Below are 57,671 nucleotides of genomic sequence, written 5' to 3'. Positions count from 1 at the left end.
CCTGCGTGGCGAGAAGGCCCGCGATGAACCCGTGATAGACCTCCTCCGGGCCGAGGCGACGCGCCTCGTGGTTCTGCGGGAGGCCCTCAGCGAGGGTGTCCTCCGCGCGATGGATTGAGCTACCGCGTGAGGCGTGTTATGCGCCGCATTGGCCAGCATGGAAGCCCTCCGACTCGTCGCGCTCGATCTCGACGGCACGCTGCTTCGGACGGATGGCTCGATCTCCGCGCGGACGCGCAGCGCCCTCGCGATGGCCGAGGCGGCAGGTCTGACGCTCATGTCGGTGACCGCGCGGCCGCCCCGGCGCGTGCGGCAGGTCGCGGCTCACACCGGCCTGCGCGGTACGGCCATCTGCAGCAACGGTGGGCTCGTCTATGACGTGACCAACGACGCCGTGCTGCGGCAGAACCTGCTGTCGGCTGCCTCCGCGTCGGTGCTGATCGAGAGCCTGCGCGCGGCTGTACCCGGCGTCGCCTTCGCCGTCGAGGCGGGGATCCAGTACGGGTGCGAGCGCGGCTATGTGATCCCCGGCGAACATCCGAACGATCGCGACGACCCGCGGATGCGGCGGGACGATGCGGTCGCGCTGTGCAGGGAAGGCGTCACCAAGCTGATCGTCCAGCACGCCGGCTGGCCGCTCGAGGACCTGCTGGAAGTCACGCGCGCCCACGCCGGCGCGCTCGCGAGCGTCACGCACTCGGGCTCGAACTTCGTCGAGGTCGCCGCGGCTGGCGTCACCAAGGCGCTCGCGCTCGAGGCGTACTGCGCCGAGCACGGCATCGCGGCGGCGCAGGTGATCGCGTTCGGCGACATGCCCAACGACCTGCCGATGCTCGGCTGGGCAGGCCGCGGCGTCGCCGTGGCCAACGCCCATCCCGACGTGCTCGCCGCCGCCGACGAGGTCACGAGCGCCAACGATCACGACGGCGTCGCCCTCGTGCTCGAGCGGCTCGCGCACCTCGGCTTCGTTCCGAGCTGGTGTTGAGCGCACCTCGGCCTCGCTACCTCGAGGCGGCATCAGAGCGCACCTCGGCCTCGCTATCTCAAGGTGGCATCACGACCAGATCCCCGATGAGCTCGCTCGTGTAGCGCCGGTGCTCGCGATGGCCGTCGCGTTCGACGGCAATGTCGTGCGGGCGCGCGCGGCCCCGGAGGGTATCCTGAGGAGCACGGACGATGCCTCGCCACGCCCCCTGCCCCCGCCGCCTCGCCGTCCCGCGCCGCGCGCTGCTCGAGGCCGCTGCAGGCGCGGCGCTCGCCGGCGTCCTCGGCCTGCCGGCGCGCGTGCTCGCCGCGCAGGGCAAGGCCGCGGAGGATGAGTTCTTCCTCTTCATCCACGCGTCCGGCGGCTGGGACGTGACGCTCTGGGCCGATCCTCGGAACGAGGCCAGGGGCCTCGTGAGCCCGGCGACGACCGACAACACCGACACCGCGGGGCTCCGCCTCTGGGTCGACGCGCCCGCGGCCGGCAGCGCGAAGAGCTTCGCGCCGATCACGCCCAAGGGATCGAGCCTCGCGTTCGGCCCGGGCATCGGCGCCCTCGCGGACATGCACGACCGGCTGTGCATCCTCAACGGCCTGGCGATGAACACCGTGAGCCACCCCGACGGCACGGCCTTCTCGACGACGGGACGGCACCTCAGCGGCGGCCGCACCGTGGCCTCCAGCGTCGACGCGATCTGCGGGAGCGAGCTCGGCGCGAGCCAGACCTTCCCCGTCGTCTCGGTCCAGTTCCCGTCCGCGTTCGTCGGCGACCGCCTCGATCGGCGCGCCGTCCCGCTCATGGTCGGGGAGATCGGCACCCTGAGCCGCTCGCTGTTCCGCGCGCGCCACTACGACACCGACGAGGACCGCGCCGCGGTGACAGCGCTCCTCTCCGAGGAAGCCAGCTCCCTCGCCGCGCGATCCAGCCATACCGACGCCCTGCACAGCTTCGCCATCCAGGCGGAAGGCCTCGGGAAGATGCTGAGCGCAGGCCTCCAGGAGGTGTTCTCCAGGGGCAAGCTCATCCAGGCGCACCCGGAGTTCAACCACGCGGCCCGCTTCGCCAGGCAAGCGGCCGTCAACGCCGCGTTCGCGATCGAGGCCATGCGGCGGAACGTGGTCCGCTGCGTGAGCTTCTCGAGCAGCGGGTTCGACACGCACACGAGCACCTACCGCCAGCACGCGGCCACCCAGCAGGAGCTCTTCGACCTGATCGCCGCGCTCCTCGGCTCGCTCGACAAGACCCCGCACCCGACCCGGGCCGGCAAGAAGCTCTCGGATCACACCCACATCCTCGTGACGAGCGACTTCTGCCGCACGCCCCAGCTCAACACGGCGATGGGCCGCGACCACTACCCCAACAACTCCGCCATGGTGATCTCCCCGCGCTTCCGCGGGAGCTTCGCGTTCGGCAAGACCGACCCGGAGCAGCTCCTGCCGGTCCCGGCGAAGACGTTCCAGGGCGGGCCGCGGCCGATCGCCCCGCCGGACCTGCTCGCCACCTTCCTGTTCGCCTTCGGCATCTCCCCGCGCGAGCACCTGCGCGACGGCGAGGTGGTGCCGGAGCTGCTCCGGTCGCCGTGACGCTCCTCCGCCGAGCGGCGTCCGCCGCTGCGCTGGCGCTGTCGTCGCCTGCGCTGGCGCTCTCGCGGTCTGCGCTGGCGCTGTCGTCCTCCGCGCTGGCGCTCTCGCTCGCCGGATGCGCGGCGCAGGCCGCGGCACCCCTCCCGCCGCTCGTCGTACGCGAGGTCGCGTGGCCGTCCTCGGGGGAGCTCGGCCCGGTGCGCGCGGTCGCCGACGACGGGCGCCGCGTCGTGGTGTTCCACGACGGCGCCGCGGCCGTCTTCGTGAACGGCGCCCTCGCCAGGGTGGAGCGCGCGCCCCACCGCTGGGTGAGCGCCGCGGCCCTGCCCGCGCCCGACGGCTACGGCACGTGGATCGTCGGCGTCGACGCCGAGGGCCGGCTGCTCCGGCTCCCGGGCCAGGGGACCTTCGAGGTCGTCTCCGACCGCTACGGCCTCGAGCGCGCCGCGGTGCGGTCCGCGATCGGCCTCGGCGAGGGCGGCGCCACCTTCGCGCTGGACCGCGAGATCGCGGTGGCGGACGGCGAGACCGTCACGCGCTACGCGACGGGCCCGCTCGCGACGTTCGCGGCGGGGGCCGGGCGCGTGGCCTTCGCGGCCGGGGGCGATGGGCTCGGCGCCCTCGACGTGGCCACGAGGGCGCTGCGATCGTACCCGCTCCCGGCGGACGGCGCCGCGCCGCTCCTCGCCCTGACCGGCGCGGGCGCGCTGCTCGCGGCGACGCCCGAGGCGCTCTACGCGGAGGACGGCGCCGGCGTCCTGCGCCTCCGGTTCCGGGCGCGCGCCGCGCTCCACGGGCTCGCCGTCTCCGGCGACCGCGCGTGGTTCGCCGACGGCGACGAGCTCGGCGTGCTCGACAAGGCCGGCGCGCGCGAGACCCGCGGCGCGCGCCTCCCGCAGGGCGGCAGGCTCGCCGGCTCGCCGAGCGGCGACGTGTGGCTGCTCGCGTCGGGCGCCCTCCGGCGCTTCGCCGCAGAGGACGACGCCGGGCCCGCCTGGGGCGAGATCGCGCCCGTGTTCGCCCGCGCGTGCGCGCGCTGCCACCGCCCGCGCGGCGAGGGCGGCGTCGACCTCTCCACGCCCGCGGCGTGGGCTTCGCTCCGCGAGGCCATCGCGCGCCGGGTCGTTGACGAGCGGAATATGCCGCCCCCGGGAAACACGCTGTCCGAGGCCGACCGCGCGCGGATCCGCGCCTTCGTCGGGCGCGCAGGGCCGCCCGCGCGGCCGTGATGCCGGCTCGCCGCCGGGGCCGCGATGCGCGCTCGCCCGCGCGTCCGTGAGGCGCGCTCGCCGCCGCCGCGCGCCCGTCTTGCGCTACCCTGGGGCACCATCGCGAAGAGGAGAGCTGCCTGATGATGTCGTTCAGCCCGGATCCGCGCGTCGCAGAGCAGCAGATGCACGCCATCATCTACTACCTCACCGGGTTCGGGTACATCGACGGCGAGCTCGATCCGACCGAGAAGTCCTTCATTCGCGGCTACATCCACGACCTCGTGCGGCAGCGCGCGCGCGACGCCCTCGGCGGCGAGGGGCAGGAGAACCCGGACGTCGTCGGCCGGTGGACCAGCCACTTCCACGAGGTCTTCTCCGAGATCGACCACCAGATCCAGAGCCATTTCACCGAGAGCGTCGCCGAGGGAGAGGACCCGAAGGACTTCGTCCTCTCCAAGATCAAGCTCCGCTGCTTCGAGCTCCTCGACGGCTTCGACGACGACAACCGGAAGGCGCTGCTCGCGACCGTCGACGAGCTCATGCTCGCCGACGGCGTCGTCCACCCGAACGAGCAGCGTTTCCGCGACGAGCTGTCGTCGCTCCTGTCGGCGTCCCCGATCGAGATCGACGACGTCGACATCGAGACGATCGAGCAGGGCGCGGTCGTGATCGATCCGGCCACGCGCAAGCAGGCGCGCGAGGTCGATCACCCGTTCTTCAAGGCGTTCGAGTGGGACTACGCGAGCGATCCGGCCACGTTCGCGGAGCAGGCCAAGGTCGACATGGACCTGATGCGCAGGTTCGAGGCGAAGCTCGAGGAGCAGCGCGCGCGCGGCGCGGGCCGGCTCGACGGCGCGGCGGATTTCGCGGGCTTCGCCGGGCAGGCGCCCTTCCTCGACGGCCACGTCTACGTCGCCTCGCCCGATCCCGCCGAGGACGTCGAGCTCCTGGTCATCGGCGATCTGCACGGCTGCTACTCGTGCCTCAAGGGGGCGCTGATGCAGGCCGACTTCTTCGCCAAGGTGCAGGCCCACCGGGACGATCCCGCGCACAACCCGCGGATGATGCTGGTGTTCCTGGGCGACTACATCGATCGCGGCAGGTTCAGCTACAACGGCATCCTGCGCACGGTGATGCAGCTCTTCCTCGCCGCGCCCGACAGCGTCTTCGTGCTGCGCGGCAATCACGAGTACTACGTCGAGCTGAACGGCCGCGTCCTCGCGCCGGTGCGGCCCTCCGAGGCGATGAGCTCGCTCGCGGCCATCGCCCCGAACGAGGTGTTCGCCGCCTACATGCGCCTCTTCGAAGCGCTCCCCAACATGCTGGTCTTCGACCGGATCCTCTTCGTCCACGCGGGGATCCCGCGCGACGAGACCATCGCCGCCCGGTGGACGTCGGTGTCCTCGCTCAACGACCCGGAGATCCGGTTCCAGATGCTCTGGAGCGACCCCAGCGAGGTCGACGCGATCCCCGCGGAGCTCCAGAGGTCCACGGCGCGCTTCCCCTTCGGCAAGCGGCAGTTCAAGAGCTTCATGCAGAAGCTCGGCTGTACCACGCTGATCCGCGGCCACGAGCGCGTCCCGGAGGGCTTCCGCGTCGTTCACGACGACCCCGACGGGGTGCTGCTGACCCTGTTCTCCGCGGGCGGGAAGACCAACGACGACCTGCCAGCGACCAGCAATTACCGCGAGGTCACGCCGATGGCCCTCACCATCCGGTACAAGGGCGGGGTCAGCCAGCTGACGCCGTTCGCGATCGAGTACGAGCGGTACAACGATCCCCAGTACAACGCGTTCTTCCGCGAGCAGCTGCCGCCGCTCGAGATCACCGCCGATCTGGACGATCCCCGGTCCTGATCGGCGCGAGGTGGATAACGTCTCCCACGCTTCGCGCGCGAAGCGGTGGGCGTCGCCCCCTCGACGACGTCGTCATGATGTGCCGCGCCGCTTGGCACACCGCGCCCTGCAGCCCCCTCGATTCCGCGGGCGTTCCGCGGATCCATCGACCCGACGTCGTGGGCACACCGGTTGCCACATGCTGTGACATGCTCCGCGGCTTACCCCTAGGTCCTGGCTTGCTTACCTCCCTTCTGCTTGTCGCGGGCTGCTCCGGGACGGTGAACCACACAGGTACGGGCGGCGGGGATCCGGGGGGCGCCGGCTCGGTCGCGGGGACCGGCGGCTCCGGCTCGGTTGCGGGCACGGGCGCCTCCGGCTCGGTCGCGGGGACCGGCGGCTCCGGCTCGGGCACGGGGACCGGCTCGGGCACGGGGACCGGCTCGGGCACGGGGACCGGAGGCGCGGGGATTGCCGGAGCGGGAGGTGCCGGCGGGGGATTGCCCGCGCGATGCACGCTGCCGCAGGATATCGGGCCCTGCGATGGCGCGATCCCGCGCTACTGGCACGATCCGCGAACAGGCGTGTGCGTCCCTTTCTCTTATGGCGGCTGCGAGGGCAACGAGAATCGCTTCGAGTCGCTCGAGCAGTGCCAGGAGGCCTGTCAGGGCGGCGTTCCTGACATGGATGCGTGCGAGGCGCTGGGCGATTGCATCCTCGCATCGCCGGGCTGCTGCGGCGCCTGCGATCCCGTCGATGCCCGCGCGTTCGTCGCGCTCAACCGGGCGAGCGTGCACGACTACCAGATGGCCACCGGGTGCGAGGGGGTGGCGTGCGCGCCGTGCCCGGATGTCGACGAATCCGAGCGCAGCTCTCAGTACTTCGCCGCCACGTGCGAGGCCGGGCGCTGCGTCGTCGTCGACGTGCGCGAGTCGCCGCTGACAGAATGCGCGATCGCGTCGGACTGCGTCCTGCGCGACGGCCTCGACTGCTGCGAGGGGTGCGACGGGAGAGGCATCGTCGCCCTCAACAAGAGCGCGGATCTCCAAGGCATGGTCTGTCCCGGCAACCTCGGCGCCGCGTGCAATCCGTGCGCGCCCGTGTACCCGCCCGGGATGACGGCGGTCTGCTCGTCGGGCAGGTGTCAACCGCAGATGCCCGCCACACCTTGAGCGAGAAGCGCGCCCTGCGTGCGCCGCCGTCGGCCCCAACCTGGGTCAGTTCGTGCAGGATGGGGGCGAAGGAGCCCGGCGCCACCGTCGCTCTCGATCCGCGAGACGTGATGGGCCCGCTCGACCCCCACCGGCGGGACTTCCTCGCTGCCGCCAAGGCCATCCTCCTCCTCGCCGCGCCCGCGTTCGTCGCGGCGGCGGGGGATGCCCGTGCCGACATCGCGGTGAGCGCGGGCGGCGTCGAGCTCGACTGGATCGCGCCCGGAGAATGCGCGGATCGAGGGCGCGTGCTGGCCGAGATCGAGCAGCGCCTCGGGCGGTCGTCCGCGGCGAACGGCGAGCCGTCGCTGAAGGCGCGCGCGGTGGTGTCCCGGAACGAGCGCGGGTCGTGGGACCTCCGCCTCACGACGACGCTCGGCGAGACGACACACTCGCGCGAGCTCCACGGCGAGACCTGCGCCGAGCTCGCCGACGCGGCGGCGCTGATCATCGCGCTCGCCATCGATCCCGACGCAGCCAGCCGCAGCACCCCGACGGCGGATCCGGACACTGGCGCGGGGCCAGGCGAACTCTCCGGCGCGGATCCAGGCGCCGGCGCGGATCCAGAGGTGGACGCTGCTCCGGATGCGCCCACCGCCGCCGATGCGCCGCCCGCGGTCTCGCCCCCGCCGGGGGCCAGCGCGGCCCCGGCGCAGCACCCGTCGCGTCCCCTCGAGCTGCGCGGCACGCTCAGGGCCTCCGGCGTCCTCGACACCGCCTCGCTCCCGGCGGTCGCCCCGGGCGCCGCCATCGCCGCAGGCGTGCTGATCGGAGCCGTCCGCGCCGAGCTGTCCGGCACGTACTTCGGCGCGCAGCAAGCGTTCGTCGAGCGGACGACGATGGGCGGCGACGTCCAGCTGATCACCGGCGGGCTGCGCCTTTGTTATGCCATGCGCTATCGCGCGTTCGAGCTCGGGCCCTGCGCCGGCATCGAGGTCGGCGTCATGAGCGCGGCCAGCTTCGGCGCGGCGTCGCCCGGCTCGAACCGGGCGCTCTGGGTCGCGCCGCACCCCGGAGCGCTCGCGAGCTTCGCCCTTTCGGACCAGATCCGCGTCCCGCTCGCGATCGACGTCCCGTTCCCGGTGACGCGGGATCGGTTCGTGCTCGTCGGCATCGGCGCGGTCCACCGGAGCGCCGCCGCCACGCTCCGCGCCTCGCTGGGGGTCGAGGTGCGATTTCCGTGACGGATCCAGACGGCGCCGGCCATGTACTTCGCGTGACGAGGACGTCCCCCGCGTCGGCGCTTCCCTTCGCGGGGTCCGTGTTCGATCCGCACCCTGGCGTCCACGACGCGCCCGTCTCTCTCGATTTCGACGCGCTCTACGACGAGCACGCCGACTTCGTCTGGCGAAACCTGCGCCGGCTCGGCGTCAGCGAGGCGAGCCTGGACGACGCCTTCCAGGACGTCTTCGTCGTGGTCCACCGGCGGCTCGGCGAGTTCGAGCCGCGGTCGAGCGTGAAGGCGTGGCTGTTCGCGATCCTCTGCCGGGTGGCGCGCGATCACCGGCGCCTCGTCCGGCGCAAGGGAGGGCTCGAGGAGCTGCCGGGCGGCGTGGCGGACCGCGCGCCGGGGCCGGCGGAGCGGCTCGAGCAGGTCGAGGCGCTGAAGCTCGTCGACGCGCTCCTCTCGGCGCTCGACGACGACAAGCGCGCGGTGCTCGTGATGGCGGAGATCGAGGAGATGAGCGCGCCGGAGATCGCCGCGGCGCTCGACGTGAAGCTGAACACGGTCTACTCGCGGCTGCGCGTAGCGCGCCGCGAGTTCGAGCTGGCGCTGGCGAGGAGCGGGGGCGGATGGCCATGAGCGATCCGGGCGAGAGGGCGCGCGCGCTCCTGAGGGCGGCCCGAGCGGACGGGCTCGCGCCGTCCGACAAGGCGCGGCTCCGCGCGGCGCTCGCGGGCAAGCTGGCGGTCGGCGCGCCGCAGGAGCCGTCCGGGGAGGCGCCCACCTCGCCCCCGCCGCCGCTCGCGGGCAGCGGGGCAGGCGGCGGCGTCCTCGCGGGCAAGGCGGCCGGCGGCGTGCTCTCGGGCAAGGTGATCGCGGCGGGCGCGCTGATCGGCGCCGTCGCCTTCGCCGGCGGCTTCTTCACCGGCAGGGCGACCGTCGACGCCCCTCCTCCGGCCAGCGCGGCGCCGCCGGCGAGCGCGCCCGCGGTGGCGCCGCCCGCGGCGACGCCGCCCGCTGCGGCTCCGGAGGCCGCGCCGGCGCCGAAGGCGGCGCCCCCGCGCCCGCGCGCCCCTCGCGCGGTCGCGCCGGCACCGCCGCGGCCGCTGGACCTGGGCGCGGAGGACGCCGCACGAGCGCCCTCGACAGGTGGCGGCGAACGCGAGCCGGCGCGCTCGCGCGGCGGACAGCCGGCGAGGCCGAGCACGCTCGCCGCGGAGATGGCCTTGCTGCGCGAGGCGCAGGACGCCGTGCGGGACGGCGATCCGTCGGCCGCGCTCGAGCGCCTCGACGACCTCGGCGCCCGGTTTCCAGAGGGCCAGCTCCGCGAGGAGCGCATGGCCGCGCGCGTGCTCGCCCTCTGCGCCGCGGGGCGGGCGCGGGAGGCGCGCGCGGAGGCCGAGCGGCTCCTCGGCGAAGCAACGGGCTCGGTGCACGCGGGCCGCGTCCGCGCATCATGCGCGTTCCGAGAAAATCTCGACTGACAGAGACGGATGTTCCTCGCGCCGGCCATGTACCGATGGACGGCAAGAGACAGGAGGAACCACATGAATCGTTCGACTCGCGTCGCGCTCGCGTTGCTCTTCACCGCTGCCTCGCTCGGGAACACCGGCTGTCAGTCGCAGGACCGGCCCATTGGCGGCGGTGAACCCAGCCCCGACAGCCCCGACAGCAACGACTCCAGCGCGGCCGCGCTGCTCATCGCGCGCTGGGAGGGATATATCGAGAACTACCAATTCCCCTCGGGAACGGACGTGATCCAGCTCGACATCGACACCGTGGAGGGCACGTCGATTCAGGGGAAGGTGCGCTTCGGCGCGGGGGCCTCGGTCCCCCCGCCCGTGGATCCGGACGTGGGCTATCCCCCGAACGCCGACCCGGACCACCGATACGATACCCACGTGCCTTCCGAAGGGTTCGATTTCACCATGTTCGGTGCGCAGCTCACCGACCGCCGGCTGCTGTTCTCCATCGACCCCCGGGAGCTCTGGAAGGGATGGTGCGAGCTTCAAGCGTCGTACCCCGTGTCTCCTGGCTCAGAGACCTACCTCTGCATGCCCAACGAGGGGTGGAGTGGGGGGCCCGACGTCTGCTACCAGGGCGGGCAGCCCGCCGACTGCGGATACCTGGAGCTGTGTGGAAGCTTCATTTGCGATTGTCGTGAGTCCGGGTGCACCGTCGATGCGCAGAGTGCGGTCGGCTTCGATGTTGCCATCGACGAGCAGGAGGCGAACGGCAGCATTACGTTCGGGAGCAAGCTCTACAACGTCCGGCTGACGCGCGACCCCTGACGGCGATCAGCTCAGGGACCGGTCCCCTCGACGACGCCGTCATGGTGTGCCGCGCCGCCTGGCACACCGAGGCCCAGCACCCGCGCGATCCGGGCCGAGATCAGCGGTCGCCTCGGCCGGACGCCCAGGGCATGCCCGTTGCAACTCGCCCTGCATGCCTCGGCGCTTATCCCTGGGTCTTGGCTTGCTTACATCCCTTCTGCTCGCCGCAGGCTGCTCCGGGAAGGTGGACCGCGCAGGCTCGGGCGGCGGGGACCCGGGCGGCGGCGGTTCGTCTGCGGAGACCGGCGGCGGCGGCGCTGGCGGCGACGGGCAATTGCCCGTCCGGTGCCTGCTGCCGGCGGATCCGGGCCGGTGTGACGCGGCGTTCCCGAAATACTGGTACGACCCGGCCGCCGGCGCGTGCAGGGAGTTCACCTACGGCGGCTGCGAGGGCAACGAGAACCGCTTCGATTCCCTCGATGCGTGCGAGGAGGCCTGTCGGGGCGAGCTTCCCGACATAGGCGTCTGCAACGCGCCGAGCGATTGCGTCCTGGTGTCGCGGGGCTGTTGCGGCGCCTGTGATACGGCCAGTGCCGAGAACTTCGGAGCCATCAACCGCGCCGGGACGAAGCTCGACGAGATCATCAAAGGGTGCGGGGGCGTCGCGTGCGGAGCGTGCCCGGAGGTCACCGAGGCCGAGCGCACGACCCAGTACTTCACCGCCACGTGCGAGGCGGGGCGCTGCGTCGTCCTCGACGTGCGCGAGTCGCCGCTGACAGAGTGCGCGATCGACTCGGACTGCGTCCTGCGCGACGGCCTCGGCTGCTGCGAGGGGTGCGACGGGACAGGCATCGTCGCCCTCAGCCAGAGCGCGGAGCTCGATGCCCTGGTCTGCCCCGCCGGCATGGGCGCGTGCCCCCCGTGCGCGCCCGTGTTCCCGGACGGGATGACGGCGGTCTGCTCGTCGGGCAGGTGTCAGCCTCGGATGCCCGCGACACCTTGAACGACCAGGAACGACCAGCGCTCCCGGTGTGCGCGGTCAGGCGCCGTCTTCTGAATCGTAGATAAGGCACTTTCCTGTACCCACCTGGACGCCTTTCGAGGCTCGGCGCGTCAATGGCCGCGCTGCGCCGATTCCGGTGAACAGCTCTGGCGCACTGGACGGGAAGGACGGAAACTGAAGAAACTGAAGCGGACCGCTCCACCGCCACCTCGCATTGACGCTGGACGCGTGGCCCCGATAGCCTTTCCCATGGAGCGCTCGTAGATTCATCTTTCTTCGACCTCATTCACGAAGGAGCTGCCCGTGAATCGAAGCACCCCGAGGATGCTGCTCGCGGCCATCGCGCTCTTCAGCGCGGCCGCGTGCTCGGGAACGTCGGGAGACGGCGGATCGGATCCGGGCGACGGTCCCGGCACCAGCGCCGGCACCGGTCCTGGCCCAGGTCCCGGCACCGACCCCGGCGCCCAGTGCGAGCCCGGCGTCACCGCGCCAGGTCCGACCCCGCGCCTGACGCGGCTCACGCACGCGCAGTACGACAACAGCATCCGGGACCTCTTCGGCAAGGACATGAAGGCCTCGGCGGCGTTCCTCGCCGACCCGGCGTTCGAGGGGTTCAACAACAACGCCAAGGGGCTCCTCGTCTCCGACCGCCTCGCCCGCGACTACCGCCGCGCCGCGGAGACCATCGCGGCCGACGCCGTCGTCGACCAGGCCGTGCTCGGCAAGATCCTGCCGTGCGCGCCGGAGGGCGACGGCGCGGCGTGCGCCCGGCAGTTCATCCGGGAGCTCGGCAAGCGCGTCTACAGGAGGCCGCTCTCGGCCGAGCAGGAGGAGGCCTACGTGGCCGCGTATGCCCGCGGCAATGGCCTCTTCGACGCGGGCACGCCGTTCGAGCAGGGCGTGCGCCACGTCATCGAGGCGATGCTCCAGTCGCCGCACTTCCTCTATCGCATCGAGCTCAGCGAGGAGCTCGACGGCGCGGGGATCATCCCGCTCGACGCCTACGAGGTCGCGACGAGGCTCTCGTACCTGCTCTGGAACAGCCTGCCCGACGACGCGCTCCTCGAAGCGGCGGAGGGCGGCGCGCTGGGCACGCCCGAGGGCATCGAGGTCGAGGCGCGGCGCATGCTCGACGACCCCAAGGCCACGAGCGCCCTGGACGACTTCCACGCCCAGTGGCTCCACATGAGCCGCTATGCGGATCTCTCGAAGGATCCGGCGCTCTACGAGGACTTCGACGCCAGCGTGTCCTCGGCCATGGTGGGCGAGACGAAGCAGTTCATCCGGCACGTCGTCCTCGAGATGGAAGGCGACTTCAGGACGCTGATGACGTCGCCCGTCGGCTTCGTGAACGACAAGCTCGCCCCGATCTACGGCGTCGAGGGGTCGTTCACGAGCGAGCTCGTGGAGACGCCGCTCGACCCGGCGGAGCGGGCGGGGCTCCTCACGCAGGCCGGCTTCCTGAGCTCGCACGCGTTCTTCAACAAGAGCTCGCCGATCCACCGCGGCGTGTTCATCCAGCGCCAGATCCTCTGCACCGACCTCCCGGACCCGCCGGCGAACATCAACACGACGCTGCCGCCCATCCAGGGCGAGATCAAGACGACGCGCGACCAGGTGGAGGTGCACACGTCGCCGGACGCGTGCAACAAGTGCCATGGCGTGATCAACCCCCCGGGCTTCGCGCTGGAGCACTTCGATGCTGTCGGGCGCTACCGCGCCGACGAGGACGGCGAGACGATCGACGCGACAGGCACGATCGCCGTCGGGGACGGTGAGATCAGCTTCGACGGCGCCGTGGACCTCGCGACGCAGCTCGCGGAGAGCCCCGTCGCGCAGCGGTGTTATCTGACGAACTGGTACCGCTACGGCAATGCACGCCAGCTCTCGCGCGAGGACGCGTGCACGATCGCCGATCTCGACGCGAAGCTCGGCGCGTCCGGGTACAACATCAAGGAGCTGCTGGTCGCGCTCACGCAGACGAAGACGTTCAGGTACCGGGCCGTGGAAGAGGTGGACCAATGAATCGCAGAACGTTCTTGCGGGGCGCGTGCGGGGTGATGCTCGGCCTCCCGCTCCTCGAGTCGCTGCGCCCGCGCGACGCCAAGGCCGATCCGGCGAGCGCGCCGCGCCGGTTCATCGCCTTCTTCATGTGCAACGGCGTGAACATGGCGAAGTTCTTCCCGAGCACGCAGTACGGCGCGCTGACGGCCGCGTCGTTCGGGGCGACGCGCGCGATAGCGCCCCTCGCCGCGTACCGGGACAAGCTCTTGATCCCGCGGGGCATCCACATGGCGCCGCGCGGCTACGGCTTCGACCCGAGCGCGGGCGACGATCACGCGAAGGGGATGGGCTGCAAGCTCACGGCGCAGCCGCTCGTCCAGGGCAGCCAGTACGCGGCGGGGATCTCGCTCGACCAGTTCATCGCGAACAAGCTCAACCCGCCGGGCACGCCCGCGCTGACGCTGATGGTCGGGTCGAAGACGCCGAACGTGCGCGGGCACATCTCGTACACCGCCAGCGAGGCGCCGGTCAGCGGCGAGAACAACCCGTGGCTCGCGTACCGGGACCTGGTCGGCGGGACGGACCTCGAAGAGGAGGCGCTCGTGCGGCTCACGAAGCGCCGCGAGAGCGTGCTCGACCTGGTCTCGGTCGAGTACGAGGCGCTGCTCAAGAAGAAGCTCAGCAAGGCCGATCGCGACAAGCTCGAGATGCACTTCCAGACGGTGCGCGACCTCGAGGTGAGCATGGGCGGCACGGGCATCATCCCGCGCGAGCTCTCGCCGGAGCGAGCGGCGGAGATCGAGGCGATCGACCCGGACACGGTGGCGTTCGACGCGGAGTTCAAGAAGGTCGGCCGGATGCAGATGGACATCCTCGCGCTGGCGATCGCGACCGGCGCGACGCGGGCGGCGACGCTGCAATGGGGCTCGGGCGCGGCGGGGCCCATCTTCAAGTGGGATGGGATGGCCCACGAGTACAACCACCACAAGCTCTCCCACGGAAACACGAGGGACGACGACACCGGGAGCGCCGTGGACGGTTACGAGGAGATGCTCTTCAACATCGATCGCTGGTACGTGGGCGAGTATGTCTATCTGCTCGACCGGCTCGCGGGCTACGAGGAGGGTGGGGCCACGGTGCTCGACAACAGCGCCGTCGTGTTCATGAACGAGCTCTCCGACGGCAAGCGCCACGATTTCCGCGACCTGCCGTACATCATCGCGGGGAGCTGCGGTGGCTACTTCAAGACGGGGCAGTACATCAAGGTGACGCGGCAGTCGAGCACGGTGCAGGACAAGGACGCGCCCCACAACAAGCTGCTCACGACGTTCGCGAACGCGGTCGGCTGCACCGAGGAGGGCGGGGGGCCGATAGCGAACTTCGGCTCCTTCGGCGAGCCCGGCGAGTTCGACGAGCTCAAGGCCTGATCCGGCGAGAGATTTCAACGCAAAGTCGCAAAGGCGCAAAAGAATAAATGTCTCGTATTTTTGCGACTTTGCGCCCTTGGCGTCTTTGCGTCGAAATTTCTCCTCGTTCGCGAGACAGATCCCTGGCGAGATTTCTACTAGTTTGAAGCGTCGTAGTTGAGGTTCGGGCCGAGCCAGCGCTCGACCTCCCCGACGGTCATGCCCTTGCGCGCGTGGTAGTCGACCACCTGATCGCGATCGATCTTTCCCAGGCTGAAGTACCGGGCCTCCGGGTGCGCGAAGTACAGGCCGCTCACGCTCGATCCGGGCCACATCGCGAACGACTCGGTGATCCGGATGCCGGTGTTCTTCTCGACGTCGAGGAGCCGCCAGAGCGTGCCTTTCTCCGTGTGATCCGGGCACGCAGGGTACCCCGCCGCGGGCCGGATGCCGCGGTACTTCTCCTCGATGAGCTCGGCCTTGGTCAGGTCCTCCTGGCGGCCATAGCCCCACTCGTCGCGCACCCGCTTGTGCAGGCACTCGGCGAACGCCTCGGCCAGGCGATCGGCGATCGCCTCGGCCATGATGGCGTTGTAGTCGTCGTGCTTCGCCCTGAACCGCTCGCACAGCTCCTTCAGGCCGATCCCGGCGGTGACCGCGAAGCCGGCGATGTGGTCCCGGAGGCCGGTCTCCCTGGGCGCGATGAAATCCGCGAGCGACCGGTTCGGCTCGCCGTTCTCCTTCGCCGTCTGCTGGCGCAGGAAGTGAAACCGATCGAGCACCTTCGTGCGCGTCCCGTCGGTGTACACCTCCACGTCGTCGCCCACGGCGCTCGCGGCGAAGAAGCCATAGACGCCGCGCGCCGTCAGCAGCTTCTCCTCGATGATCGTGTCGAGCAGCGCGTTCGCCTCGGAGAAGAGCTGGCGCGCCTGCTCGCCGTACTTCTCGTGCTCCAGGATCCGCGGATAGACGCCCTTCAGCTCCCACGTGTGGAAGAACGGCGTCCAGTCGATGTACTCGCGCAAGGTGGCCAGCGGGAAGTCCTCGAGCACGCGCACGCCGGTGAACTCGGGCACCGGCAGATCCTCGGCGCGCCATTCGATCCGCGTCCGGTTCGCGCGCGCGGCCTCGAGGGAGACGAGCTTGTGCTTCGGCGCCGCGTGGAGCCGGCGGAGCTTCTCGTACTCGGCGCGGTGCTGGGCGACGAACGCCGCCTTGCCCTCCTCGCTCAGGAGGCTCGTCGTGACGGGCACGGCGCGGCTCGCGTCGACCACGTGCACGACCGGCTCGCTGTAATGCGGGGCCACCTTCACGGCGGTGTGCGCCTTGCTGGTCGTCGCCCCGCCGATCAGGAGCGGCAGCTTGAAGTTCTGCCGCTCCATCTCGCGGGCGACGTGGATCATCTCGTCGAGCGACGGCGTGATCAGCCCGCTCAGGCCGATCAGATCCGCCTTCTCCTGCCTGGCGCGCTCGAGGATCTTCTCGCACGGGACCATGACGCCCATGTCGATCACCTCGTAGTTGTTGCACGCGAGCACGACGCCCACGATGTTCTTGCCGATGTCGTGGACATCGCCCTTCACCGTGGCGAGGACGATCTTCCCCTGCGTCTTCACTTCCTGTCCAGCGGCGGCCATCGCCGCCTTCTCCTCCTCCATGAACGGCGTGAGGTACGCGACGGCCTTCTTCATCACGCGCGCTGATTTCACCACCTGCGGCAGGAACATCTTGCCGGCGCCGAAGAGATCTCCGACGACGCTCATTCCATCCATCAGCGGGCCCTCGATCACGGCGAGCGGGCGGCCGAGCTTGGCGCGCGCGTCCTCCGTGTCGATATCGATGTACGTGTCGATGCCCTTGACCAGCGCGTGCGACAGCCGCTCCTCGACGGTGCCTCTCCGCCACTCCTCTTCTTTCTTCTCGGTCGCGGCGGCGCCGGCGCTCTTGGCCTTCAGCGCTTCGCCGAAATCGACCAATCGCTCGGTGGCGTCCGGGCGCCGGTTGAGCAGGACGTCCTCGACGAGCTCGCGGAGCTCCGGCTCGATCTCCTCGTACACCTCGAGCATGCCCGCGTTGACGATGCCCATGTCCATGCCGGCACGGATGGCATGGTAGAGGAACGCCGAGTGCATGGCCTCGCGCACCCGGTTGTTGCCGCGAAAGCTGAACGAGATGTTCGACACGCCGCCGCTGACCTTGGCGTGCGGCAGGTTGGCCTTGATCCAGCGGGTCGCCTCGATGAAGTCGACGGCGTAATTGTTGTGCTCCTCCATGCCGGTGGCGACCGTGAGGATGTTCGGATCGAAGATGATGTCCTCGGGAGGAAACCCCACCTCGTCGACGAGGATGCGGTACGCGCGCTTGCAGATGCGGATCTTGTCCTCGTAGGTGGCGGCCTGCCCCTGCTCGTCGAAGGCCATGACCACGACGGCGGCACCGTACTTGAGGATGGTCCTCGCGTTCTCGCGGAACTTCGCCTCGCCCTCCTTGAGCGAGATGGAGTTCACGATGCCCTTGCCCTGCATGCACCTGAGGCCGGCCTCGATGACCTCCCATTTCGACGAGTCCACCATGAACGGGACCTTGGCCACCTCGGGCTCGCTGGCCAGGAGCAGCAGGAAGCGCGTCATCGCGGAGACGCCGTCGATCATGCCCTCGTCCATGCAGATATCGATGACGTTCGCGCCGTTCTCGACCTGCTGGCGCGCCACGCTCACCGCTTCCTCGAATTTCCCTTCCTTGATGAGCTTCGCGAACTTCGGCGACCCGGCGACGTTGGTGCGCTCGCCCAGGATCATGTAGACGCCGGGCTGCTGCGTGAACGGCTGCGAGCCGGACAGGCGCAGGGGGATCGGCGGGCCGGACGAGGGCGCGCCGTCGGGCGGGGCCTCGTCGGGGGTCTTCGGGGCGAGGGCGCGCGGGGGCTTGCCGGCGAGCGCCTTGGCGATGGCCGCGATGTGCTCGGGCGTGTTGCCGCAGCAGCCGCCGGCGATGTTGAGGAGGCCTGCGTCCGCGAAGCCGCCGATGTGGCGCGCCATGTCCGGCGGCTCCAGATCGAAGCCGGTGGGCGAGAGCGGGTTGGGCAGGCCGGCGTTCGGGTAGCAGGAAATCGCGGCGCTGGACTTCTCCGAGAGGTCGGACAGGAACGGATACATCAGATCCGGGCCGAGCGAGCAGTTCAGCCCGATGGCGAGCGGGTTCACGTGCTTCACCGCGTTCCAGAACGCCTCGACCGTCTGCGCGGAGATCATCGTCTCTCCGCCGCGCCCGACCGCGGCCGAGATCATCACCGGCAGGGTCTTGCCGTCCTTGTCGAACACCTCTCGAATGGCGACGAGCGCGGCCTTCGCGTTGAGCGAGTCGAAGATGGTCTCGACAAGCAGCACGTCGGAGCCGCCGGCGATCAAGGCGCGGATCTGGTGGACGTACGCCTGTTTCACCTGATCGAACGTCACGACGCGGAAGCCGGGGTCGTCGGCGTCCGGGGAGTTGGACAGCGAGACGGTGAGCGGGCCGATGGCGCCCGCGACGAACCGCTGCCGCCCGTCGGCGTTCGCCACGCGATCGGCCCATTCGCGGCACTGCCGCGCGGACTGCTCGTTGATCTCCCAGGCAAGGTCGTTGAGGAACGGGTCGTCGATGATCCCTTGATAGAAGGCTGGATCCTTCCGCCCGCCGTGCTCCCGCGGGTCGTCCACGAAGAACTCGCTCTGGGTGATGCTTGTCGCCCCGAAGGTGTTCGTCTCGATGATGTCCGCGCCGGCCTCGAGGAACCGCCGGTGGATATCGCAGATCATCTCCGGCTGCGTGAGCGAGAACAGATCGCCGTTGTTCAGCAGGTCTTTCTTCGAGCCCGCGAATCGCTCGCCCCGGATGTCCGCTTCCTTCATCCCGTAGGTGCGGATGGTCGTCCCCATCGCGCCGTCGATGATGACGATGCGGCTCTGGAGGAGCTTCTCGAGTGGATGGAGGGGAGGCGTGGGGTTGTTGGACGGCATGATCAGCCTCGCTTGGCGCTCTTGGAGGGACAGGGGGTCGGCTTGTCGGCGATGGCGAGCACGACCTGGAAATGGGGTTTCTTCGTCTCGCGGCAGGCGACTTCGGACGCGACGACATCGAGCTTCACGCGGGCGAGCATGGCCCGGATGTCGGCGGGCGAGAAGCCGGGGTGGCGCTCGCCGTAGGGCACGGTGATCTCCCGCTGCTGGTGCGCGTCGAGCGACAGGACGACCACCCGGCCGCCCGGGCGGAGCACGCGGGCGCACTCTTCCAGCGCCCGCGGCGGGTCCTCGGCATAGGTCAGCGTGTGAAACACGAGGACCGAGTCGAAGGAGGCGTCTCCGAACGGCAGAGCGTGGACATCGGCGACCTGGACGTGGACGTGGGGCTGGGTCGAGAACCGCTCTCTCGCGGCCTCGATCATCCGGCTGCTCGAGTCGACGCAGGTGAGCGAGCGGCAGTAAGGCGCGAGCGCGCTGGCCGCTGCGCCGTCGCCCGATCCGACGTCGAGGACGTCGCCGAGGCGGAGCAATGCGGCGATGCCGACCGCGAGCGACTGCCACGTGCGGCCCGGGGAGTAGTGCCTCTCCATCTCGCCGGCGAAGGACTCGGGGAGGCCGCCGCGTCGCTCGGCGTCGAGCTCCAGGAGGCGCCGCTGGTCGCCTTCCAGCGTCGGGTCGGGTGATTTCGTGGCCTCATCGAGGAGGGCCTTCGCGGTCCCGGGCAGGGTATCGACCGCGAGCGCATAGAACGACTGCGGCCCCTGGCGCCGATCCCGGACGAACCCCGCCTCGCGGAGCCGCCCGAGGTGCGTCGAGACGCGCGACTGCGCGATGCCCGTCACGCGAACCAGATCCGTCACCCGCAGCTCGCGCTCGCGGAGGAGCACGCAGAGCCGTATCCGGCTCTCGTCCCCGAGGAGGTTCAGCGTCTCGATGTATTCGGAAAGACTCATGTATTCATGTATCTAGATGTGCGAATGTCATAGAGGCGCCGGCTGCCGGAGTCAAGCGCGCCGGTGCCCGAGGAGCGCCGAACGCTGGCCGCCGAGCTGAGCCCGGAACACTGGCCGGGCTTCGGACCGCCGCTGTTCAGAACGATCCGCCGACCGCGAAAATTGTCTTGTATAACGTCATGTAATCCGTTATAGCGGACGAATGTCTTCTTTCCTCGTGGCCACGCGGGCGTTCGGTGCTCACTCGGGGGCCCCTGGCGGGTGCTGTCGAGCGAGCGCTCGTCGCTCTTGCTGTAGTTAGCCGCATGGGCCGCGGCGCGAGCTGCGGTGAGGAGAACAGCGAGGCAGCGCACCCGCGTCCACGGGGCGCGCCGCGCTGCCGTTCGTCGTGACGGCCGAGCCACGCGGCTCATCACCGTCCGAGTCTGCCCTTCTCGTGGCGCGCCCGGCTGACTTTTGGCCAGTGCGTGAGCCGAGGCGTCCCTTCGGGAGGACGGCGGAACCTCGCTGTCGACGACGTTCGACTCCGGCATGCGGCGCTTCCAGCACTCTCAAGGAGACAGGTATGAAGCGGTTCTTCGAACGTCACCGATGGATTGGTTCGGCGCTCGCGACCGGGCCCTGGTTGTTCGCCACGCTGCTCGGCCCGATCGGCTGCGAGAGCGACGACGACTCGGGCAGCGGCGGCAATGCTGCTCAGACCAGCAGCTCGAGCGGTTCCTCGGGCGGCACCGGCAACGCCACGAGCGGAGCCGGCGGCGGTGGCAACTCGGGTGAAGCCGGCGCGACGGGCGAAGGCGGCGGCGGTGCAGCGGGCTCGGGCGGCGCTGCCGGGGCCGGCGGTGCAGCGGGCGGCGGCGGGACGGGCGGCGGAGATGGCGGTGCCGGCGGCAGCGGCGGTACGGGCGGCGGCGGCGGAGGTGGCGGCACGGGCGGCGACGGCGGAGGTGGTGGCACGGGCGGCGGCGTCGGAGGAGGCGGCGACGGCGGCACGGGCGGCGGCGACGGCGGCACGGGCGGCGGCGGTACGATCGTCGAGTTGCCCAACATCGTTACGATCGTGGCCGACGATCTGGGCTTCTCGGACCTCGGCGCGTTCGGCGGCGAGATCAGCACACCGAACCTCGATACGCTCGCCGCAGAAGGCCGCATCCTCACCGGGCACCGCTCCGGATCGCTGTGCGCGCCGACCCGGGCGATGCTCGTCTCGGGCACCGACAGCCACGCTGTCGGGCTGGGCCGCATGGGCGGTGGCACTGGACCGCAAGCAGGGCAGCCCGGCTATGAGGGCTACCTGACCGACAATGCGCTGTCCGTCGCCGAGATCCTGAGAGACGCCGGCTACCATACGTACATCGCCGGCAAGTGGCACCTCGGCGACACGGAGGATCAGAGCCCTCCGGCGCGCGGCTTCGAGAAATCGTACGTCCTGCTCCCCGGCGTGGCGACGTTCTTCAACGAGTTCTCCGACCCGCCCACGACCGCGCAGGCTCAGCTCTATCGCGAGGACGGCGTGTACACGCAGCCGCCGCGCGACTTCTACGCGCCCGAGTTCTACACGGACAAGCTCATCCAGTACATCGAGAGCAACCGCGCCGACGGCAAGCCGTTCTTCGCGTTCGCGACGTACACCACGCCGCACTGGCCGCTCCAGGCTCCGCCAGAGTACATCGACAGGTACCGCGGCCGCTACGACGCGGGCTACGACGCCATCCGCGAGCGGCGCCTCGAGCGGCTCAAGAGCCGAGGCGTCATTCCCCGATCGTTCACGCCGAATCCCCGCTTGCCGAGCGGCGGCAGCAACCCGAAGACCTGGGAAGAGCTGACACCGGACGAGAGGATCTACGAGGCGCGGCGCATGGAGATCTACGCCGCCATGGTCGAGAACCTCGACGCCAACATCGGCAGGTTGATCCAGTACCTCAAGCGGGTCGGCGAGTACGAGAACACCTTCATCTTCTTCCAGTCCGACAACGGCGCGGAAGGTGGCACGCGCGAGGGCTTCGCCGCCACCGACCCGAGCCGCTCCGGACCGGTGGTGAACACGCTCGAGAACCTGGGCCGACCGGGCTCGTACATCGGCGTCGGACCCCGCTGGGCCGAGGTGAGCGCCACGCCGTTCCGGCTGTGGAAGAGCTACACGACCGAAGGCGGCATCGCCGTTCCGGCCATCGCACGGCTGCCGGGACAGCACCAGGCCAGGCCGCAGTTCGACGGAACCACGCACGTGATCGATTTCCTGCCGACCGTGCTCGAGCTGGCCGGCGTGCCCAATCCGGGGAGCACCTACAAGGGCAGGGAAGTCGAGCCGATCAGCGGGCACTCGATCCTGCCGGTGCTCGAAGATCGGGCGACCGGCCTGCGCGCGCCCGGTGAGACGTTGATCTGGGAGCACGGCAATCACCGCTACGTGATCCGCGACAACTGGAAGCTCTTGTGGCTCAGCGCGCCTTATGGCCCGACGCCGCGCGCCTGGAGCCTGTTTGATCTGGCCACCGACCGCGGCGAGATCAACGACGTTTCCGCGGCTCATCCGGACGTGGCGGCCGAGCTCGCCGCCGCGTGGGAGCAGTACGCCGCCGCCCGCGGAGTCATCCTCACCGAGTAAACGCGCGCCCCGCCGCACGCGAGACCCGGGCGTCTCTGCACGACCCGTGTCTCGCGGCGGCGCTCGCCTCTGCCCCGCACATGGCCGATTCCCGACTCGCTCGCTCGTGGCCCATCGCTGTCGTGATCCTGGCGCTCGCCGGGCTCGTGGTCTGGCGCGCGCCAACGAGCGCGTCCTCCCTCACGCCAGCCGGCGCCATTCCGGCGAGCGCTCCGGGGGTGAAACCCGGGGCGGCGCGCGGCGACTCCGCGGAGGCCTCGTCGGCTGCCGCAACGCGGGTCAGCCCCGCGGAGCGGTCGCCAGAGCGTGCAGCCTCCGGCTTCGTCGGCAGCGACCGCTGCGCGCCGTGCCACGCCGAGGAGCACGCCGCGTGGCAGGGCTCGCAGCACGCGCGGGCCATGCAGCACGCGAGCGCCGCCACCGTGCTCGGGAATTTCGAGGGCGCGCGCCTGCGTTACGCCGGGCAGGTCCACCGCTTCGATCGCCAGGACGGAAGATACTGGGTCACCACGGACGGCCCCGATGGCCAGCTGCACCGCTACGAGGTGCTGTACACCTTCGGCGTCGAACCGCTCCAGCAGTACCTCGTCGCCGGCCCGGGCGGGCGCTTGCAGGCGCTGCCATTTGCGTGGGACGCGCGCCCCCAGACACGCGGTGGGCAGCGCTGGTACCACCTGAACGAGCGCGACGACGTGCGCGCCGGCGACGTGCTGCACTGGACCGCCGCCAGCCAGAACTGGAACCACATGTGCGCCGAGTGCCACTCGACGCACGTCACGAAAGGGTACGACGCGGCCGCGGATCACTTCACCACCACCTGGTCCGAGATCAGCGTCGGGTGTGAAGGCTGCCACGGCGGCGGCGCGCGCCACCTCGACTGGACCAAGGCGAGGACGCCGGACCCCTCGAAGGGCCTCGACGTGCGCTTCGACGAGCGCCAGGACGCCACGTGGACGCGGCTGCCCAGCGGCACCGCGCAGCGTGGCAAGCGTCCATCGAGCGGCACCGAGAGCGCCACGTGCGCGTTCTGCCACAGCCGCCGCGAGACCCTCTCGCAGCCGTTCCGGCACGGCGCCCCGCTGCTCGACAGCGTGGCGCTCGAGCTGCTGACCGCGCCTTTCTACACGCCCGACGGCGTGATGAGCGACGAGGTCTTCACCTACGGCTCGTTCCAGCAGAGCAAGATGGCGAATGCCGGCGTGACGTGCAGCGACTGCCACGATCCGCACTCCGGCCGCCTGCGCGCCGAGGGCAACGGCGTGTGCGCGTCCTGCCACGAGCCGGCGCGCTTCGATGTCCCCGCGCATCACCACCACGCCGCGAACGCCGCCGCAGCGAACGCCAGCGCAACGCGCGGCGCGCCCGTCGCTCCGCGCTGCGTCGACTGCCACATGCCGGCGCGCACGTACATGGGCGTCGACGTCCGTCACGATCACGGCTTCCGGGTGCCTCGGCCGGATCTCTCGGTCCGCCTCGGGATCCCGAACGCATGCGCCGACTGCCACGCGCAAAAGCCCGCGAGCTGGGCCGCCGACGCCGTGCGAGCCTGGCTCGGCCGCCCCGCGCAGGGCTACCAGACCTACGCTGAGGTCTTCGCTCGCGCGCGCACCGCGCCTGGCGATCCGACCGTTGCCGCTGAGCTCCAGCGGCTCGCGACCGACCGCGCCATCCCCGCCATCGCGCGCGCCACCGCGCTCGCCTCGCTGCGCGCTGCCCCGACGGCCGCGTCGCTCGCTGTCCTCCGCGCGGCGCTCGCCGATCCCGAGCCATTGCTACGGCGCGCTGCGCTCGGCGCGCTGGAGGGCTACGACCCTCGTCGCGCCGCGACCGTCGCCGCGCCGCTCCTCGCCGATCCCGTCCGCGGTGTGCGCGTCGAAGCCGCGCGCGTGCTCGCGGGCGTCGACCTTCGCGCCTTGCCCGAGCGCGCCGCGCAGCAGCTGGACGGGGCGTTGCGCGAGTACATCGCCACGCAGACCCTCCACGCCGATCGGGCCGAGGCCCAGAACAACCTGGGCCTCGTCTTCACCCGCACGGGCAAGCCGCGCGACGCCGAGCACGCCTACCTCGCCGCGCTTCGCATCGAGCCCGGCTACGTCCCCACCTACGTGAACCTCGCCGACCTCTATCGCGAGCTCGGCCGCGACGCGGACGGCGTCGCGCTGCTCCGGCGCGGAATCACCCGCCTTCCCGAGGAGGCCGAGCTGCTCCACTCGCTGGGCCTCGCCCTGGTCCGGCAAGGCCACCAGGATCAAGCGCTCGAGCCGCTGAAACGTGCCGCCGAGCTCGCGCCCGAGCAGGCTCGCCTCCAGACCGTCTACCAGGCCGCGCTGACCGCCCTGCGATCATCCCCCCAGGCTGCTCACGCCCAGCCGCGTCTCGGACGGCCATGAGCTCCTCCAGCCCTCAGCGGTCACCACTTCGGTCGTGAACGCGGGCTCGTCCCTGCGTTCGCATGGCATGTCCCCTGCAATCGGGCTTCGCCCTGAAAAGGAGCGTTGCCTGTCATGACGAAGCGACCTTCTCGGCGGACCTTTCTCCACGCCGCCGGTGCCAGCCTCGCGCTCGGCGCGTGTGCGCGGAGCGCGCAGCTGCGGCAAAACGCTACATCCCCGGGCGCGGGCGCTCCGGAGCCTCCCGAGGGGCCTTCCTCCGGGGCGCCAGAGGAAGAGGACGTCGAGCTGCCGGCGGGCGGCGTGATGCCGATGAGGACTCTCGGGCGGACCGGCGTGAAGGTCAGCCTCCTCGGCCTCGGCGGCTACCACATCGCGGTTCCCGACGACGAGCAGGAGAGCATCCGGCTCGTTCGCTTCGCGATCGATCACGGGGTCACCTTCCTCGACAACTGCTGGGACTATCACGACGGCAAGAGCGAGGAGCGCATGGGCAAGGCGCTTCAGGACGGATACCGCAGCAAGGTCTTCCTGATGACCAAGCTCGACGGCCGCACCCGGGCGACCGCAGAGGCGCAGCTCGAGCAGTCGCTCCGGCGGCTGCGCACCGACGTCATCGATCTCGTGCAGATGCACGAGATCATCCGGATGGGCGATCCCGGGCAGATCTTCGGGCCCGGCGGCGCGATGGAGGCGCTCGTGGCCGCGAAGAAGGCCGGCAAGATCCGGTTCATCGGCTTCACGGGACACAAGGACCCGGACATCCACCTCGCCATGCTGAAGATGGCCGAGCGGCAGGGCGTCCCGCTCGACACCGTGCAGATGCCCCTCAACGTTTTGGATCCCCATTACCGGAGCTTCGAGAAGAAGGTGCTCCCGGTGCTGACGCAGCAGGGCATCGGGGTGCTGGGGATGAAGCCGTTCGCCGGCGGGGAGATCGCGAAGAAGGGTGTGGTCTCGCCGATGACCTGCCTGCACTATCCCATGAGCTTGCCAACGTCGGTGGTCATCACCGGCTGCGACAGCCTGGGTGTCCTCAAGCAGGCGCTCAAGGCGGCTTACACGTTCCAGCCGCTCGGCAGCGAGCGCGTCTCGGCGATCCTCGCGCGCACCGCCGAGCTCGGGGCCAGAGGGGAACACGAGCAGTTCAAGACCACGGAGCGCTTCGACGGCACGACGAGGAACCCCCACTGGCTGACGACGGCGAACCTCTGAGCGGGAGCCCCGCGGGGGCTCCCGACGCAAGGGGACAGCCTCGCAACGGACGTCGCCGAGCAGGCGCCCTGCTCCTCCGCCGGCGCCCCGCGCGCGCCAGCCGCCGCACGTGCCCGAGCGTGTGGATTTTTTAGCCCCACAAGAGAGAGCGCCGCCGACGACATCGATCGGTTTTTGAACTACCGTCGCTTTCTCAGGAGAGTGAATGAATCAGGGTTGCATGTCCGATATGGCCGGCTGCCTCGCCGCCCAGGCGCGAGCCCATGTCCGATATGCAGGGGTGCCTGGTCGAGCACGCGCCGGCCATGTCGTCCGGGCGTTGGGGCTCCTGCATGTCGATGTCCAGTGGTGCGGCGTGTCAATGAATCACGAACCTGTTCGACGACTTGACCAGGATGGTGGATGGCATGTTCTGCCCACTGCGACGTGGGATAAGACGCCCCTTGACTTCCAGAGCCCGTTTGCTTGCACTATCCGCCCGAGTCGGTCTCCCTCCGCCACGCGGCGATTCGATCCTGGTCAAGTCGTCGAATAGGTTTGTGATGTCAATGAGAAGATCTGGAGAGGCAGGCGGTCATGGACGTCTATGAGGCAGTCAGGAGCCGACGGGCGGTGCGCGGATTCACCGACCGGCCCGTCTCCAGGGAGGTGCTGGAGCGCGTGCTATCCGCGGCGGCTTGGTCGCCATCCGGGTCGAACCTCCAGCCGTGGAACATCTACGTGGTGACCGGCGCGCCGCTGGCTGAGCTCAAGAAGCTCGCCGTTGAGCGCGTGGCTGCAGGCGACCCCTGGGACGAGCGGGAGTACGAAATGTACCCGCCGGGACTGAAGTCCCCGTACAGAGAGCGCCGGTCCGCCTTCGGCAGGGAGCGCTACGCCTCGCTCGGCATTGCTCGCGAGGACTGGGAGGCGCGGCAGAGGGCCGCAATCGCGAACTGGGACTGTTTCGGCGCGCCCGCCGCACTGTTCTGCTACATCGACCGCGACGTGGGCCCGGCCCAATGGGCCGACACCGGGATGTATCTGCAGACCGTCATGCTGCTGCTGCGCGCCGAAGCGCTGCACAGTTGCCCGCAGATGGCGTGGTCGCAGGTTCGCAAGACCGTCGCGCAGGTCCTGTCACCCCCGGACGGGCTCATCCTCTTCTGCGGCATGTCGATCGGCTACGAGGACCCCACGGTCGGTTACACCCGTACGGGCCGGGCGCCGCTCGACGAGACAATCAAGTTCGTCGACGGTTAGTTCGCGCTCTTCAGGGACCGGACACTAGAAGCCGAAGGTCGGATCCTTCTCGGAAGTGCCCTTGTTGGAGGGCGCAGCCTGGGAAGGCCGCCTCGCCGGCGGAGGCGCCGACGGACGTGTCGATCTGAGCGTGGCCCTCGCCGAGCCGGAGGGGGGAGCGGGTGAGGGAGCTGCCGACGCGGCGTCTGCGCCCGCCGGGGCCGACGAAGCCGACGTGGCGGGGACGGCGCTCTCGTCCGGGGGAGGCGGGGAAGGCACCTCCTCCACCCGCGCCGGCGCTGCGGCGGATCCCGGAGCGTGGGGCGGAGACGCCGCCGCAGGGGCAGCGGTGACCTCGGGAGCAGGCGAGCGAAGCAGGACGACGGCGGCGATCCCCAGGCCGACCACGAGTACGCTGGCAGCCACGGCGAGCGCCGCTCGCGACGGGGCGCGACGATCCACGGGCGGGGACAGCGCACCTCCCACGGCCTCCAGCGTGCCGCTGGCGGTCAGCGTGCCGCCCGCGGCCAGCGTGTCGCCCGGGCCCCCCACGCCTCCCGGGACCTGGGTGCGGTCCGCCACGACCGTCCCGCCCGCCGCCAGCGTGCCGCCGGCGGTCACCGCGTCGTCCAGGGCCACGGTGCCACCCCCGACGGCCTGCGCGACGCCGTGAGCCGGCGCGCCGCCGTGAGCCGGCGCGATGCCGAGAGCCTGCGCGATACCGTGAGTCGGCGCGCCGCCGTGAGCCTGCGCGCCGCCGTGAGCCGGCGCGACGCCGTGAGCCTGCGCGCCGCCGTGAGCCGGCGCGACGCCCTGAGCCAGCGCCTCGGTCGAGTCCAGCGAGTCGCGCGAGTCCGGCACCACCCCGCTGCGCTGCACCGCCGCGGCGAACGCGCGGGCGAGCTCGCTCGCGCTCTGGAACCGCTCCGCGGGCTCGCGCTTGAGCGCGCGCTCCAGGAAACGATCCAGCTCGGGCCAGAGGTTCGGCGCGAGCTGCGAGGCGACCGGAATGTCGCCCGTGCAGATCTCCACGAGCACGTCGCCGAGCTCTTCGCCGGGGAAGGGCAGCTGGCCCGTGAGGCACTGGAAGATGATCACGCCGAGCGACCAGAGATCGCTGCGGAAGTCGATCGTCTTGCTCCGGCGCACCTGCTCCGGGCTCATGTAGTGCGGCGAGCCGATGAGCGTACCGGTCTTCGTCGCGTCGGCGGCCAGCCCGGTGCCGGTCGACTTGGCGACCCCGAAGTCGAGGATCTTGACGATCTCCTCGCCCTGCCGCGCGAGGAAGATGTTCGCCGGCTTGAGGTCGCGGTGGATGAGCCCCACCTCGTGCGCTCGGCGCAGCGCCTTGCTCACCTGGCTCACGATGCCGAGCAGCTCCTCCGGCTCGAGGCGCCCGTGGCGCGCGAGGTACGCCGCCAGGTCCTCGCCTTCGAGCAGCTCCATGGCGAGGTAAGGCGTGTCGCCCTCGAGGCCGTAGTCGTAGACGTGGACCACGTTGGGCGTCCGGAGCTGGGCCGACGCCTTCGCCTCCCGCTCGAACCGCGCGCGCGCGACGGGGGAGTCGGCGTGCTGCGGCATCATGAACTTGAGCGCGACCTCGACGTCGAGATGGAGGTGCCGGGCCACCCAGAGGAAGCCCATGGCGCCGCCCGACAGCGGCCGCTCCAGGCGATACTTCCCACCGACGACGCTCCCCGCTTCAAGCGACAGCATGCGATCGAGCCTTCCGCGTCCCAGCGTCCGTCCGTTCGGGCCTCCGCGGTCTAGCAGAGGCCGGGCCCCATGTCGCGCGTCTTACAGCGGCCGGCATCTCGCCCCATCATGCCACGGGCCCGGCGGCGCGACGAAGGCCGAGCGCAAGCGGGCTGCTGTCGCATCTTCTCCTCCCTGCATCGGCAGGCTGCTCCTTCCTGCATCGACAGGCTGCTCCCAGGCCCTCCGGGCGCTCCGCGGCATCGAGGCGAGGGGTCGATGTCGCTGAAGAGGGAGAAGCCGTTCCCGCCCAGGTGGCCCAGGGCATCGCTCCTGCGAATACAATATTGGTGAAATTTCTCGCTGCTCAGGCGTTCGGGGCCCGCCGATCCCCGACGTCGATGCAGCCCAAAGCGAGCTGTCGTGCTCGTCCGTGACACGGGCCAGAGCGCTGCGTGCGCAGGAGCTCGATCCCCAGCGTCGATGTCCACGCCTTCGACCGCCGCGTCCTTCGCGCTCTCCCGCGGTACGCGCACGCGCACCCCGAACATCCCCCCGACGAACTACCACTCTCCTAACCATCGATTCGCACCCCAAACGTCGCGGCGGCGCAGCGCTGAAGACACGATTTCTGAACGACATCGATGCGGCGCATGTAATGACCCAATTCTTCTCCTCCCTATACGCGACGTCGCTCTACGTCGCTTCGTAAAAACAGCACGCCTCGCGCGCAATCGGCTTGCTGACGCGTCCGATAAATCCCATCTTCGTCACCGCATCGATGCGCAGCAGATTCGACGCCTTCTGCAAGAACGTCCTGCGCGAGACCCTCGGTCTCGTCGGCGGCGCGGACACTCAGGTCGAGGTCATCGCGACTTCCCAGACCATGGACATCTGGTACGTGCCCGATCCCGCCCGCGCCGCGTTGCGCGCAGAGCTCGGCCTGCTCGGCGAGCTCGCCGCAGAGCCCTGTCAGTTCGAGCCGTTCCACGACACCCCCGGTCCGGCCGAGCTGCGCGGCTGCGTCCGCAAGCAGCTCCACTGGCATCATGAGCTCGAGCGCCGCGCCGGCGGCGCCGTGCCCTTCTCGCGGCTATGCGTCCTCAGCAGCGGCCGGCCCGCCACCGTGCTCGACGCGTTCGGCTTCGACCCGGTGCCCGGGCGCCCCGGCCTGTACCGGGCCGCGCCGGGATGGCGGATCGACCTCGTTGTCATCGCCGAGCTGCCGCGCACCCGAGACACCCTGCTGCTGCGCCTGCTCGGCGCGCGCGCCGTGCTCCGGGATGCCATCCGCGAGCTCGTCGCCCTGCCCGAGGACGCCTGGGAGAGGAGCATCGCCCTGCCCTGGCTGGTACGATTGCGCTTCGAGACCCCGGCAGAGCCCTCGGCGCGCACCGCGGAAGACGCGGAGGAGGAGGAGATCGTGACGGAAGTTCAGCAGTGGTTCGAGCATCTCAAGCAATCCCTCCGCGACGAGGCGCGCAGGGAGGGCCTTAACGAGGGCCTCCAGGAGGGGCGCAAGGAGGGCCTCCAGGAGGGGCGCAAGGAGGGCCTCCAGGAGGGGCAGCTCCGGGTGCTGGCGAGGCAGTTCGAGAAGAAGCTGGGCCGACCGCTGACCGACATGGAGCACTCCGTGTTGGCTGAACGGTTCGAACGCCTGGGTGCCGATCGTCTCGACGATGCAAAGCTGGCACTCCCGCCCGAGGCGCTCGCCGCCTGGCTCGCGGACCCGACGGCACGCTGAGACAGATCCGTCGTTCGCCGACGGTGCCTACGCTTCCGTCGCGGGGCTCGACGCGGCCATGCGCCGAAGCGACGATCGCCGTGCCGTCAGCGGTGACAGGCCCACGGGGCCTCCGGCGCGGGTCGGGCTCCGCCGCTCGGGCTCCGCAGGGCCATCGGCGAGCCCGAGGACGAGCCCGCCCAGCGGCAAGGACCCGAGGCGCATGCCCTCGGCGTCTCGCGCGGAGGCGTAACCGCGACGTCCGGTACTAAGCTGCGTGCGCCATGGTCGACGCTTCCCCCATCACCGCCGTCCTGGGCCCGACCAACACCGGCAAGACCCACCGCGCCATCGAGCGCATGCTCTCGCACGACTCGGGCATGATCGGCCTGCCGCTGCGGCTGCTCGCGCGCGAGGTCTACGACCGGGTGACCACCCGGGTCGGCGAGGCCCGCGTCGCGCTCGTGACCGGCGAGGAGAAGCGCGTCCCGAGGCGGCCGGACTACTGGGTGTGCACCGTCGAGGCGATGCCGGTCGATCTGGAGGTCGACTTCCTGGCCATCGACGAGATCCAGCTCGCCGCGCACGACCAGCGCGGCCACGTGTTCACCGAGCGCCTGCTCCTCTCGCGCGGCCGGCGCGAGACCTGGTTCCTCGGCGCCGACACGATGCGGCCGCTCGTGGCCGAGCTCGTGCCGACCGCCAGCATCGTCCAGCACCCGCGCCTCTCGCGGCTCGCGAGCGCCGGGGCCGGTAAGCTCTCGCGGCTGCCGCCGCGCAGCGCCGTCGTCGCGTTCTCGACCCCTCAGGTCTACGAGATCGCCGAGCGGCTGCGCGCGCAGCGGGGCGGCGCGGCCGTGGTGCTCGGCGCGCTCTCGCCGCGCACCCGCAACGCGCAGGTCGCCCTCTTCCAGTCGGGCGAGGTCGACTACCTCGTCGCCACCGACGCGATCGGCATGGGGCTCAACCTCGACGTGCGCCACGTCGCGTTCGCGGCGCTCCGCAAGTTCGACGGGCGCGCCGTGCGCGACCTCGACCCCGCCGAGCTCGCGCAGATCGCCGGCCGCGCGGGCAGGCACCTCGCGGACGGGACCTTCGGCACTGTCGCGCCGCTGTCGCTCCCCGACGGCGTGGCCGCCGCGATCGAGGCGCACAGGTTCCCGCCGGTGCGGAGGCTGCTCTGGCGGAGCAGCGAGCTCGACATGAGCTCGATCGACGCGCTCCTCGGGTCGCTCCGGGCGCGCCCGCGCGCCCGCTCGCTGAGGCTCGTCGACGACGCGGAGGACACGGCCGCGCTGGCGAGGCTCGCCGAGGACCCGGAGGTGCGAGCGCGCGCGCGGGGTGAAGAGGCGGTGGGGCTCCTCTGGGAGGTCTGCCGCATCCCCGACTTCCGCAAGCTCCTGTTCGAGTCGCACGTCGCGCTCCTCGCCGAGATCTACGGGCAGCTCTCGGGCCCGAGCGCGGCGCTCGACGCCGGCTGGATGGCCGCCCGGGTGGCCGAGATCGACGAGGTGGGCGGCGACATCGACACGCTGATCACGCGGATCGCGTCGATCAGGACGTGGACGTACATCTCGAACCACGCGCGCTGGGTCCGCGACGCGGCGGCGTGGCAGGAGCGCACGCGGGCGATCGAGGACCGCCTGAGCGACGCGCTCCACGAGCGGCTGGTGCAGCGCTTCGTCGAGCGGGGCGGCGGGGCGGCGCGCCGCTTGCGGGCGGCGTCGGGCGCGCGGTCGTCGCCGGGCGCGCGCCGGGAGGAGGCCGAGCCGCCGGCGGTGGCGGAGGGGCACCCGTTCGCGCCGATCGCGGCGCTGCGGGCCCGGCTCGCGCCGGGGCCTGCCGCGCCGGCGCCCGAGGACGACCGGGCGCGCTGGGTCGAGGCGCTCGTGGGGGCGCCGCACGAGCGGTTCTCGGTCGACGTGGGCGGGCGGATCTTCGACGGCGAGCGGCTGCTCGGGCAGCTCGCGCGCGGCCCGACGCTGCTCCTGCCCGACGTGCGGCTCGCCGCGCTCGAGGACCTCGGCGCGGGGGCGCGCTCGCGCGTGCTCCGGCGGCTCGTGGCGTTCGCGCGCGATCTCGTCGAGGCGCTGCTCGCGCCGCTGCGCGCGCCCGAGGTGCGCGCGCTGCCGGCCGCGGCGCGCGGGATCGTCTACCAGCTGGAGCAGGGGCTCGGGACGGCGGCGGCGCGCGACGCCGAGGAGCAGGTCGCGGAGCTCGCGCCGGAGGGCCGGGCGCTGCTCGCGGCGCACGGCATCGAGGTGGGCGAGCGCGTGCTCTACGTGCAGCCGCTGCTCCGGCGCGGCGCGCTGGAGCGCCGCCTCGCGCTGTGCGCCGCCTGGTTCGACCGCGGCCGGGTGCCCGCGTGCCCGCCGCCCGGCGCGGTGTCGATGGCGGTCGCGAAGGGCGTGGATCCGCGGGCGTACGCGGCGATCGGCTACCCGGTGTTCGGGACGCGGGCGCTCCGCGCGGACGTGGCGGAGCGGGTGCTCCGGGCGCTCGCGAGCGGCGAGCCGGCGGAGCGGCTCTCGGGCTGGATGGGGTGCCCCGCGCGGGAGGCGCCGAGGGTGGCGGCGTCGCTGCTGGGGTAGGAGCTGCCTGAGGTAATTCCTCGTTTTTTTGCTTTGAATTAGCCGGATTTGAGAGATTAGATTCTAAGTTCGGCTTGATGTTGTGCGAAGATTCAAGCTTATTATCTAGATTCAGCCGACTTTTGTCTTGTTTGTTGACCAGGATGTCTCGCTGCCCTGGGCACCCGGGCTCACAACTGCGGCGGTCCCCACGCCCGCCTTAAAAAACGAGGCGATTCTCATGTCCGAATTGTCGTCCAGGAGCGCGAGCCAAGATCTGGCGAACGCCGTCAGACCGGCGGCCATCATCGTCATCTCGCTCTATATCGCGGCGCAGCTCATCAGCCAGATCGCAAGCCTCAAGATCGGCGTCGTCTTCTCGCTGGCCGTGGACATGGGGACCTTCATCTATCCCCTTACCTTCACCTTGCGGGACATGGTCCACAAGACCATCGGCAAGCGCGGCGCCCAGACGCTGATCCTGTGCGCCGGCGGGGTCAATCTCCTGATGGCCCTCTATCTCCTCTGGGCCGCACAGGTGCCGTCCGACCCGTCCTGGGGGCTCGGCGAGCAGTTCTCGGCGATCCTGAGCCCGGTGTGGCGAATCGTGTTCGCGAGCATCGTCGCGGAGGTCGTGAGCGAGCTGCTGGACACCGAGGTTTTTCATCGGGTTCGCGAGGCCTATCTGAGAAAAGCGGGCCCCAGGCGCCAGTGGCTCGCGGTCCTCGCGAGCAACGCGGTCAGCGTTCCGGTCGACAACCTGCTGTTTTGCTTCGGCGCCTTTGCCTTTGTGCTGCCGTTCGACGTGATCCGGCAGATCTTCGCCATCAATCTGGCGACCAAATTCGCCATGACCCTGATAAGCCTGCCTGGCATCTATCTCGTGCCCGAAAAGAAGAGCGAGGACGCCCCCGAGCCGCAGGCATAGCTCCGCGGTTTGCGGGAGATCGAGCAGCGGTCCGCTCGCCACAGGTCCAGGCCTTCCATCCTGGCTTCGCCTACGGCAGCGCTGCCGTGGCGGTCTCGAGCTCGCTGGGGTCTGCCCACTGCTCAAGGCTTGCAGAAATCCTTGGCCGTCTGGACGGCGGCGACGGTGAGCTTCACCCCCTTCGCGCTGCCGGAGATGACGTACTCGGACGCCCCGTAGATGTCCGCGCCCGGCGCCCAGTTGTACGAATAGCCCAGCCTGGTCCAGGGGAAGCCCGTGGGCGTCTGACCCTTCTCCGGCACCTGCCACGAGGACATCGCCTGGTTCGTGAACCACCTGTAGTAATCGGCCGGAGCCGGTGCAGGCTGCTTTTCAGGCAGCTTCGTCCCGTTGCAGGAGTCGGTGTCGACGCGGGCGTCCGTGCACGGGCGGAAGATGCTCGCGGCCGGCACCCCCGAGAACGTGACGAATTGCCGCTCCATCGTGTCCGCGGGCAGCGGCGGCTGCGGGGCGGACATGCCGAGGACCTGGTGGATCTGGAGCACCACATCGCCTGTCCATGTCTTGCACTTGTTCTGGAGCTCGCCGTTGCTCGTGACCCACACGTCCCACTTCACGTTCACGGGCTGCTGCGCCACGTACGCGCCGCACTTGTTCGGTCCGCCGTCGCCCCGGCAGCCGGCCCAGGTTGTCACGGTGTAGGTGCCGTTCGCGTCGGGCTTGAGCGGCACGAGCTTGCGCGCGGCAGCGGGCGTGACGACGGCGGACTTGAAGATCGCCTCGCTGTAGAGCGCATCGAGATCCACCGCCGCGGGGGCCGCCGGGCCGGGTGCGGCTGTTGCCGGCGCGGTGGCGGCCGTCGCCGGCGAGGTCGCGGCAGGAGCGGGGCTCGTCGCAGGGGCCGCGGGCTCTGGGCCGGGTGAGGGGGCGGTGGCCGCGGCGGGAGGCCGCGCCCCCGACTCCGCGACACACGCTCCGAGCGGGAGCAGGAACAGGCTTGTCATGGCCGCCGTCGCGGCGCGTGAGGAACGGATCATCTTCGCGGCTTCTCCTTGGTTGTCGAACAACACTATCCGACCTGCGGTGCGGGCCAAAGCGTCACGGGCCCCCGTGTGCTGGAGGCGCTGCCCGGTCCGCCACGTCGACTCCGGCGCGACGTGAACGAAGGTCATCTCGATGCGATCGACGAGCCCTCGGTCGCCGCGAGCTCTTCAGGACCGCGCGTCGACCGCGGCGGGGATCGGGATGCTCTCGACGCGTGCAAAGCCGGCACGGCCGTGCCACGGTAGGCGCCCGCCACGCAGAGCTCGATGCTGAGGCCCCCGCGCACCACAGGCCACGTCGTCACCCTGGTGCTCCTCCTCGTGGTCGCGCCGGCCGAGGTCGAGGCGGGTGACGGCGCGCCAGGCTCCCCGGCCATGGCCGCGCCAGGCGAGGCGAAAGCGATTTCGGCGCCGGCGACCAAGGATGTCTCCACCGGGCGCCGCGCCCTCGCCGCGGCCGGCGCGGTGTTCCCCGGGGTCATCGCACACGGCACCGGGCACCTGATCCTGGGTGAGCCGCGCACGGGCTGTGCCCTCCTGGCGCTCGAGGGCGCGGGGGCCGGTCTCGCCGTGGGCGGGCTCGCGGGCGCGGCGGCCTCAGGGGCCTCGCGGCGTGTCATCGCGCCCATCGTGCTCACCACCGTCACGGGCGTGGGCCTGTTCGGGATCTCCCTTCTGGCGGACCTCTATGGCGTGCTCGCCCCGGAGGGCGGCACCGGCAGTCCTCCTTCGTCGCTGCCCTGGATCGAGACGCAGCTCGGATTGGCCTACGTCCACGATCCCACGTTCGCCTACCGCACGTTTCTCGTGCCGGGCATGGATCTGCGCCTGAGCTCGGTCCGCCTCTCGGGCTCTGGCTGGTTTGCCTTGAACGACGACAATGCGCGCCTCCGCGCCGAGGCCGCGCATCGCTTCATCGGCCCCGGCACGCCGGACGGCCCGCGCGCGGCGGACGGCTCGTTCCTCGAGATCGAGGGCGCGCTCACCCATCACCGCTATACCTCCGACGGCTTCTCGATCACCACCGGCGAGGTCAGCCTCGAGGGCCGGCTCGATCTCGCCCACATCGGGCGCACGCTGCGGGGCTCGTTCGCGGAGATGGGCTGGGGGATCGCGATCGAGGGCTACCGCTACGGCCGCCGCCCGCTCGAGGGGAATGAGCTCTTGATTCCCCGCTTCGCCTTCGGCGCGTACCTCGGGCACGCGGGGTATCCTCGCGGCGAGGCCAAGGTGGTTTACGACCACCGGCACGACGGGTATGTCGGCGGCGCGAAGCTCCCCGGCCTCGGCAGCGGCGTCCCGGGCCATTTCGGCCTGGAGGGTCGGCTCTATGCCTCGCCCCGCTGGGGCCTGCTCGCCGACGTCAAGGCGGGCTCCGCGTACGTAGGGCGCCTCGCGCTGCTCTTTCGCTCCGGAGACTCGCCATGATCCTGAGAAATGCTCTCCTCGCGCTGCTCGCCCTCACCGCGCCGCTCGCCCTGTCCTGCCTGGACGTGGCCGAGGGCCGCGCGCGCCGCGACCTGGAGGTGGGAAAGGCCTCACGGGGACAGGCGCGCGTCGCCGTGGACGAGGGGCTCGCGGCGATCCGCCGCCTCGACCCGGGCGAGCTCGCGCTCTGGGCGAGCGCGCCCGCGCTCTCGATCCGCCTCACCGACGAGGCGGGCGGGCCGTGGAAGATCACGATCGAAAACATGCTCGCCGACGCCGAGCTCTCGGCGCGCGTCGGGGACGAGCGCGTGCCCGTGGAGCTCGTCGAAACGCCGTTTCCGACCCAGCGCACCTTCCGCCTCTCCCTGCCGCCCGGCGCCGAGGCGATCCTCTCGCTGCGCCCGCCGGACGAGGCGCGGCGCGAGCCGTGGCGGTTCGCGGTCTTCGCCGACGTCCAGGAGGACATCGACCGCGTTCAGGATATCTACGCGAGGATGAACGAGGCGGAGGGCATTCGCTTCGCGCTCATCAGCGGCGATCTCACGTCGCGGGGCTCGCCCGAGCAGCTCGATCGATTCCAGCGCGAGATGAAGACGCTCCGTTTTCCCTGCTATGCGACGCTCGGCAACCACGAGCTCGGAACGCGGGACGACCTCTACCACGAGTGGTTCGGCCGCGGGAATTACCGCTTCGTGTTCCGGGGCGTGCAGTTCACGATGCTCGACTCGGCGAGCGCGACGATCGATCCGCTCGCCTACGGGTGGCTCGACGGCTGGCTCGCCGAGGGGCAGGATCTCCTGCACGTGGTCACGATGCACCTCGCGCCCCTCGACCCGGTGGGCTCCCGGAACGGCGCGTTCGCGAGCCGCGCCGAGGCGAACAAGCTCCTCACGATGCTCGCGGACGGGCGCGTGGATCTCACGTTCTACGGCCACATCCACTCGTTCTATGCCTTCGAGAACGCGGGGATCCCTGCGTACATCTCGGGCGGCGGCGGCGCGATCCCCGAGCGGCTCGATGGCATCGGGCGCCATTTCGTCACCGTCGACGTCGAGCCTCCCGGCAAAATAGCGCAGGTCGCCGTGGTTCGCGTGGATTGAACCGAATCGCTCCGCTGTCCGAGCTGAGCGCCCGTCGACGCGCTCCCGTCGACCCTCGTCGCGGCGGCATTCGCGGTCTCACGAACCGCGCCGAAGACGCGCACCATCCGGGCCCTCGGGCCCGCCGGAGTTTCATGAGCCTCGTTGTCGAACGGCTCGACGGCGAGATCCTCGCGGGCGGATCGCCTCGTCGCCGCTTCGGAGCGCCGCGCCGCCGTCGTAGCCCTCGTCCGTCAGCCCCTTGCGGTAACCGAGATCGATGAGCCAACGCAGGAGCCTCGGGAAGGCGCCGGCGCCGCTGCCGAGGATGCGAATCATCGCCGCCTTCGCGCCGCCGCCCTTGTTGAGCGCGAGGTGCTGGGTCGCCAGGGCCATCAGATCGGGGATGGCGGCCGCGTCGCCGTGGGCGGCGCGTTGCCAGAGTTTCGACCGCTGCAGGGCCTCGTTCGCCAGGAGCTCCGCGCGCTCCACGCGGATGACGAGCGCCGCCTGCGGCGGCTTTCCCGCGAGCGCCATGGTCGACAAGAGCGCCGGCTCGTCGGTGGCGTACGCCGTGCCGCTGACGTGGAGAACGTCGTCGCGCCCTGGAACCACGGCCGCGAGGGAGACCTGGGCGCACGTCATGACGTTGTGGAACGTATCGGTCCGCCGGTTTCCCCGGCGATCGGGGATGACGAGCGTCTCGTGGTCGAGGATCCGCAAGAAGCCCGGAAAATCCCCTCGCGGGCTCGTATCGCCCGAGCCAGCAGCGTCCCACGACGAGACGACGGCAAAGGGGCTCGACGCGAGGAAGCGGGCAACGCTCGGATCACCGAGCAGTCCACCTTCCCTTTCCTGACGCGCGCCGTCACGCGCCAACGGCGGCTCGACGGCGGTGGCGGCGGGAGCGCGCGGCCCCTCCCAGAGGCCGGATCGGAGGATGCTCCTCGCGCAGTGCACGAAGGCCTCCTCGACAGTGACGATGATCCGGCCGCCGCGTCGCTCAACCACGGAGCCGTTGAGCCGAAGGGTCTCGCCGATTCCCGGCAAGAGGAAGACGAAGGAGGCGCCGCTGCCGGACTTCGGCGTCGGGTGTGTCGCCTGTAGCTCGAACCGGATGCGCTTCGGCGATTCCACGTGCACGAAGCCGCGGGCGCCTCCGACGAAGGTGCTGTGCCAGCCTCCCTGTTCATCACGAAAACCGAAGCCAGCGATCGGTGCATTGGCGAGGACGCGCCGACAACCCTCGTCCAGGGCGCCGATCTGCTTCATGCGCACGGCCGGGATCGGGGCGCCGACGATCGCCTCGAGCTGCTGCGCGGTCATCACCTTCCGCATCGAAGAGCCTCCTCGTTCCCGTCCGCCAAAGCGCGGTTTCTCGGGCTCCGGCACGGCCGCCGGAGCGCGCAGAGGAACCATCGCAGCCGGCGACCTTGACCGCATTCCGAAATAAAGACATTTTGTTTCGCAAACCGGCCATGGGTTCGAAGCGAAGGAAGCGCCCCGCGTCGTCCGTGTCATCGACGGCATCGCCGGCACCGGCATCGCCCTCCGCCGGCTCCACCACGAAAGGCTCGTCGGCCCCGCCCGCGTCGCCGTCGAGCGCTTCCCCCGGGTGGACCTTTCATGGCGACGTCCAGCTCGCAAACGAGCCACGCGCATCGATGGCCGAAGCGATGGAGTCGCTCTCGCGTCGCTTCGCGTTCGAGGATCGTGGCCGCTGGCGAAGCACGCTCGCCCGGCCCGCCAACGCCGTCGGCCTGAGCATGGTCACCGGCGGGCTGGAGAGCGAGTTCCACAGCCATCGCGAGTCACAGCTGTTCTTCCTCGAGCGCGGCGAGGTCACGTGCGAGGCGTCGAACGCGCTGTGGATCATCCCGCCGCGTTCGGCGCTGTGGATCCCCGGCGGAGTGCTCCACAAGATACGAGGGCGCGCGCCGCTCGAGGGCTACGGCGTCTTCATGGAGCCGGACGCGGCTCCGAACCTGCCGGCCGAGTGCTGCGCCGTCTCGGTCACGCCGCTCTTTCGCGAGCTGCTCGTCCGTCTCGCGGCGCGCCCCGCGCTCTACGACCTCGACGGGCCGGATGCGCGGCTCGTGGCCGTCCTCTTCGACGAGCTGGCGGCGGCGACGATCGAGAAACACCGCCTGCCGATGCCGGCCGACCAGCGCCTCCGAAAGCTCGTCGACGCGATGGCGGAGAACCCCGCCGACGGCGCGACGATGGGGACGTGGGCCCGCCGGATCGGCGTCGGCGAACGGACCCTCAACCGGCTGCTCGTCCGGGAGACCGGCCTCAGCTTCGGTCGCTGGCGCCAGCAGCTCCACATCGTCCTGGCCCTCCAGCGGCTCTCGCGCGGCGCGAGCGTGCAGAGCGTCGCGAGCGACCTCGGCTACGAGAGCGCGAGCAGCTTCGTCACCATGTTCCGCAAGGCGCTCGGCGCGTCGCCGGCGCGGTACATGGCCCGTCGTCTCGGTCGCCTAACGCTGGACCAAGGAGCTCAGCCATGACTCGATGTCCCGCGTCGGCGGATAGCTGTCCTGCTCTCGCTCGCGATCGTCGCCGATCGAAAACCTGAACATCGGGCACTCTTCATCCGGCGGAAAGACCTTCTTCTGCACGACGGCCCCGGTCCGCCTATCGAGCACGGTGGCCTCGGTCTCCTTGAACCGGATCGTCAGGTCAGGGAGCGGCTCGCCCGCTCGGTCCTTGTACCCGGTGCACGTCTTTCGGCCCTTGATCTCCGGGAGCCGGCGCGTCATCGCCACCAGATCGACGTCTTGCAGCAGGACCGCCTGGCCGAAGAGCTTCATGGAAGCCGTCTCCAGGAGGAGCACGCTGCTCAGATCGCCCTCCTGCTTCGGCTCACCTTCGAAGAGGACCGGACCATTCTTGACCCGATCGAGCACCGACAGGAGGGACATGGTGGCGTCGGCCTGGCGCAGCTCGATGGAAGCTGCCTGTCCGGAGGGGAGCTCGATCTCGAGCTTCGCCTTGGGCCCTAGCAGGGTATCGCGGTACCTGGCGACTGGTATTCTTCCGAGCTGGCCCTCGACATTGTCGAGCTTGATGATGTCATAGATGTCGCTCTCGATGCGCCCGCTCTTCTCCGCGACCTTCCACCTGGTGCCTTGTGGGAAGCCGTGAAAGGTGATCTGGTACGTGCCCTCGAAGATGGAGACTTCGCCGTAGAGCGCTTCGTCGGACTTGACGACGAACTTGCGCTCGTTCGACCACTCGAGATCGAGCGGGCCGCGGAGAGCTCCGGGGACCCGGACGCGCCGCGGGGCGAGGATGGCGACGCTCACGATCATGGCGACGGCGATGGCGACCCCGATGAGGATCGCGGCGGGGCTGCGGCTCGGCGGCGCAGCGGGGCGAGGCGCGGCCGCGGGCGGGGGCGGGCCTGGGCGCTGCAGCTCGTTGTGTGTTCCGCAGTAACGGCACACGATCGTGCGGACGCCCGGCGGGACCTCCAGCGGCGCGATGCATCGCTGGCAGTGGTAAACGTTGACGGGGCTCATCGGCTGCAAGCTCCCCCAGGAGCGCGAGGACGCGAGGAAGCGAAACGTAGACAAAACAGGCCGCGCGCGGGTTCCACGCGCGGGTTCCACGCTGAAGAGGGCGGGAACGAGCTCGTCGACGATCCCTACATCATCGCCTCTTCCTCGCCCAGGCTTCCCGTTTATCTGCCTTGACAAATGAACAGTATCGCGCAAATGTTCGACCGGGCATGTGTCCACCTTGACAGGTGAGCAGTACTGCGCAAAAGTTGGACCGGATACGCCTGCGCCCGCACGAAAAAGAGGAGATGACGATGCCCATGATCGGACGACAGTGCACGCGCGACGGCAGGACGGTCTGCCTTCGGATGAGTCAGACCGGTCTACCGGTGAATCAAGAGGAGCGCGGGCTCACGCTCGTGTACGGGTGGGCGAGCGAAGAGCGCCGCGCGCAAGGGATTCCAGCGTCGATCCAGGGAGTCGAGTTCCGCACCGACTCGGGCAAGGTCCTCGCGTTCGACTTCTGCCCGTTTTGCGGCGAGAAGCTCGCGGGGAGCACGAGCAGCGTCCGAGCGCCCGTCGCGCGGCGCGCCGCTCCGGAAGGCGCTCGCGCCGAGTCGCCGCCGGTGGCGGTCGAGCGCCCTCAGCGGGCCGGGCGCGCGGTCGAGGCCGTGCCGGCCACCCCTCCGAGCGCATCGGCGCGCGCGAAGGCGGCGACAGACTCGACGACGCTGAAGGTGCTTCGCGAGAAGCTCGGGCTCTCGCAGGCCGAGCTCGGCGAAAAGCTCGGCCTCGCGCGCAGCTCGGTAGCCAACTACGAAAACGGGCGGTCACCTCTGTCGCAGCGGCTCCGCAAGTGGGTCGCAAAGCACGAGGCGAAGCTCAACGAAGGGGGGAACGGCGCAGCCGGCCGCGGGAGCGCGGCCGCCTAGCACGTCACCTGGTCCAGACGCGCCCCGCTGCGCCCTCGGGGAGCAGCGGGCTCTTGCACCAGCCCGGGGCCCGGAGGGGCTCGACACCCAGATGAGCTCGGCGATGGCCCTGGCGAGCATCGCCAGCTGCCCCCTTACGCCCTTCATCGCGCTGCCCAAGGAGCATCGACATGGGAAGCGGCGATGTCTCATGGTGCTGTGTGTGCTGCGGCCGAGCCTTCGGCCCCGCGCGGCCTGATGCCTGTGTCGTATGCGGGACGGAGGGGCCGTCCATCCTCGGCGTTCCCATCCTGACGTTCAAGCCGCACGTGTGGATTGACGCGCTGCAGACGCAGCTCGCCTCACTGCCCGAGCCCGACGCGGCGCAGCCGGGGAACCGCGAGGCGCTGAAGCGCGTCCTGGAGCCCGCGCTCGCGCAAGCGGCGGGGCTCCCTCAGCGCCCTGTCGGCATGAGCGACTTCATGACGTCGCAGATGGCCGGCTGGGAAACCAGGCTGCCATACCTGTACATCGACTGGGCCGACACCGAGGAATTCCGCGCCGACCGCGCGTTCTTCCTCGACGCGGTTCTGCGGCATTGCCCCGATCGGGGCGTCGCGGCCGTGCTCGGCTGCGGCGCTGGAGGGCTCGTCGCGAGCCTGGCGACGGCCTTTCCCACGAGCCTCGGGCTCGACGTCTCGCTGCCGCAGCTGCTGCTCGCCGACCACCTGATGCGGGGCGGCGCGATCTCGCTGCAGATCCCGGAGGCGCGCTGGCGCCAGGTCTCGATGCGGGGGCCGGCGACGCCTCCCAGAGGGGCAGGCTTCATCGTGGCGGACGCCGCCGCGCTGCCCTTCGCTCCCGGATCGATATCGCTCGTCGTGACCCAGTACCTGCTGGACATCGCCGGGGCGCCGACGTTCATCGCGCGGGAGATCAACCGGGTCCTGTCCCCGGGGGGCGTATGGCTCAATCTCGGCTTGCCCTTCCGCCGCTCCTCGGATCCACCGGCGGCCGGGCCCCTGAGGAGCGACGACATGCCGGCCTTCCTCGATGATCTCGCGTTCGATGCGCTGGAGATCCGCCGGAGGAGAGCCAGTTTCCACGACCTCTCTGCGCTCGACGAGTGGCTCCCTGGGTTGGTTCACTCCACCATCTTCTTCGCCGCCCGGAAGCGCGGAGACCTCGAGCCCGATCCCGTCGCGCGCGCCTTCGTGGATCACGCTGCCCGGCGCGGGAGCGCGATCCTGGACATGATCCCGCGGTTCATCGCGGGCCGACGCATCCAGCTGCTCGAGGGGTGGTCCTTCGGCTCCGGGGGCCCGAGGCCTCGTGTGGAGCTGACCTCCGCGAACAGCAGAGCGACGCCGATCCCGGGCCCGTTGGGCGCTTTCCTTCACAAGCTCCTGTCGTCCATCGACGGCAAGCGGGCCGCTCGCGAGGTCCTGGCCGCTCTCGGCACGGCCGCCGGCGAAGCGCTCACCGAGGACGACTTCGTCGTCCTGCTGCGAACCATGAGGCTCCGGGGCTGGATCGAGATCGGATAGATGATGCCATCCGGGCGCTCTCGTCGCGACAAGCGCCTTGTTCGGCGGTAGAGTGGCCGCCCTTCTCCCCCACGGAGGCGACGATCGATGAAGACAGCCCTGCTCCGCTCCGCGCTCGCGCTGGGCGCCCTGCTCCTGGCCGCCGCCGGGTGCGAGGAGAAGACGACGGCGGCCGCGCCCGACGCGAGCGCGGAAGGCCGGGTCGCGAAGCTCTCGGTCGCGTCCTATGACCCCACCCGCGAGCTCTACCAGGAGCTCAACCCGGCGTTCGAGCGGTGGTACAAGCAGAAGACCGGCAGGGACGTCGACGTGGAGACCGATCACGGCCCGTCGGGCAAGCAGGCGCGCGACATTGCGGCCGGCAAGGAGACGGACGTCGCCGCCCTGTCGGTCGACTTCGACATCGACACCATCGCCAAGGCGGGCCTGCTCCCCGCGACCTGGCGGGAGCGCCTGCCGAACGGCTCGGTGCCGTACACGTCCGCCGTCATCTTCCTTGTCCGCAAGGGCAACCCCAAGCAGGTGAAGGGCTGGGAAGACCTCGCGCGACCCGAGGTCGTGGCGCTGTGCCCGGATCCGAAGACCGGCGGCGGGGCGCGGTGGATCTACCTGTCGACTTGGGCGCACGCCGCGCGCAAGGCGAAGGCCGAGGGCCGGGCGGACGCGGAGGCCGCGGCGCGCGAGTTCACGGCGAAGGTCTATGACGACGCCATCCTCGACCCGGCCATGCGCGGCTCGTCGACCCGCTTCATCGTACAGCACACGGGCGACGTCCTCTTCGGCTGGGAGAACGAGATCCTCCAGATCGCGGCCGATCCGGCCACGGCCGACCAGTTCGAGGTCGTCGTCCCCTCGGACTCGATCACGATCGAGGTCCCCCTCGCGGTCGTCGACAAGGTCGCCGAGCGGCACGGCGTCAAGGACGTCGCCGAGGCGTACGTCCAGTTCCACTTCTCCGACGAGGGCCAGGAGCTCATCGCGAAGCGCTACAACCGCCCGTACAGCGAGGCGATCGCGAAGAAGCACGCGGAGCGCCTCAAGCCGCTCTCGCTGTTCCGGTTCAAGGACGAATTCAGCGACTGGCCGACCGTGATGAACGTCCACTTCAGCCAGGGGGCCGAGCTCGACAAGATGCGGAAGAAGTGATGTCGCGCCGCGCGCGCGTGCTCCCTGGGCTCTCGCTCTCGCTGGGCGTCACGGTGCTCTACCTGAGCCTCGTCGTCCTCTTGCCGCTCTCCGCGCTGTTCCTGAAGACGGCGGAGCTCGGGTGGGAGCGGTTCTTCGGGGTGATCACGAGCGGCTGGGTCACCGCAGCCGTGCGGTTCACGCTGGGCGCCTCGCTCGTCGCCGCGCTCCTCAACGTCGTCGTCGGCCTGCTCATCGCGTGGGTGCTCGGCCGGTACACGTTCCCGTTCGCGCGCGTGATCGACGCGGTGATCGACCTGCCCTTCGCGCTGCCCACGGCCGTGGCCGGCATCGCGCTCTCCACGCTGTACGCCGAGAGCGGTTTGCTCGGCGGGGGGCTCTCCGGCCTGGGTTTCCGGTATCCGTGGCCCTCGTGGCGGGGGTTCGCGCACGGGGGATGGCGCGAGTCGCCGATCGAGTGGACGGTGTACGACAGGATCTCCCTGGCGCCGCTCGGTGTGGTGATCGCGATGGCCTTCGTCGGGCTGCCGTTCGTCGTGCGCACGGTGCAGCCCGTGATCGAGGACCTGAGCCGGGACGTCGAGGAGGCGGCGGCGACGCTCGGCGCCGGCCGGTTCCAGATCTTCCGCGCCGTCGTCTTGCCCGAGCTCGCGCCGGCGCTCCTCACGGGGTTCGCGCTGGCGCTCGCGCGCGGCCTCGGCGAGTACGGGTCGGTGATCTTCATCTCGGGCAATCGGCCGGACACCGAGATCGCGTCCCAGGTGATCATCAAGATGATCGAGGTGAACGAGACTGGCACCTACGCCGACGCGACGGCTGTCGCGGTCCTGCTCCTCGCGGCGTCCTTCGCGCTCCTGTTCGCCATCAACCTGCTCCAGCGCGCCGCCGCGCGCGCCCACACGGGCAGGGCGGCGGGCTGACCGCCCGCGGCCGGCGGACCCGAGGCACGAGATGCTCACCGCGCGCTCCCGTGCAGGCAACGCGGTCTCCGCCGAGAGCGGCGCGCGCCGGCTGCTGATCGGCCTGTGCGTGGCGCTCGTCGCCGTGTTCCTCGTCCTCCCGCTGGGGGTGGTGTTCTGGCACGCCTTCAGCGAGGGGCTGAGGGCCTACGGACAGGCGGTCTTCGACCGCGCGACGTTCCACGCGGTGAAGCTCACGCTCTTCACCACGGCCATCGCGGTGCCGCTCAACACGCTCTTCGGCGTCGCGGCGGCGTGGGCCATCGCCAAGTTCGAGTTCCGGGGCAGGAGCCTGCTCGTCACGCTGATCGATCTGCCGTTCTCGACCTCTCCGGTGGTCGCCGGCCTGTGCTTCGTCCTGCTCTTCGGGGCGAACGGGTTCTTCGGCGCGTTCGTGAACAGGACCTACGCGGTGAGCCTCGGGTTCACGAGCCTCGAGGTCTCCACCCGGGTCATCTTCGCCCTTCCTGGCATCGTGCTCGCCACGGTGTTCATCACGTTCCCGTTCGTCGCCCGAGAGCTCATCCCGCTGATGCAGGCCCAGGGGACCGAGGAGGAGCAGGTCGCCCGCGTCCTCGGCGCGAACGGATGGCAGATCTTCTGGCGCGTCACGCTGCCCAACATCCGCTGGGGCCTCCTCTACGGCGTCATCCTGTGCACCGCCAGGGCGATGGGCGAGTTCGGCGCCGTGTACGTGGTCTCGGCGGGCTCGTCCGATCAGGTGACGCTGCCGCTCCACGTGGAGCGCGTCTACTACGCCAACATGGTCCGCGTCGTGCCCGCGTTCGCCGTCGCCAGCCTCCTCGCCGGCGTGTCGGTGATCACGCTGGCCGTGAAGGCGGCGGTGGAGTGGCGGTTCAAGGGCGAGCTGAAGAAGACGGACGGCGGCTAGCCCTGCGCGCGCGGCTCGGCGCTGTCGATGCCCGTCCACCAGCCGCTCGAGAGGGCGAGCGCGATCCAGCCCTGCAGGTTTGCCTGCAGCTGCGCCGCTTCAGCCGCCGTGCAGCCCTGCTCGACGGCGGCAAGGGCCTGCCCGAACGGCAGCTCCCGGCAGCGCTCGAGCAGGCGGGCGAACAGCGGATCCACCGAGGTCGTGGTCGTGCCGGCGGCGCTCCGGGCGAAGACCCACGCGCGGGTCGACGCGTGGCGGCGCCTCGCGTCCAGGGGGCCCTCGTCCAGCTCGCCCCCCGTGAGCCGCGAGAAGCGCGCGAGGTCCCAGTCCTCGTGGGTCAACGAGAACGACACAGCGAAGCGCAGCCGCGCTTCGGCCAGCGTGGCGAGCTCCTCCGGCGTCGGCCGCCAGAGGCCCTCGAACGGCGACTCGTAGGCGCGCCGCTCCGCCTCGTCCATGCGCAGCGCCTGGCGGATCATCGCGAGCGGCGCCCTGGAGAGCTCGATCCGCCGGCGCCACGCGTCGTCGTGCCCGCGCGCCGGGCGCCCCGGCTGTCGACCGCGACGCGCGCCGTCAGGGTCACTCAGCGCGCTGCGGAGCCGCTCGGCGAACCCGCGCGTGCTCTCGTCGATGTCGAAGTGGCGGGGCGGGCACGCCTCGAGGTGCAGCGCGGCCAGGTGATTGAAGTGCCAGAATCCGAGCGCCCGCGACACGCGCGGGAAGCTCGTCTGCAGGCCGGTGAACAGGCGCATCCAGTACTGGCGGTGATAGACCGCGAGCCGCTCCGCCGGCGCGAGGCCCCCGGGGCCGCCCTTCACCTGCGCCACGAGCCCCGCGGGATACCGCTCCTGCAGCTCCCGGAACCGGCCCGCGCTCGAGTCGAGCGGCGCGCGGAGGACGGCGGTGAAGTCGCGCTGGAGCTCTCGCAGCCAGCCCGGAGGAGCCCCGCCTCTCGGGCTCATGAAGGCCGCGCCCGCCGCGCCTTGCCGAGCTCCGCGAGCGCCACGTGCAAGGGCGGGATCTCCGCGTCCCACTCGAGGAGCGTCGGGAAGGGACCGCCCCGGCGCCACGCCTCTTCGTAAAGAGACCATACCTCGTCGCACACCGGGCGATCGTGCGTGTCGTGCCGCAAGCCGGAGGGCAATGTCTGGTGGCCAGCCAGGTGGACCTGCAAGACCCGGCGCCAGGGCACGCTGTCGAGGTACGCGCGCGGATCGAACCCGTGATTCTCGCTGGAGACGAACACGTTGTTGAGATCCAGCATGGCCCAGCAGCCGGACGCCTCCACCACGCGGCGGTAGAACTCCCACTCGGGCAGCGCGTCGCGCTCCCAGGCGACATAGGAAGACAGGTTCTCGATCCCGAACGGGACGCCGAGCGCCTCCTGGACCTCGAACGCCCGGCCCGCGGCGTAGGGAATGAGCTCCGGATCGTAGGGCGCCGGCAAGAGGTCGTGGTGCGTCACGCCCTCGAACGCCGTCCAGCAGAGGTGATCCGTGAAGTAGGGAATCCGGAGCTCCTGGATCAGATCCCTGAGCCGGGACAGGTAATCGCGATCGAGGGGGGCCTCGCCCAGCAGGTTGACGGAGACGCCGTGGGCGACGATCGGGGTGCGCTCGGCGATGCGCCGGAGCCGCTCCCGGGGCAGGGGAGACGCGCCGAGGTAGTTCTCCGCGATGATCTCGAAGAAGCCGAGCTCGGGCCTGGTCCGCTCGATCGCCTCGTAGTGCGGCGGGCGCAGCCCGAGGCCGAGCGCGTCGCGCGGGATGGACCGCGCGCCGGGCGCCCGATCGTCGCTTGTGTCTCGGGGCGCGCTCATCGGTCGGAGGGTCAGTTGCCCGGGTCGATCGGGTCAGGCGTCGGCACCTGCTCGAAGTTGTCGCCCTCCGGCGTCAGGGTGCGGAGGTAGGCGATCAGCCGGTCCATCTCGGAGCGCGAGAGCACATGATAGGAGCCGGGCATGTTCGCGTAGGCGGTGCCCTCGGGCGTGGCGCCGTCGATCCCGAACGCGATGATCGCTTGCAGGTACGGATCGGAGCGGCGCTCCCAGAAGTCGGCGAGGAAGGCGCTCACGTCCTCGCCTGGCGGCACCTTCACCGAGAACTTACCCGTCGCGGCGCTGTGGCAATGGTCGCATGTCGCGGCCTTGAACGCCGCGGGGCCGTCTCGATCCTGGTCCTCGGCGGTCTCCACGCAGCTCCAGCCGTCGCAGCCGTTCACGGCGCGACACGAGTGCTCGTAGAGCTCATTCCAGCTTTGATAGACCATGCCGCGGCAGCTGTTGTTGCCGGAGCAGGACGCGTGGACCTGGACCACGCCGGGGCGCGCGGTGCCGGCCAGCATGGCGGACTCGGCGCACGCCGCGGAGAACTCCTCGAAGGAGATCTGGCCGTCGCCGTCGGCGTCCATGAGGGCCAGCGCGTCCACCAGATCGGGCTGAGCGGGATCCTCGTCAGCGCTCCACACCAGGGTCTTGCGCGGCGCGTCGGACCCATCGCAGTCCGAGTCGATGTCATCGAAATTCCGCTCCTCGGCGCCGGGGTGGACGGTGTTGTTGAAGTCGTCGCAGTCGCCTGCGCGCGGGGTGAGGCCGTCCCTGTCGTGGTCGCTGTCCTCGTCGCCCACGGGCTGGCCACCCGCGCCCGTCGCGCCGGAGCCGCCGGTCCCGGCGGGCTCCTCGCCGCCTGCGCCGCCGGTCCCGGGGGGCTCGCCGCCGGAGCCGCCGGTCCCGATCGGCGTCACGCCGTCATCGTCGCCGCAGGCCGGAGCAAAGGCGGCGAAGCTGGCGAGCGCCAGCGCAAGCAAGGTGGATCTCGGCGATTGGGTCATGGTGCTCGTCGTGCCTCCGAAGAAACGCGCAGGGCGCGCCTGCAGGCTGCCCGGCGCACGACATGTGGCACGGCTGGTGCGCGCGGAATATGCGGCAAGTTGTCGCGGGCCCATCGTCGACCGGACGGAGCATGGCTGTACGAGCGGCGTCCCGCGCGCTCCCGCCGCTGCGCCCATGGCCGGTCCGCGGGGCGTTCGGCGCGCGCCGCCGGCGGAGCAGCCGTCCATCGCCGCTCGCAGGAATGCGGGGCCGGATTTGCACGCGGCGGCCGAGCGAAAAGAAGTAAAGAGGTTCTGAGCGCGGAAAGAAGGAAGAGAGGATCGCTGGATGACAGGCATGCTTCGCGGCGGGCTGTGGATCGGTTGTGCAGCAGCCGTGGTGGTCACGGCGGCGCCGGCGAGCGCCATGCAGGCCGCGTCCGAGGTCTTCCCTGCGCCTGCGCCGCCGAGCGGGTCGGCCGTCGCGCCGCCTGCGCCGGCTCCGGGCGACGCGGCGGCAGCGCCCCTCCTGCCGTCGCCGGCTCCGGGCGACCGTGGCGCGCCACCGACCGGGGTTGCGGGGGTTGCGCCGCCCGGAGATCCCCAGGCGCCCCTGAGGTGGACGGCGAGCCCGGGTCCCTGGCAGCCCGGGGCCTCTCCCTGGCGCGAGCAGCGCGAGCAGGAGCGCGTCTGGTATGGCTGGCAGCACCTCCTCGTGCTCAGCGGGACCATCGCGTTCGGACCCCTCGCTGTCGCCACGGAGAACGAGGTGTTCGCCTGGATGACCGCCGGCCCGTTCGTGCTCGGCGGTCCGATCACCCACTGGGCCAACGGCCACCTCGTCAAGGGCTTTGCCAGCCTCGGCCTCAACGTCGGCTGCACGTTCGGCGGCGGCCTGGTCGGCCAGCTCGTCGGCAGCGCTGCCCCCAGCAGAGGGGGCGAGCTCACTGGCCTGGTCTTCGGCGCCGTCCTCGGAGCGCTCACGGCGAACATCCTCGACGCCGCGCTCCTCGAGTACGAGGAGCCCCCGGCGGCCGAGAGCTACGAGTACATCCGCCTTCGCCCGCTCCGGCTCCGGTTCGCGCCGCACATCGCCCTCGCGCCCGGCCGCACCGCCTTCGGCCTCAGCGGCGCCTTCTGAAAGGGCCGCGGCGCCGGCCCGGCGCCTCGGGCGGCGCTTCGACCTGGCCCGGCCGCGGCGGGGGTGTAGCATCCGCGCGTGTTCATTCCGAGATCAGGTGCACGACGGCTCGTGCTCGCCGCGCTCGCCGCGCTCGCGGGTTGCAGCGGCGCGGAGCGGCAGGAACCCCAGTTCGCCGATTCCCCCGAGGTCCCGCTCCCCGGGCCCCCGGGCGCCGCGCCGCTCGACGCGCGCGGCGGCGCGCCGGAGGAGTTGCCCGGCGTGGACACGGCCGAGCTCGTCCGCCGCGAGCGCGATACCTGGTGGCAGCTGGTCTCGCAGCTCTACGCGCCGTGCCCGGATCAGGCGGTGTCGCTCGCGCAGTGCGTCCGCGAGTCGCGCTCCTGCGCGGCCTGCGCGCCCGCCGCGCAGCTCCTCGCCGACAAGATCCGCGGCGGCGCGAGCGGCGCGGAGGCGCAGGCCGCGTACGGCGTGAGGTTCGGTCCGAACGTGAAGCACATCGACCTCGCCGACTCGCCCTCTCGCGGGCCGGAGCGCGCGTCGATCCAGATCGTCGTGTGGTCGGACTTCGAGTGTCCTTCCTGCGGGCGCGCGGTCCCGCTCATCGACGAGGTCGTCGAGCGCCACGCGCCCTACGTCAGGCTGATCCACAAGGTGTATCCGCTGCGATCGCACCCGCACGCCGACGCCGCGGCGCGCGCGGCCATCGCGGCGCACCGCCAGGGCCGCTACTGGCCGATGGAGCGCCTCCTGTTCGAGAACCAGCAGCGGCTCGAGGAGAAGGACCTGCTCGGCTACGCGCAGAAGGTCGGCCTCGACATGGCCCGGTTCCGCGCCGACATGGCGGGCGAGCCCGCCGCCCGGGTGGTCGCGCGCGACAAGGCCGAGGCCGACCGCGCGGGGCTCTCGGGGACGCCGTTCATCGTCATCAACGGGCGGGAGTTCGATCTGGCGCTGTTCAGCCTCCAGGGCGAGCTCGACCGGTGGATCGAGACCGAGCTCGCGATCCTCGGAGGGCGCGAGGCGGCGGCGCCCTGAGGCGGCACGCCGCGCGACGCGCCTTGGCATCGCGCGCCTGCGAGTCGCGCTCGGTTGACGACCGACCCCTCCGCCAGGCGACACCGGGGCGACGGTGCGCCGTCGCCCCGGTGGGACCCACGTCGAGATCGGCTAGCTGGGCCGGTTCTTCTCGGGCATCTGGCCGCCGCCAGCGCTCGTCCCCTGCGAGGGCCCGCCGCTCTTGATCTCGACCGAGCGGCTGCGCTGCTGCTGCTGCGGCAGCTTCAGACAGACCTCGAGGACGCCGTTCTCGAACCTCGCGTCCACGTCGTCGGCCTGCACGCCCTGGGGCAGCGGGATGGCGCGCGTGAACGACCCGTAGCTGCGCTCGGTGTAGCTCATCCCCTCGCGCTGCTCCTGCTGCTCCTGCCGCCGCTCACCCTCGATGATCAGGGTGTCCTCCCGGAGCTCCACCCGGATGTCGTCCTTCGTCACGCCGGGGAGATCGGCCTTGACGACGAGCTGACCGTTGCGCTCGCTGAGCTCGATGCGCGGCGACCAGAGGCCGCCCCCGAGGGACGAGAGACCCCGGCCGCCACCCGGCTCACCCATCGCGCGGCCCTGCCGGAACGGCGAGAGCAACCCTCCGAAGCCGAAGTCGTCGAACATGCGATCCATGTCCTCCATCATCCGGCTCATCATCGCGAACGGGCTGAAGACGCCGCCCGCCGCGCCGTACCGCCCCATCTGGCCGCCGCCCTGCTGACGCTGCATCCCGGTGGATTGACCGCCCTGGGAAGGGGTCTGACCTGTCGCCTGACCGCCGGGCTTGCCTTGCTGCGACTTGCTCACGGACACGTCCTGTCCTGTCGGCTGACGCTGCTGTTCCGCCATAAGAACCTCCTTTCGAGCATTCGCAAACGTGACTTGCAAGTGTAGTGCCGTGTCGCGAGCGTGAACCAACGTGGATGACGTGGCCTGTCGACGCCGCGCCGCTGCGCCCGGGAGCCCGGTAAGATCGCTCACCGCCACCCCGCCAGGATCTCCTCGAAGCGCTCCAGACTGCACGGCTTCTGCAGCACCGGACGGCTGAGATCGGACTCGCGCAACCCAGCTTTGCCATACCCCGTCAGGAAGACGAACGGGATGCCTCGCTCGCTCAGGATGTCGGCCACCGGATAGACCTTCTCGCCGGCGATGTTGACGTCGAGGCTCGCCCCGTCGATCTCGGCCGCGCGGGCCAGGCGCATCGCGTCCTTCATGTTCAGCGCCGGGCCGACCACCACACAGCCGAGGTCGGTCAGGACGTCCTCGAGGGACGAGGCGATCATGGGCTCGTCCTCGACGATGAGGACACGGAGCCCCTCCAGCCCGCGTTCGCCTCCAGGGGCCGGGCTCATCCTACGCCCACGCGCTCGAGGGGCAGGTCCATCACGCAAACCACGCCCCCAGGCAGGTAGTCGAGGCGCACCTCCGTGGCGAGCTGGCGCCCGAGGTCGCGCTCGATCAGGCGTGAGCCGAAGCCCTTGCGGTGCGGCGGCCGGACCGGAGGCCCGCCCGTCTCCTGCCATTCCAGGTGGAGCAGGCGCTCGTGCGCCCGTGTGATCACGTCCCAGGTGACCGCGACGCGGCCGGACGGCTGCGATAGCGCTCCGTACTTGGCCGCGTTGCTCGCCAGCTCGTGAAAGACCATGCCGAGCGTCACCGCCGCCTCCGGGCGGAGGCGGACGTCCTGGCCGGCCAGGCGGACCCGATCGGCGTCGCCATGGGCGTGCGGCGCCAGCTCGGCGCGGACGACGTCGTGGAGGTCGGCGCCCTGCCACGCTGTCTGGTTCAGGAGGTTGTGGGTCTGGGACAGGGCGAGCAACCGGGCCAGGAAGGCGTCCGTGAAGGCCTTGGGCGAGTCCGCCATGCGGAGCGTCTGCACGGCGATCGCCTGCACGATCGCCAGCGTGTTCTTCACCCGATGGTTCAGCTCGTTCATCAGGAGCTTCTGGCGTTCCTCCGCCTGCTTGCGCTCGGTCACGTCGAGGCAGAACGCCACCCCCTGGCTCTCGGATCCCTCGAACCGCGCGCCGCCGATCACCACCGGGACGCGGCCGCCGTCCTTTCGGAAAAACTCCTTCTCTTGCGGCCCGAACTCACCCGTCGTGCGGATCTGTTCGAGCGCCAGCTGGGTGATCTCCTTGAACTCCTCCGGCGTGAGATCTGCCCAGCGGATATTCCCCGAGGTCAGGTCTTCACGGTTGTAGCCGAGCATGCAGAGGAGCGCGTCGTTCGCGTCGATGACCCTGCCGTCGACGTCCCAGACGGCGATCCCGATGATGTTGGAGTCCACGAGGCGCCGGATGCGCGCCTCTCTCTCCCTCAGCGCCAGCTCCGCCCGCCTGCGCTCGCCGTTCTCCTGCTGAAGCTGGGTGTAGAGGCGCGCGTTCTCCAGCGAGATGGCGGACTGGGAGGCCAGGAGCTCCAGCACCTCGACCCGATCCGCGGTGAAGGCCCGCGGGGTCAGGTTGTTCTCCAGATAGAGCACGCCGACCAGCGCGCCCTGCTTTACCAGGGGGAGGCAGAGCACGGAGCGGGGGCGCCGCCCGCGCACGTAGGCGTCTTCCGAGTACAGGTTAGGCACGGCGGCGTCGTCCAGGATCACGCGCTCTCGCGTGCGGACCACGTACTGGAGGATGGCGGTGGGGAGATCGCTCGAGGTGACGGGCGCCTGGCGAAGGGTGACCTCGACCCGGCCGTGCCGGGTGACGACCTCGGCCTCGATGACGTGCGCCGTGTGCGCGGCGCGCGAGGCGCTGGACGCGCGGATCAGCAGCCCCCGCTCGGCGCCCGCGTGCTCGACCGCGATCGTCAGCAGGGCCTCGATCACCCGGTCGAGGTTCAGCTCGCCAGAGACCGCCTGCGAGGCTCTGAGCATGGCCATGAAGTCGAGCCCCGGGCGCGCGCCGTGACCCACGGCGGCGGCGCGGACGTCGGCGTACCCGTCCCGCGCGAGGTCGGTCCGCCTGCGCAGCGCCTCCGGCCCGAGCGCGTGCGGAAAGTCCCTCTCGAGGCGCAGCATCGGCCGCACGGCGCCCCAGCGCCCATAGAGCCTGTGCGCCTCGGTCATGTAGGCGCGCGCGATGAAGGCCCTGCCCAGGTCGAGGTAATGTCGAGCGCAGAGCTCGTTGGCCAGCGCCTCGTCGTGCAGGAAATGACCCTCCCGCGCGGCCGCGATCCCCTGATCGTAGAGGGCGCCCGCGCCGTCTCGCCGCTCGCTCCGGGCGACCTCGGCCTTCAGGATCAAGCTGCGGTGGCCGTGGCTCTCCGGGCCGAGCGCTGCCCACGACTCCACCTTGCGCGCGCACTCCCCGAGCCTCGCGAGGTACGCCGCCCTGCGCGCGGGGGCGGCGGCGCCCGCGGCCCGCGAGAAGGCCAGCCCGCCGTAGAAGTGATAACAGGGGCTCGCGTGCCACGCGGCGAGCATGCCGAGGCTGCCCGGGTCGGTGGAGCCCCACCTCTCGGCCACCTCCTCGTACGCGCCCTGGAACACGCCGGCGAGGACCTCGAAGACGTTCACGAAGTAGAGCGACGCCCGGTTGTCGATGCTGCGGGCGTCCTCGGTGACCGCGGCGATGTCGACCCACGCCCCGCGCCTCCAGTCGCCCTCGTCCTGCGTGCTCAGGTGTTCGCAGAGCTGCCCGACGGCCCCGACGATCCACGTGATCGCGTTGAACTTGTCGAGCCTGCAGAGCGGCAGATACAGCCTCGCCTCCTCGATGACGTCGTGGAGGTGCTCCCCCCGGAGGAGGCCGTTCATGCTCGCGTTGCACGCGTTGTAGAAGGCCCAGATGTACTGCCCCGTCTCCACGCCGGCGTGGACGCCCTTGCGCAGGGACGCCTTCGAGCTCTCGTAGGTATCCATCCAGTGCTGGACCCACGCCCCCCACATGTTGCACAGCATGGACTCGGACTTCACGTCCGGGTGGCGCTCGTTCAGGCGGACCGCCGCCCGCCCGAACTCGTACCCCTTCTCGATGTCGCGCCTGGCGCACAGGAGCGTCCCGAAGTTCACGTAGGCGTAGATCGAGTTCCTCGAGATGCCATGTCTCAGCGAGTTCTGGAGCGCCTTCATCACCGTGATGCCGAAGTTGTTCGTGCCCAGCTGGTAGGTCGGCGAGAACATCTCCTGGAGCACGTCCTGGAGGGCGGCGATCTCGGGATCGTCGAGCGCGGGCAGATCGACCAGCGACGCGATCGGGCGGTCGCCGATCATCGCGATCGTCCGCTCCATCTCGGTCATGAGCGCGTCGTCGCCCGGATAGGGCGGCAGGTCGATGTCGTACGCCCGGAGCGCGGCGAGGCCCTCTTCCATCGCGGCGGGCAGATCGTTCTTCAGGATCTCCACGTTCATCTTCAGGCGGCGCACCTCCGTCTTGTGGAGGCGCCCCACCGCTCTATCGAAGCTCCCCGCGAGGGTGGAGAGCGCGTCGTCGTGGCGTCCGCAGAGCGACTCCAGGAGCCCCTTCTTCGTGTGGTAGGTGAAGGTCAGCTCGTAGCTGGAGGCCCACGCGTCTCCGGGCAGCATGGATATGCCATGTTCCAGGTACCTGAGGGCCGCGGTGAAGGCCGCCGACTCCTGGGCGCGCCCGGCGGCCTCCAGGTTGAGCCTGGCCGATTCCATGCGCTCCTCCGGCGCGCGGATCAGATCACCGGCGCTGTTCAGGTGATTGACGACGTCGAACAGATCGCGCCGGTCGTCGGAGCGCGGCTTGCCGAGCAGGAGCTTCCCGATCCGGTAGTGGAACGCCGGTCTGTCCCTCTCCGGGATCAGCGAGTACGCGGCCTCCTGGATCTTGTCGTGCGCGAATCGATACTGCTCGTCCGCGCTCACGATCAGGCCATCGGCGAGGGCGTCGTCGAGGCTCGCGTACGTCTCGTCGGGGGGCCGCTCGCTGACGGTGTTCAGGACATCCATCTCGAACGTGTTGCCGATCGCCGAGGCCAGCCGGAGCACCCGCTGCGTCGCATGCGGCAGGCGCCGGATGGTCTCCGCCATGAGGCTCAGGACGTTATCGGTGCACTCCAGCCGCTCGATCTGCCAGAGGTCCCAGCCCCAGCCGGCCGCAGGGTCGAAGACGAGCGCCTTCGTGTCGTAGAGGTGCCGCATGAACTGCTTCACGAAGAACGGGTTGCCCCCGGTCTTCTTCAGGATCGCGCACGCGAGGGCCTCGCCGCCGCCGATCTGCAGGCTGTCGTTGATGAGCTCGGTCAGGTGCCTGAGGCCGAGGGGCGCGAGGACGATGTCGCGCGCCTCGAGGCCGCCCTTCGTGAGCTGCTCCAGGGCGACGAGGAAGGGGTGGGTCGGGCTCACCTCGTTGTCGCGGTAAGCGCCGCAGAAGAAGAGCGACTCGACGTCGTCCCTCGCGAGGACGCTCGTGAGCAGGCTCAGGCTGGCCGAGTCCACCCACTGGAGATCGTCGAGGAAGATGGCCAGCGGGTGGGCGTGCCGGGCGAAGACGGACACGAAGTTGTGAAAGTAGAGGATGAAGCGGTTCTGGGCCTCGACCGGGCCGAGCGCGGGGACGGGCGGCTGCTCGCCGATGATGTGCTTGAGCGACGGGAGCACGTCGCAGATCACCTGTCCGTTGGCCCCGAGGGCGCACAGGATGGCGTCCCGCCACCGTAGGATCCGCTCCTCGCTCTCGGAGAGGAGCTGCTTGACGAGCGTGTCGAACGCGTGGACGATGGCGCTGTAGGGCGCGTCGCGGTTGTACTGATCGTACTTCCCGCTGATGTAATAGCCCTTCTCGCGCACCAGCGGCTTCAAGATCTCCTGGACCAGCGACGACTTGCCGATGCCCGAATAGCCCGAGACGAGGACGATCGTCCGCTTGCCCCGCAGCACGTCGTCGAACGCGCCGACGAGCTTCCGGATGTCGCCTTCGCGGCCGTAGAGCTTCTGGGGAAGCCGGAAGAGGTCTCTCCTGTCGTGGCGGCCAGGGCTGAACGCTCCTATCTGGCCGCTGCGCCGCCATCGCGCTCGGATCTCCTCCAGATCGGCCTTCAGCCCCTCGGCGCACTGGTAGCGGTCTTCGGCGTTCTTGCTGAGGAGCTTCATCGCGACGGCGGAGAGCGCGTCGGGCACCTCCGGGTTGAGCTCCGAGGGGGCGACGGGCGTCACGGCGATGTGCGCGTGCATCAGCTCGAGGGGGTCTGTCGCCTCGAACGGCCTTTGCCCGGCGAGCAT

General features: G+C 70.6%; 41 protein-coding genes (1 of these 41 only partly in view). 29 read left to right on the top strand and 12 right to left on the bottom strand.

Translation table 11 applies throughout. The annotated features are described in order from the left end of the window. Window positions 1-157 precede the first annotated feature (157 nt). The 12 genes from WMF14_RS41960 to WMF14_RS41905 all read left to right on the top strand — a co-directional run bounded on the left by WMF14_RS41960 (window position 158) and on the right by WMF14_RS41905 (window position 14,697). Window positions 158-985 carry an HAD family hydrolase gene (locus tag WMF14_RS41960; RefSeq protein ID WP_437795953.1) on the top strand — a complete coding sequence of 276 codons (828 nt, stop codon included), beginning with the start codon at window positions 158-160 and terminating at the stop codon, window positions 983-985. 191 nt (window positions 986-1,176) lie between these two features. Further along, the gene (locus WMF14_RS41955) at window positions 1,177-2,568 is read left to right on the top strand and encodes a DUF1501 domain-containing protein (RefSeq protein WP_437795950.1); all 1,392 of its coding nucleotides are present in this window, start codon (window positions 1,177-1,179) and stop codon (window positions 2,566-2,568) included. Then, the gene (locus WMF14_RS41950) at window positions 2,565-3,797 is read left to right on the top strand and encodes a c-type cytochrome (RefSeq protein ID WP_437795948.1); all 1,233 of its coding nucleotides are present in this window, start codon (window positions 2,565-2,567) and stop codon (window positions 3,795-3,797) included. The genes WMF14_RS41955 and WMF14_RS41950 overlap by 4 nt, the downstream gene beginning before the upstream one ends. A gap of 122 nt (window positions 3,798-3,919) precedes the next feature. Continuing rightward, window positions 3,920-5,635 (top strand): metallophosphoesterase family protein, encoded by a 1,716-nt coding sequence (locus WMF14_RS41945; protein WP_437795946.1) that lies wholly within the window; start codon window positions 3,920-3,922, stop codon window positions 5,633-5,635. Between the two features lie 218 nt (window positions 5,636-5,853). Continuing rightward, on the top strand, window positions 5,854-6,786 hold the full coding sequence (locus WMF14_RS41940; protein WP_437795944.1) for a BPTI/Kunitz domain-containing protein: 933 nt from the start codon (window positions 5,854-5,856) through the stop codon (window positions 6,784-6,786). Window positions 6,787-6,845: 59 nt separating this feature from the next. After that, the gene (locus tag WMF14_RS41935) at window positions 6,846-8,009 is read left to right on the top strand and encodes a hypothetical protein (RefSeq protein WP_437795941.1); all 1,164 of its coding nucleotides are present in this window, start codon (window positions 6,846-6,848) and stop codon (window positions 8,007-8,009) included. Next, window positions 8,006-8,629, top strand: a complete 624-nt coding sequence (locus tag WMF14_RS41930) for an RNA polymerase sigma factor (RefSeq protein WP_437795939.1) — start codon at window positions 8,006-8,008, stop codon at window positions 8,627-8,629. The genes WMF14_RS41935 and WMF14_RS41930 overlap by 4 nt, the downstream gene beginning before the upstream one ends. Next, a complete protein-coding gene (locus WMF14_RS41925; protein WP_437795936.1) occupies window positions 8,620-9,474 on the top strand; it encodes a hypothetical protein in 855 nt (284 codons plus the stop codon). Before WMF14_RS41930 ends, WMF14_RS41925 begins: the two co-directional genes overlap by 10 nt. A gap of 63 nt (window positions 9,475-9,537) precedes the next feature. Then, complete coding sequence (locus tag WMF14_RS41920; RefSeq protein WP_437795934.1) at window positions 9,538-10,281, top strand: hypothetical protein; 744 nt, start codon at window positions 9,538-9,540, stop codon at window positions 10,279-10,281. A gap of 184 nt (window positions 10,282-10,465) precedes the next feature. Continuing rightward, window positions 10,466-11,266 (top strand): BPTI/Kunitz domain-containing protein, encoded by an 801-nt coding sequence (locus WMF14_RS41915; protein ID WP_437795931.1) that lies wholly within the window; start codon window positions 10,466-10,468, stop codon window positions 11,264-11,266. Window positions 11,267-11,569: 303 nt separating this feature from the next. Further along, entirely contained in the window at window positions 11,570-13,291 is a 1,722-nt protein-coding gene (locus WMF14_RS41910; protein WP_437795929.1) for a DUF1592 domain-containing protein, read from the top strand. Then, window positions 13,288-14,697, top strand: coding sequence for a DUF1552 domain-containing protein (locus WMF14_RS41905; RefSeq protein WP_437795927.1), 1,410 nt, complete (start codon window positions 13,288-13,290; stop codon window positions 14,695-14,697). Before WMF14_RS41910 ends, WMF14_RS41905 begins: the two co-directional genes overlap by 4 nt. A gap of 137 nt (window positions 14,698-14,834) precedes the next feature. Here the strand turns inward: WMF14_RS41905 and metH are convergent, their stop codons facing one another. After that, window positions 14,835-18,674 carry a methionine synthase gene (metH, locus tag WMF14_RS41900; protein ID WP_437795924.1) on the bottom strand — a complete coding sequence of 1,280 codons (3,840 nt, stop codon included), beginning with the start codon at window positions 18,672-18,674 and terminating at the stop codon, window positions 14,835-14,837. Between the two features lie 2 nt (window positions 18,675-18,676). Continuing rightward, the gene (locus WMF14_RS41895; protein WP_437795923.1) at window positions 18,677-19,630 is read right to left on the bottom strand and encodes an ArsR/SmtB family transcription factor; all 954 of its coding nucleotides are present in this window, start codon (window positions 19,628-19,630) and stop codon (window positions 18,677-18,679) included. Between the two features lie 565 nt (window positions 19,631-20,195). Here WMF14_RS41895 and WMF14_RS41890 point away from each other — a divergent pair. From WMF14_RS41890 to WMF14_RS41875, 4 genes are all read left to right on the top strand, one after another. After that, a complete protein-coding gene (locus WMF14_RS41890; RefSeq protein ID WP_437795919.1) occupies window positions 20,196-22,238 on the top strand; it encodes an arylsulfatase in 2,043 nt (680 codons plus the stop codon). Window positions 22,239-22,360: 122 nt separating this feature from the next. Continuing rightward, window positions 22,361-24,628, top strand: coding sequence for a multiheme c-type cytochrome (locus tag WMF14_RS41885; protein ID WP_437795917.1), 2,268 nt, complete (start codon window positions 22,361-22,363; stop codon window positions 24,626-24,628). A 114-nt stretch (window positions 24,629-24,742) separates the two neighbouring features. Next, on the top strand, window positions 24,743-25,843 hold the full coding sequence (locus tag WMF14_RS41880; protein WP_437795915.1) for an aldo/keto reductase: 1,101 nt from the start codon (window positions 24,743-24,745) through the stop codon (window positions 25,841-25,843). Between the two features lie 576 nt (window positions 25,844-26,419). Then, complete coding sequence (locus WMF14_RS41875; protein WP_437795913.1) at window positions 26,420-27,085, top strand: nitroreductase family protein; 666 nt, start codon at window positions 26,420-26,422, stop codon at window positions 27,083-27,085. Window positions 27,086-27,109: 24 nt separating this feature from the next. Here WMF14_RS41875 and WMF14_RS41870 read toward each other — a convergent pair whose 3' ends face one another. Continuing rightward, the gene (locus WMF14_RS41870; RefSeq protein WP_437795910.1) at window positions 27,110-28,780 is read right to left on the bottom strand and encodes a protein kinase domain-containing protein; all 1,671 of its coding nucleotides are present in this window, start codon (window positions 28,778-28,780) and stop codon (window positions 27,110-27,112) included. A gap of 760 nt (window positions 28,781-29,540) precedes the next feature. Here WMF14_RS41870 and WMF14_RS41865 point away from each other — a divergent pair. The 3 genes from WMF14_RS41865 to WMF14_RS41855 all read left to right on the top strand — a co-directional run bounded on the left by WMF14_RS41865 (window position 29,541) and on the right by WMF14_RS41855 (window position 33,980). Continuing rightward, window positions 29,541-30,503: a hypothetical protein gene (locus tag WMF14_RS41865; protein ID WP_437795908.1), complete on the top strand. Its 963-nt coding sequence runs from the start codon at window positions 29,541-29,543 to the stop codon at window positions 30,501-30,503. A gap of 263 nt (window positions 30,504-30,766) precedes the next feature. Next, complete coding sequence (locus WMF14_RS41860; RefSeq protein ID WP_272102319.1) at window positions 30,767-33,073, top strand: helicase-related protein; 2,307 nt, start codon at window positions 30,767-30,769, stop codon at window positions 33,071-33,073. Window positions 33,074-33,293: 220 nt separating this feature from the next. Beyond that, entirely contained in the window at window positions 33,294-33,980 is a 687-nt protein-coding gene (locus WMF14_RS41855; protein WP_272102320.1) for a queuosine precursor transporter, read from the top strand. A gap of 122 nt (window positions 33,981-34,102) precedes the next feature. Here WMF14_RS41855 and WMF14_RS41850 read toward each other — a convergent pair whose 3' ends face one another. Further along, complete coding sequence (locus tag WMF14_RS41850; RefSeq protein WP_272102321.1) at window positions 34,103-35,017, bottom strand: hypothetical protein; 915 nt, start codon at window positions 35,015-35,017, stop codon at window positions 34,103-34,105. 273 nt (window positions 35,018-35,290) lie between these two features. Here WMF14_RS41850 and WMF14_RS41845 point away from each other — a divergent pair, with 273 nt between their 5' ends. Beyond that, the gene (locus WMF14_RS41845; protein WP_437795904.1) at window positions 35,291-36,451 is read left to right on the top strand and encodes a hypothetical protein; all 1,161 of its coding nucleotides are present in this window, start codon (window positions 35,291-35,293) and stop codon (window positions 36,449-36,451) included. Beyond that, window positions 36,448-37,551, top strand: coding sequence for a metallophosphoesterase family protein (locus WMF14_RS41840; RefSeq protein WP_437795902.1), 1,104 nt, complete (start codon window positions 36,448-36,450; stop codon window positions 37,549-37,551). Before WMF14_RS41845 ends, WMF14_RS41840 begins: the two co-directional genes overlap by 4 nt. A gap of 132 nt (window positions 37,552-37,683) precedes the next feature. On the opposite strand, the gene WMF14_RS41835 is transcribed toward WMF14_RS41840, so the two are convergent. After that, a complete protein-coding gene (locus WMF14_RS41835) occupies window positions 37,684-38,868 on the bottom strand; it encodes a pyridoxamine 5'-phosphate oxidase family protein (RefSeq protein WP_437795899.1) in 1,185 nt (394 codons plus the stop codon). 338 nt (window positions 38,869-39,206) lie between these two features. On the opposite strand from WMF14_RS41835, the gene WMF14_RS41830 reads away from it, so the two are divergent. Beyond that, window positions 39,207-40,040, top strand: coding sequence for an AraC family transcriptional regulator (locus WMF14_RS41830; protein WP_373372313.1), 834 nt, complete (start codon window positions 39,207-39,209; stop codon window positions 40,038-40,040). On the opposite strand, the gene WMF14_RS41825 is transcribed toward WMF14_RS41830, so the two are convergent. After that, window positions 40,011-41,054 (bottom strand): hypothetical protein, encoded by a 1,044-nt coding sequence (locus WMF14_RS41825; RefSeq protein WP_437795896.1) that lies wholly within the window; start codon window positions 41,052-41,054, stop codon window positions 40,011-40,013. The two genes, WMF14_RS41830 and WMF14_RS41825, sit on opposite strands and share 30 nt — an antisense overlap. Window positions 41,055-41,353: 299 nt before the next feature. Here WMF14_RS41825 and WMF14_RS41820 point away from each other — a divergent pair, with 299 nt between their 5' ends. The 5 genes from WMF14_RS41820 (at window position 41,354) to cysW (ending at window position 46,488) form a co-directional block, all read left to right on the top strand. Then, window positions 41,354-41,965, top strand: coding sequence for a helix-turn-helix domain-containing protein (locus WMF14_RS41820; protein ID WP_437795893.1), 612 nt, complete (start codon window positions 41,354-41,356; stop codon window positions 41,963-41,965). 170 nt (window positions 41,966-42,135) lie between these two features. Continuing rightward, window positions 42,136-43,491, top strand: coding sequence for a methyltransferase domain-containing protein (locus WMF14_RS41815; protein ID WP_437795891.1), 1,356 nt, complete (start codon window positions 42,136-42,138; stop codon window positions 43,489-43,491). An 87-nt stretch (window positions 43,492-43,578) separates the two neighbouring features. Further along, window positions 43,579-44,637 (top strand): sulfate ABC transporter substrate-binding protein, encoded by a 1,059-nt coding sequence (locus WMF14_RS41810; RefSeq protein ID WP_437795888.1) that lies wholly within the window; start codon window positions 43,579-43,581, stop codon window positions 44,635-44,637. Next, a complete protein-coding gene (locus WMF14_RS41805; RefSeq protein ID WP_437795885.1) occupies window positions 44,637-45,557 on the top strand; it encodes an ABC transporter permease subunit in 921 nt (306 codons plus the stop codon). The genes WMF14_RS41810 and WMF14_RS41805 overlap by 1 nt, the downstream gene beginning before the upstream one ends. Before the next feature lie 31 nt (window positions 45,558-45,588). After that, window positions 45,589-46,488 (top strand): sulfate ABC transporter permease subunit CysW, encoded by a 900-nt coding sequence (gene cysW, locus WMF14_RS41800; protein ID WP_437795883.1) that lies wholly within the window; start codon window positions 45,589-45,591, stop codon window positions 46,486-46,488. Here the strand turns inward: cysW and WMF14_RS41795 are convergent. The 3 genes from WMF14_RS41795 to WMF14_RS41785 are packed head-to-tail and all read right to left on the bottom strand — an operon-like array spanning window position 46,485 to window position 49,317. Then, window positions 46,485-47,450, bottom strand: a complete 966-nt coding sequence (locus WMF14_RS41795) for an HvfC/BufC N-terminal domain-containing protein (RefSeq protein ID WP_437795881.1) — start codon at window positions 47,448-47,450, stop codon at window positions 46,485-46,487. The two genes, cysW and WMF14_RS41795, sit on opposite strands and share 4 nt — an antisense overlap. Beyond that, complete coding sequence (locus WMF14_RS41790) at window positions 47,447-48,307, bottom strand: DUF692 domain-containing protein (RefSeq protein ID WP_437795878.1); 861 nt, start codon at window positions 48,305-48,307, stop codon at window positions 47,447-47,449. The genes WMF14_RS41795 and WMF14_RS41790 overlap by 4 nt, the downstream gene beginning before the upstream one ends. An 11-nt stretch (window positions 48,308-48,318) precedes the next feature. Beyond that, complete coding sequence (locus tag WMF14_RS41785; protein WP_437795875.1) at window positions 48,319-49,317, bottom strand: MopE-related protein; 999 nt, start codon at window positions 49,315-49,317, stop codon at window positions 48,319-48,321. Window positions 49,318-49,645: 328 nt separating this feature from the next. Between WMF14_RS41785 and WMF14_RS41780 the strand changes: the two genes are divergently transcribed. Both WMF14_RS41780 and WMF14_RS41775 read left to right on the top strand, forming a co-directional pair. Further along, window positions 49,646-50,437 carry a hypothetical protein gene (locus WMF14_RS41780; RefSeq protein WP_437795872.1) on the top strand — a complete coding sequence of 264 codons (792 nt, stop codon included), beginning with the start codon at window positions 49,646-49,648 and terminating at the stop codon, window positions 50,435-50,437. Between the two features lie 78 nt (window positions 50,438-50,515). Further along, window positions 50,516-51,475, top strand: a complete 960-nt coding sequence (locus WMF14_RS41775) for a DsbA family protein (RefSeq protein WP_437795869.1) — start codon at window positions 50,516-50,518, stop codon at window positions 51,473-51,475. 132 nt (window positions 51,476-51,607) lie between these two features. Here WMF14_RS41775 and WMF14_RS41770 read toward each other — a convergent pair whose 3' ends face one another. The 3 genes from WMF14_RS41770 to WMF14_RS41760 form a co-directional block, all read right to left on the bottom strand. Continuing rightward, window positions 51,608-52,330, bottom strand: a complete 723-nt coding sequence (locus WMF14_RS41770; RefSeq protein ID WP_437795866.1) for an Hsp20/alpha crystallin family protein — start codon at window positions 52,328-52,330, stop codon at window positions 51,608-51,610. 128 nt (window positions 52,331-52,458) lie between these two features. Next, entirely contained in the window at window positions 52,459-52,836 is a 378-nt protein-coding gene (locus WMF14_RS41765; RefSeq protein WP_437795863.1) for a response regulator, read from the bottom strand. After that, window positions 52,833-57,671, bottom strand: partial view of an AAA family ATPase gene (locus WMF14_RS41760; protein ID WP_437795860.1) — the 3' portion only. Its footprint extends 693 nt past the window's final position; the window shows 4,839 of its 5,532 coding nt (coding positions 694-5,532); its start codon lies off the right edge, out of view — the gene reads right to left on this strand; its stop codon occupies window positions 52,833-52,835. Before WMF14_RS41760 ends, WMF14_RS41765 begins: the two co-directional genes overlap by 4 nt.

The organism is Sorangium sp. So ce693 (assembly GCF_051521375.1).
In the GTDB taxonomy this organism is placed as follows: domain Bacteria; phylum Myxococcota_A; class Polyangia; order Polyangiales; family Polyangiaceae; genus Sorangium; species Sorangium atrum.
Note: the sequence above shows the minus strand (reverse complement) of the source record. Positions and strands in the feature narration are given on the sequence as shown.

Excerpts from the sequence above, each read along its gene's own strand:
- WMF14_RS41960 (WP_437795953.1), top strand. The coding sequence starts at position 158 with ATGGAAGCCCTCCGACTCGTCGCGCTCGATCTCGACGGCACGCTGCTT.
- WMF14_RS41955 (WP_437795950.1), top strand. The coding sequence starts at position 1,177 with ATGCCTCGCCACGCCCCCTGCCCCCGCCGCCTCGCCGTCCCGCGCCGC.
- WMF14_RS41945 (WP_437795946.1), top strand. The coding sequence starts at position 3,920 with ATGATGTCGTTCAGCCCGGATCCGCGCGTCGCAGAGCAGCAGATGCAC.
- WMF14_RS41935 (WP_437795941.1), top strand. The coding sequence starts at position 6,846 with ATGGGGGCGAAGGAGCCCGGCGCCACCGTCGCTCTCGATCCGCGAGAC.
- WMF14_RS41925 (WP_437795936.1), top strand. The coding sequence starts at position 8,620 with ATGGCCATGAGCGATCCGGGCGAGAGGGCGCGCGCGCTCCTGAGGGCG.
- WMF14_RS41920 (WP_437795934.1), top strand. The coding sequence starts at position 9,538 with ATGAATCGTTCGACTCGCGTCGCGCTCGCGTTGCTCTTCACCGCTGCC.
- WMF14_RS41905 (WP_437795927.1), top strand. The coding sequence starts at position 13,288 with ATGAATCGCAGAACGTTCTTGCGGGGCGCGTGCGGGGTGATGCTCGGC.
- metH (WP_437795924.1), bottom strand. The coding sequence starts at position 18,674 with ATGCCGTCCAACAACCCCACGCCTCCCCTCCATCCACTCGAGAAGCTC.
- WMF14_RS41895 (WP_437795923.1), bottom strand. The coding sequence starts at position 19,630 with ATGAGTCTTTCCGAATACATCGAGACGCTGAACCTCCTCGGGGACGAG.
- WMF14_RS41890 (WP_437795919.1), top strand. The coding sequence starts at position 20,196 with ATGAAGCGGTTCTTCGAACGTCACCGATGGATTGGTTCGGCGCTCGCG.
- WMF14_RS41880 (WP_437795915.1), top strand. The coding sequence starts at position 24,743 with ATGACGAAGCGACCTTCTCGGCGGACCTTTCTCCACGCCGCCGGTGCC.
- WMF14_RS41875 (WP_437795913.1), top strand. The coding sequence starts at position 26,420 with ATGGACGTCTATGAGGCAGTCAGGAGCCGACGGGCGGTGCGCGGATTC.
- WMF14_RS41870 (WP_437795910.1), bottom strand. The coding sequence starts at position 28,780 with ATGCTGTCGCTTGAAGCGGGGAGCGTCGTCGGTGGGAAGTATCGCCTG.
- WMF14_RS41865 (WP_437795908.1), top strand. The coding sequence starts at position 29,541 with ATGCGCAGCAGATTCGACGCCTTCTGCAAGAACGTCCTGCGCGAGACC.
- WMF14_RS41860 (WP_272102319.1), top strand. The coding sequence starts at position 30,767 with ATGGTCGACGCTTCCCCCATCACCGCCGTCCTGGGCCCGACCAACACC.
- WMF14_RS41855 (WP_272102320.1), top strand. The coding sequence starts at position 33,294 with ATGTCCGAATTGTCGTCCAGGAGCGCGAGCCAAGATCTGGCGAACGCC.
- WMF14_RS41850 (WP_272102321.1), bottom strand. The coding sequence starts at position 35,017 with ATGATCCGTTCCTCACGCGCCGCGACGGCGGCCATGACAAGCCTGTTC.
- WMF14_RS41845 (WP_437795904.1), top strand. The coding sequence starts at position 35,291 with ATGCTGAGGCCCCCGCGCACCACAGGCCACGTCGTCACCCTGGTGCTC.
- WMF14_RS41840 (WP_437795902.1), top strand. The coding sequence starts at position 36,448 with ATGATCCTGAGAAATGCTCTCCTCGCGCTGCTCGCCCTCACCGCGCCG.
- WMF14_RS41835 (WP_437795899.1), bottom strand. The coding sequence starts at position 38,868 with ATGCGGAAGGTGATGACCGCGCAGCAGCTCGAGGCGATCGTCGGCGCC.
- WMF14_RS41830 (WP_373372313.1), top strand. The coding sequence starts at position 39,207 with ATGGAGTCGCTCTCGCGTCGCTTCGCGTTCGAGGATCGTGGCCGCTGG.
- WMF14_RS41825 (WP_437795896.1), bottom strand. The coding sequence starts at position 41,054 with ATGAGCCCCGTCAACGTTTACCACTGCCAGCGATGCATCGCGCCGCTG.
- WMF14_RS41820 (WP_437795893.1), top strand. The coding sequence starts at position 41,354 with ATGATCGGACGACAGTGCACGCGCGACGGCAGGACGGTCTGCCTTCGG.
- WMF14_RS41815 (WP_437795891.1), top strand. The coding sequence starts at position 42,136 with ATGGGAAGCGGCGATGTCTCATGGTGCTGTGTGTGCTGCGGCCGAGCC.
- WMF14_RS41810 (WP_437795888.1), top strand. The coding sequence starts at position 43,579 with ATGAAGACAGCCCTGCTCCGCTCCGCGCTCGCGCTGGGCGCCCTGCTC.
- WMF14_RS41805 (WP_437795885.1), top strand. The coding sequence starts at position 44,637 with ATGTCGCGCCGCGCGCGCGTGCTCCCTGGGCTCTCGCTCTCGCTGGGC.
- cysW (WP_437795883.1), top strand. The coding sequence starts at position 45,589 with ATGCTCACCGCGCGCTCCCGTGCAGGCAACGCGGTCTCCGCCGAGAGC.
- WMF14_RS41795 (WP_437795881.1), bottom strand. The coding sequence starts at position 47,450 with ATGAGCCCGAGAGGCGGGGCTCCTCCGGGCTGGCTGCGAGAGCTCCAG.
- WMF14_RS41790 (WP_437795878.1), bottom strand. The coding sequence starts at position 48,307 with ATGAGCGCGCCCCGAGACACAAGCGACGATCGGGCGCCCGGCGCGCGG.
- WMF14_RS41785 (WP_437795875.1), bottom strand. The coding sequence starts at position 49,317 with ATGACCCAATCGCCGAGATCCACCTTGCTTGCGCTGGCGCTCGCCAGC.
- WMF14_RS41780 (WP_437795872.1), top strand. The coding sequence starts at position 49,646 with ATGACAGGCATGCTTCGCGGCGGGCTGTGGATCGGTTGTGCAGCAGCC.
- WMF14_RS41770 (WP_437795866.1), bottom strand. The coding sequence starts at position 52,330 with ATGGCGGAACAGCAGCGTCAGCCGACAGGACAGGACGTGTCCGTGAGC.
- WMF14_RS41765 (WP_437795863.1), bottom strand. The coding sequence starts at position 52,836 with ATGAGCCCGGCCCCTGGAGGCGAACGCGGGCTGGAGGGGCTCCGTGTC.